Annotated in this window: 46 protein-coding genes and 2 pseudogenes (2 of these 48 only partly in view); 28 read left to right on the top strand and 20 right to left on the bottom strand. The window is 66.8% G+C overall.

Features of this window, described 5'->3' with window-relative positions:
* Positions 1-159 carry the start of a hypothetical protein gene (locus QWL29_RS04790; protein WP_305821744.1) on the bottom strand. Its footprint begins 510 nt before the window's first position, so 159 of the gene's 669 nt are visible here — the first part of the coding sequence; it begins with the start codon at positions 157-159; its stop codon lies beyond the left edge, outside the window.
* Positions 160-437: 278 nt separating this feature from the next.
* Here QWL29_RS04790 and QWL29_RS04785 point away from each other — a divergent pair, with 278 nt between their 5' ends.
* The 4 genes from QWL29_RS04785 to QWL29_RS04770 all read left to right on the top strand — a co-directional run bounded on the left by QWL29_RS04785 (position 438) and on the right by QWL29_RS04770 (position 4195).
* The gene (locus tag QWL29_RS04785; RefSeq protein WP_305821743.1) at positions 438-638 is read left to right on the top strand and encodes a hypothetical protein; all 201 of its coding nucleotides are present in this window, start codon (positions 438-440) and stop codon (positions 636-638) included.
* Between the two features lie 145 nt (positions 639-783).
* Positions 784-1728, top strand: coding sequence for a hypothetical protein (locus QWL29_RS04780; RefSeq protein WP_305821742.1), 945 nt, complete (start codon positions 784-786; stop codon positions 1726-1728).
* Between the two features lie 6 nt (positions 1729-1734).
* Positions 1735-3294 (top strand): hypothetical protein, encoded by a 1560-nt coding sequence (locus QWL29_RS04775; protein ID WP_305821741.1) that lies wholly within the window; start codon positions 1735-1737, stop codon positions 3292-3294.
* Positions 3272-4195, top strand: coding sequence for a glycerophosphodiester phosphodiesterase (locus QWL29_RS04770; RefSeq protein ID WP_305821740.1), 924 nt, complete (start codon positions 3272-3274; stop codon positions 4193-4195). Before QWL29_RS04775 ends, QWL29_RS04770 begins: the two co-directional genes overlap by 23 nt.
* Positions 4196-4229: 34 nt before the next feature.
* On the opposite strand, the gene QWL29_RS04765 is transcribed toward QWL29_RS04770, so the two are convergent.
* The gene (locus QWL29_RS04765; RefSeq protein WP_305821739.1) at positions 4230-4979 is read right to left on the bottom strand and encodes a hypothetical protein; all 750 of its coding nucleotides are present in this window, start codon (positions 4977-4979) and stop codon (positions 4230-4232) included.
* Positions 4980-5021: 42 nt separating this feature from the next.
* On the bottom strand, positions 5022-5822 hold the full coding sequence (locus QWL29_RS04760; protein ID WP_305821738.1) for a hypothetical protein: 801 nt from the start codon (positions 5820-5822) through the stop codon (positions 5022-5024).
* A gap of 137 nt (positions 5823-5959) precedes the next feature.
* On the opposite strand from QWL29_RS04760, the gene QWL29_RS04755 reads away from it, so the two are divergent.
* The 5 genes from QWL29_RS04755 to QWL29_RS04735 all read left to right on the top strand — a co-directional run bounded on the left by QWL29_RS04755 (position 5960) and on the right by QWL29_RS04735 (position 9547).
* Positions 5960-6526 carry an RNA polymerase sigma factor gene (locus QWL29_RS04755; protein ID WP_305821737.1) on the top strand — a complete coding sequence of 189 codons (567 nt, stop codon included), beginning with the start codon at positions 5960-5962 and terminating at the stop codon, positions 6524-6526.
* A complete protein-coding gene (locus tag QWL29_RS04750) occupies positions 6519-7145 on the top strand; it encodes an anti-sigma factor (protein ID WP_305821736.1) in 627 nt (208 codons plus the stop codon). Before QWL29_RS04755 ends, QWL29_RS04750 begins: the two co-directional genes overlap by 8 nt.
* Positions 7142-8515 (top strand): caspase family protein, encoded by a 1374-nt coding sequence (locus QWL29_RS04745; RefSeq protein ID WP_305821735.1) that lies wholly within the window; start codon positions 7142-7144, stop codon positions 8513-8515. The genes QWL29_RS04750 and QWL29_RS04745 overlap by 4 nt, the downstream gene beginning before the upstream one ends.
* 142 nt (positions 8516-8657) lie before the next feature.
* Positions 8658-9257, top strand: coding sequence for a type IV toxin-antitoxin system AbiEi family antitoxin domain-containing protein (locus QWL29_RS04740; protein ID WP_305821734.1), 600 nt, complete (start codon positions 8658-8660; stop codon positions 9255-9257).
* Between the two features lie 14 nt (positions 9258-9271).
* On the top strand, positions 9272-9547 hold the full coding sequence (locus tag QWL29_RS04735; protein WP_305821733.1) for a hypothetical protein: 276 nt from the start codon (positions 9272-9274) through the stop codon (positions 9545-9547).
* 172 nt (positions 9548-9719) lie between these two features.
* Here the strand turns inward: QWL29_RS04735 and QWL29_RS04730 are convergent, their stop codons facing one another.
* The 3 genes from QWL29_RS04730 to QWL29_RS04720 form a co-directional block, all read right to left on the bottom strand.
* Positions 9720-11549, bottom strand: coding sequence for a DUF885 domain-containing protein (locus tag QWL29_RS04730; protein WP_305821732.1), 1830 nt, complete (start codon positions 11547-11549; stop codon positions 9720-9722).
* Between the two features lie 12 nt (positions 11550-11561).
* Entirely contained in the window at positions 11562-12707 is a 1146-nt protein-coding gene (locus QWL29_RS04725) for a branched-chain amino acid ABC transporter substrate-binding protein (protein ID WP_305821731.1), read from the bottom strand.
* A gap of 80 nt (positions 12708-12787) precedes the next feature.
* Positions 12788-13273 (bottom strand): Lrp/AsnC family transcriptional regulator, encoded by a 486-nt coding sequence (locus QWL29_RS04720; protein ID WP_305821730.1) that lies wholly within the window; start codon positions 13271-13273, stop codon positions 12788-12790.
* A gap of 139 nt (positions 13274-13412) precedes the next feature.
* Between QWL29_RS04720 and QWL29_RS04715 the strand changes: the two genes are divergently transcribed.
* The 5 genes from QWL29_RS04715 to QWL29_RS04695 all read left to right on the top strand — a co-directional run bounded on the left by QWL29_RS04715 (position 13413) and on the right by QWL29_RS04695 (position 28044).
* Positions 13413-15377, top strand: a complete 1965-nt coding sequence (locus tag QWL29_RS04715) for an aminotransferase class V-fold PLP-dependent enzyme (protein WP_305821729.1) — start codon at positions 13413-13415, stop codon at positions 15375-15377.
* 178 nt (positions 15378-15555) lie between these two features.
* Positions 15556-24240, top strand: coding sequence for a glycoside hydrolase family 94 protein (locus tag QWL29_RS04710; RefSeq protein ID WP_305821728.1), 8685 nt, complete (start codon positions 15556-15558; stop codon positions 24238-24240).
* Positions 24237-25091 carry an outer envelope protein gene (locus QWL29_RS04705; RefSeq protein ID WP_305821727.1) on the top strand — a complete coding sequence of 285 codons (855 nt, stop codon included), beginning with the start codon at positions 24237-24239 and terminating at the stop codon, positions 25089-25091. The genes QWL29_RS04710 and QWL29_RS04705 overlap by 4 nt, the downstream gene beginning before the upstream one ends.
* Positions 25092-25208: 117 nt before the next feature.
* Positions 25209-26279, top strand: coding sequence for a sugar-transfer associated ATP-grasp domain-containing protein (locus QWL29_RS04700; protein ID WP_305821726.1), 1071 nt, complete (start codon positions 25209-25211; stop codon positions 26277-26279).
* A gap of 109 nt (positions 26280-26388) precedes the next feature.
* The gene (locus QWL29_RS04695; RefSeq protein WP_305821725.1) at positions 26389-28044 is read left to right on the top strand and encodes a CehA/McbA family metallohydrolase; all 1656 of its coding nucleotides are present in this window, start codon (positions 26389-26391) and stop codon (positions 28042-28044) included.
* A 165-nt stretch (positions 28045-28209) separates the two neighbouring features.
* Here QWL29_RS04695 and bfr read toward each other — a convergent pair whose 3' ends face one another.
* Positions 28210-28680 carry a bacterioferritin gene (gene bfr / locus QWL29_RS04690; protein WP_229435948.1) on the bottom strand — a complete coding sequence of 157 codons (471 nt, stop codon included), beginning with the start codon at positions 28678-28680 and terminating at the stop codon, positions 28210-28212.
* 97 nt (positions 28681-28777) lie between these two features.
* Positions 28778-28990 carry a (2Fe-2S)-binding protein gene (locus QWL29_RS04685; protein WP_305821724.1) on the bottom strand — a complete coding sequence of 71 codons (213 nt, stop codon included), beginning with the start codon at positions 28988-28990 and terminating at the stop codon, positions 28778-28780.
* A 263-nt stretch (positions 28991-29253) separates the two neighbouring features.
* Here QWL29_RS04685 and QWL29_RS04680 point away from each other — a divergent pair, with 263 nt between their 5' ends.
* The 4 genes from QWL29_RS04680 to QWL29_RS04665 all read left to right on the top strand — a co-directional run bounded on the left by QWL29_RS04680 (position 29254) and on the right by QWL29_RS04665 (position 32332).
* Entirely contained in the window at positions 29254-29511 is a 258-nt protein-coding gene (locus QWL29_RS04680; protein WP_305821723.1) for a FeoA family protein, read from the top strand.
* Positions 29512-29514: 3 nt separating this feature from the next.
* The gene (gene feoB, locus QWL29_RS04675; protein ID WP_305821722.1) at positions 29515-31398 is read left to right on the top strand and encodes a ferrous iron transporter B; all 1884 of its coding nucleotides are present in this window, start codon (positions 29515-29517) and stop codon (positions 31396-31398) included.
* Position 31399: 1 nt separating this feature from the next.
* Positions 31400-31663, top strand: a complete 264-nt coding sequence (locus QWL29_RS04670) for a DUF6587 family protein (protein ID WP_305821721.1) — start codon at positions 31400-31402, stop codon at positions 31661-31663.
* Positions 31664-31792: 129 nt separating this feature from the next.
* Positions 31793-32332, top strand: a complete 540-nt coding sequence (locus tag QWL29_RS04665) for an REP-associated tyrosine transposase (protein ID WP_305821720.1) — start codon at positions 31793-31795, stop codon at positions 32330-32332.
* Between the two features lie 59 nt (positions 32333-32391).
* On the opposite strand, the gene QWL29_RS04660 is transcribed toward QWL29_RS04665, so the two are convergent.
* Together QWL29_RS04660 and QWL29_RS04655 are read right to left on the bottom strand one after the other, a co-directional pair.
* Entirely contained in the window at positions 32392-33279 is an 888-nt protein-coding gene (locus QWL29_RS04660; RefSeq protein ID WP_305821719.1) for a DUF72 domain-containing protein, read from the bottom strand.
* Between the two features lie 80 nt (positions 33280-33359).
* Positions 33360-34943, bottom strand: a complete 1584-nt coding sequence (locus tag QWL29_RS04655) for a methyl-accepting chemotaxis protein (RefSeq protein ID WP_305821718.1) — start codon at positions 34941-34943, stop codon at positions 33360-33362.
* 208 nt (positions 34944-35151) lie between these two features.
* On the opposite strand from QWL29_RS04655, the gene QWL29_RS04650 reads away from it, so the two are divergent.
* From QWL29_RS04650 to QWL29_RS04640, 3 genes are read left to right on the top strand one after another with little or no spacing between them, the layout of a single operon-like run.
* Entirely contained in the window at positions 35152-35823 is a 672-nt protein-coding gene (locus QWL29_RS04650) for a glutathione S-transferase (protein ID WP_305821717.1), read from the top strand.
* 24 nt (positions 35824-35847) lie between these two features.
* Positions 35848-36624, top strand: coding sequence for a 5'-3' exonuclease (locus tag QWL29_RS04645; RefSeq protein WP_305821716.1), 777 nt, complete (start codon positions 35848-35850; stop codon positions 36622-36624).
* Between the two features lie 29 nt (positions 36625-36653).
* Entirely contained in the window at positions 36654-37040 is a 387-nt protein-coding gene (locus QWL29_RS04640; RefSeq protein WP_305821715.1) for a response regulator, read from the top strand.
* Here the strand turns inward: QWL29_RS04640 and QWL29_RS04635 are convergent.
* Positions 37012-37770: a GAF domain-containing protein gene (locus QWL29_RS04635; protein ID WP_305821714.1), complete on the bottom strand. Its 759-nt coding sequence runs from the start codon at positions 37768-37770 to the stop codon at positions 37012-37014. The genes QWL29_RS04640 and QWL29_RS04635 overlap by 29 nt on opposite strands.
* Positions 37771-38000: 230 nt before the next feature.
* Here QWL29_RS04635 and QWL29_RS04630 point away from each other — a divergent pair, with 230 nt between their 5' ends.
* Positions 38001-39818, top strand: coding sequence for a sensor domain-containing phosphodiesterase (locus QWL29_RS04630; RefSeq protein WP_305821713.1), 1818 nt, complete (start codon positions 38001-38003; stop codon positions 39816-39818).
* A 254-nt stretch (positions 39819-40072) separates the two neighbouring features.
* Here the strand turns inward: QWL29_RS04630 and QWL29_RS04625 are convergent.
* The 4 genes and pseudogenes from QWL29_RS04625 to QWL29_RS04610 form a co-directional block, all read right to left on the bottom strand.
* Positions 40073-41018 (bottom strand): annotated as a pseudogene (locus QWL29_RS04625) (methyl-accepting chemotaxis protein); the annotation flags it as partial.
* 135 nt (positions 41019-41153) lie between these two features.
* A pseudogene (locus QWL29_RS26920) lies at positions 41154-41768 on the bottom strand (MCP four helix bundle domain-containing protein); the annotation flags it as partial.
* A 538-nt stretch (positions 41769-42306) separates the two neighbouring features.
* Positions 42307-43413 carry a tRNA 2-thiouridine(34) synthase MnmA gene (gene mnmA / locus QWL29_RS04615; RefSeq protein ID WP_305821712.1) on the bottom strand — a complete coding sequence of 369 codons (1107 nt, stop codon included), beginning with the start codon at positions 43411-43413 and terminating at the stop codon, positions 42307-42309.
* Positions 43414-43432: 19 nt separating this feature from the next.
* Positions 43433-43933 (bottom strand): NUDIX hydrolase, encoded by a 501-nt coding sequence (locus QWL29_RS04610; RefSeq protein ID WP_305821711.1) that lies wholly within the window; start codon positions 43931-43933, stop codon positions 43433-43435.
* Positions 43934-44180: 247 nt separating this feature from the next.
* Here QWL29_RS04610 and QWL29_RS04605 point away from each other — a divergent pair, with 247 nt between their 5' ends.
* Genes QWL29_RS04605 through QWL29_RS04595 form a run of 3 tightly spaced genes read left to right on the top strand, consistent with a single transcriptional unit; the run spans position 44181 to position 47119 of the window.
* The gene (locus tag QWL29_RS04605; RefSeq protein WP_305821710.1) at positions 44181-45293 is read left to right on the top strand and encodes a Re/Si-specific NAD(P)(+) transhydrogenase subunit alpha; all 1113 of its coding nucleotides are present in this window, start codon (positions 44181-44183) and stop codon (positions 45291-45293) included.
* Positions 45294-45305: 12 nt separating this feature from the next.
* The gene (locus tag QWL29_RS04600) at positions 45306-45662 is read left to right on the top strand and encodes an NAD(P) transhydrogenase subunit alpha part 2 (RefSeq protein ID WP_305821709.1); all 357 of its coding nucleotides are present in this window, start codon (positions 45306-45308) and stop codon (positions 45660-45662) included.
* On the top strand, positions 45659-47119 hold the full coding sequence (locus QWL29_RS04595; protein ID WP_305821708.1) for an NAD(P)(+) transhydrogenase (Re/Si-specific) subunit beta: 1461 nt from the start codon (positions 45659-45661) through the stop codon (positions 47117-47119). Before QWL29_RS04600 ends, QWL29_RS04595 begins: the two co-directional genes overlap by 4 nt.
* Positions 47120-47122: 3 nt before the next feature.
* Here QWL29_RS04595 and QWL29_RS04590 read toward each other — a convergent pair whose 3' ends face one another.
* The 5 genes from QWL29_RS04590 to QWL29_RS04570 form a co-directional block, all read right to left on the bottom strand.
* The gene (locus tag QWL29_RS04590) at positions 47123-47689 is read right to left on the bottom strand and encodes a hypothetical protein (protein ID WP_305821707.1); all 567 of its coding nucleotides are present in this window, start codon (positions 47687-47689) and stop codon (positions 47123-47125) included.
* Positions 47690-47949: 260 nt separating this feature from the next.
* Complete coding sequence (locus tag QWL29_RS04585) at positions 47950-49134, bottom strand: UbiH/UbiF/VisC/COQ6 family ubiquinone biosynthesis hydroxylase (protein WP_305821706.1); 1185 nt, start codon at positions 49132-49134, stop codon at positions 47950-47952.
* Positions 49131-50477, bottom strand: coding sequence for a Xaa-Pro aminopeptidase (pepP, locus tag QWL29_RS04580; protein WP_305821705.1), 1347 nt, complete (start codon positions 50475-50477; stop codon positions 49131-49133). The genes QWL29_RS04585 and pepP overlap by 4 nt, the downstream gene beginning before the upstream one ends.
* Entirely contained in the window at positions 50474-51193 is a 720-nt protein-coding gene (murU, locus tag QWL29_RS04575) for an N-acetylmuramate alpha-1-phosphate uridylyltransferase MurU (protein ID WP_305821704.1), read from the bottom strand. Before murU ends, pepP begins: the two co-directional genes overlap by 4 nt.
* A gap of 16 nt (positions 51194-51209) precedes the next feature.
* Positions 51210-52280 (bottom strand): aminoglycoside phosphotransferase family protein, encoded by a 1071-nt coding sequence (locus QWL29_RS04570; RefSeq protein WP_305821703.1) that lies wholly within the window; start codon positions 52278-52280, stop codon positions 51210-51212.
* 95 nt (positions 52281-52375) lie between these two features.
* Between QWL29_RS04570 and QWL29_RS04565 the strand changes: the two genes are divergently transcribed.
* The 3 genes in view from QWL29_RS04565 to pdxA are tightly spaced (at most 46 nt apart) and all read left to right on the top strand, a layout consistent with a single transcriptional unit that may run on beyond the window.
* Positions 52376-54604 carry an LPS-assembly protein LptD gene (locus QWL29_RS04565; RefSeq protein ID WP_370663664.1) on the top strand — a complete coding sequence of 743 codons (2229 nt, stop codon included), beginning with the start codon at positions 52376-52378 and terminating at the stop codon, positions 54602-54604.
* A gap of 46 nt (positions 54605-54650) precedes the next feature.
* Entirely contained in the window at positions 54651-56060 is a 1410-nt protein-coding gene (locus tag QWL29_RS04560; RefSeq protein ID WP_305821701.1) for a peptidylprolyl isomerase, read from the top strand.
* Positions 56061-56064: 4 nt separating this feature from the next.
* Positions 56065-57071: the 5' portion of a 4-hydroxythreonine-4-phosphate dehydrogenase PdxA gene (gene pdxA, locus QWL29_RS04555; protein WP_305821700.1), read on the top strand. It continues 43 nt past the right edge of the window; 1007 of the gene's 1050 nt are visible here — the first part of the coding sequence; the start codon lies at positions 56065-56067; the stop codon falls past the right edge of the window.

Genomic DNA, 57071 nt, shown 5'->3' with positions numbered 1-57071 from the left:
CGCCGCGCTGCGCGCTTCGCCCCACAGGTAGCCCCCATGCCAGAGCCCGGTCATGGCCAGGCAGACTTTGCGTCCGCTGCGCGCGCGCAGCACCGCGAGATTGCGCGCCACGATGCTGCGGTCGGCGCTGGCGTGCTGGTTGACGACGGCGATGATCATGCTTGTCTCTGCTGGAGTCGGGAGGCAGTCCAGCTTAGCGAGAGTGCGGTAAATAGACTGAAAAGGGTGGGGGCATGGGCGTAAAAACCGGGTCAACGGGCGGCAGGGAAGGGGCTGGCCGCAGCGCTGTGCATGCGGCGCGCATAAGGCGATTTATGTAGGGAGCGTAGTGCTTGACTTGCATCACGTGCGATGCGATGTTGCCATTGCTGCTGAGTTAAAAAATGTCACATTCTGGCTCGGTGCGCATTCGACGATTGATTCTTTTGGAGACAAATATGAACAAGAAGTTGGCAACGCTGCTGTTTGCAATTGGTCTGGGCATGGCGGGCGGTTCCGCGCTGGCGTTCGGCCCCCTGGATCCACCTTCCTGCGCCCAGCAATGCTTCACCGTTTTCAAGGCTTGCAAGGCTGCCGGCGTTCCTGAAAGCGAATGCCAGATGGACTTTTCGTCTTGCAGGGATCGCTGCGGCATCTGATCGCTTGTGTCCGGCCGCGCCTGGCAACACGGGCGGCGGCATGATTGTCCCGGCAAATCGCTGCCGGAAGTGACAATGCGTGAGTTTTCCAGGCGGCATCGCAAGGCATAATGCGCGGTCAAGCGCATGTTGCACTGCGGGACCGTTGGGACCACCGCTACAACCGGTGTTCCCCGGCATCTACCCGTGCCCACTTTCGGAGAACACCATCAATCCGTCCATTCGTCTCGAACACCTGCCGCGCGCGCTGATCCTGGCCGCCTCCCTGCTGGCCGCCGGCTGCGCCGTGCAGCCGAACAACCGCGGCGGCGTGCTGATCGGCCTGGATACGGCCGAGCTCTTCGGCAAGCAGCTGGGCGGCTTTCGCCTGGCCGACGGCACCCTTGGCTCGCTGCGCCACGATCCCTCGACCGGGGCCTTTTCGGTGAAGATCGGCAGCTACCGCGTGGTGCCGCTGCCGAATGCGGTAGGGGCGCGCATCGCCATGGTGGCGCAGGTGGAATCGCGCCTGGTGGTGATCGTCGAGACCCAGGAACGCAACTGCCACTACAAGTACACGCTGATGGCCATCGAAGGCACCGATGTGCTGCAGTGGGGCTTCGGGAATTGCCAGGACCGGCCCCAGGCCACGCTGGACGAGGATGGCCGCGCGATCTACATCGACTTCCCCGAGCACAACAGCCTGAAGCGCTACAGCTACATGGACCAGCGCCTGTATTCGGGCCGGGCGCCGGCGCCGGCGGGTGTGAACATGGCGGTGCGTCCCTACGCCGACGAGAACCTGCGTCCGACCTTTCCGATGCCGCCGGCACGCGGCGATGGCCGTCCCGGCACTGCGCCCGGCCTGGCTGCGCCGAACCGCACGGGCATCGCCGGCAGCGGCGGCCGCGTGATCCCGGCGCCGCCGCAGCGCGCCGCCCTGGCCGGCAATAAGGCGCCGTCCGCGCCGCGCGACAACCCGACCTCACGCGACACCACGGTCGCACGCGACACCACCCCGCAGCGCAAGCGCAGCGACGAGCTGCCGCGCGGGCGTCTCACCATTCCGGACGAGGAAATCAAGCCGGTCCGCATCGACCTGAGGAAGTAAGCCACGATGCGCGCCCAACAACTCAAGCAACTGGTCTTCCTGATCCTGCTGACCGTGGTCTACCTGTGTTTCGAGCTCGGCTTCAATGCGCGCCTGCTCGACGTGGTGGGCGGGAATGCGGGCCCGCACGACGTCGAGCGCCTGGAAGTATATGGCCGCACCCTGTCCGGCGTGGCCGCGGCGCTGGTGCTGCTGCAGGTGATGCTGCGGCGCCGCCTGCACAGCCAGTCCTCGTATCCTTCGCTGCTGCGTATCGCGGTCGGCTGCCTGTTGGTGGCCGGCGCCGTTTTCTTCTCGATCAAGATCTTCGTCGACGTATCGGTGGCCACGCGCGAAGCCGAGTTCCGGCGCGTGGCCTACAACACCATTCTGCTGCAACGCTCGCTGGTGAATGGCCAGGCCGAACTCGATGGCCTGGTCGACGACAAGCTGCTGTTCGCCCAGCCCGAGGGCAAGGCCTTCCTGGCGCTGTTTCCCCTCCTGGCCCTGTCGAGCTCGACCCTGGACGAGCGCATGAAGGGCACCAAGGACCAGGTGATCGGCAACATCGTGCGCAGTTCGAAGACCGGCCAGCAGTACTACGAGGACTACCTCGAAGCGATCAAGCGCACCCACACCAACTGGCAGAAATATGCGCGCATTCCGTCGGCCTCGAACGACGACCTGCAGCACGAGCAGGACAAGGCCTGGCAAGATTACGTCGATTCGCTGCGCAAGCATAACTGGACGCCCTACACGGTGCCGGGCTACCGCCGCGCCGCAGTGGTGAAGAAGGTGCGCCAGAAGGTGCCGGTGAGTGCGCGCTGGGACCCATCCGACGAAGTGGCCTTCCGCGACGCCGTCGAGCAGCGCTACCGCAAGTCGACCAGCGGCATCGTGGTCGGACGCGACCGCATTCCGCCGGGGTTGTCGTTCGCGCAGTTCGTGGCGCGTCCGGGCGTACAGGGCCAGCTGCGCGAAGCGCTGGCGCTGCCGGCCGGCGCGACCGTGGCGCACGACTACGGCAGCGCGGCCGAATTCAAGCGCCTGTACGAGGCGATGGTCGGCAAGGCGGTGCGCGACAAGCGCGCCAGCTACGACTCGGATGCTGCGCAGTTCGAATACGGCGCGCGCCTGTTCAAGGACGGCAACGAGGCGGCGCGCGCGGCCATCGTACCGCCGGTTGCGCTGGCGTTTTCGCTGCTGGGCGCGATCGGCCACTTCTCGAAGCTGCTGTACCTGGTCGCCACGCTGGTGCTGCTGCTGCGCAGCCCCGGCCAGGACACGCTCAGCCGGCGCGCCGGCTGGACCGCCATCGCGGTGCTGGTGGCCGCGTTTGCCGGCGTCTGGCTGCTGCTGTCGTTCGTCGAGAACCGCATCACGCGCAGCGAGCTGTTCGTCCAGATGATGGAACAGTCGCGCGCGCCGGAAGAGGGCGATACCGGCTGGACCCGCACGCGCAAAGCCTTGATAGGCAACATCACCCACGTGGTAGCGGTGGGGCAGGGCTACAGCTATCCCGTCAATGAAGCGATCCGCGTCACTCTCTTGCAGGACCTGAACTATGGCTATGAACCCACACCGTAAATCCGCGCTCGCCGCAGTGCTGCCGGCTGCGCTGTTATCTGCACTGTTGGCCGCCGCGCCCGTGCAGGCGGACTGCCTCGGCATGCAGATCCATTCGCACCGCGGCAATGGCCAGGCGCCGGAGAATTCCCTGGGTGCGCTGCGCGCGGCCTACGCCGGCGGCTTCGACGGCGTCGAGACCGATTTGCAGATGCTGGGCGACCGTGAATGGGTGGTGCACCACGACCAGGCCACTGGCCGCGTGGTGCGCACCGCGGCGCCGGTGCCGGTGAACAGCCTGCGCAGCGCCGACTGGCGCGCCGCGCGCATGACATTGCGCGGCGCGGTGACCGGCGAGGCGCCGCCTTTCGCCAGCGACCTGGCGCAGCTGGCGTCCAGCTACCCGCAGGGCACGCTGAACGCCGAGATCAAGACGGTGGCGGCCTGCCAGGACGTCGGCGCGCTGGTGCAGCAGCTGCGCGGCGAAGTCGGGCATGGCAACTGGTTCCTGACCTCGCCGGTAGAGGGCAACCTGCGCTGCGCGCGCCAGGCCGACCGCGAAGGTTACCTGGGGCTGATCGTGCTCGATCCGCGCAATGCCCAGGCACTGGGCAATTCGCGCGCCACGCGCTTCGTGGCCAGCCACGCCCAGGCGCCGCGCCTGGACCGCAACTGGCTGAGCAATCTGCAGGGGCGGGTGGGAGCGCCGGTGGGCGTGCACGTCGATGCGCGCACGCTGGAGGCGAACCGCAACTTGCTGAACGACGCGGCGGCGCTGGCCATGCCGGTGTTCGTGTATGCGGTGGACGGGGACAGTGCGCTGGCGTCCGCCTTGCAGAAGGCGCGCCGTGCGACGGGGATGTGGCCGAGCGGGGCGATCATCGATGGCGGCGCTGAAGCATTCTGCGCGAAGCTGAGGTAGGTAAGGGGCGGCATGGCCGCCCACCTTACGTGCCCTACATCTCCGCCAGCACCGTGCCGCGCGCATCCAGCAAGCGCACCTTCAGCACCTGCAGCTTGATGCGGCGGTTGCTCGGATCGGCGTCCTGGGCATACGCATAGGTCTCCAGGCGCAGCGGTTTATACGAACTCAGGTAGCCCTCGATCTCGCGCGCCTTGGCTTCGTCGGTCACCTTGAAGGCGGAGAAGTCGGCCGCGTTGGTGGTGGCCAGCGTGTACTGGCTGTTGTCGTTGAAGAAGGTGTAGCGGTCGTCCGAGAAGTCGTTGATGGCAAAGGATTTCTTTTCGAAGTCGTAGCGCTGCAGCAGGCGGCTGTCCTGCTGGTCGACGATGACGTAGCGGCCGTTCTTCGCGCCGGCGATCTCGCCGTCGATGCGCGGTTGCAGCGCCTTCAGGATGTCGCGCTGCTGGAAGCTGTCGCTGGTGCGGCGGTATTCGTCGGAATAGGTCTTGGCGATCTCGTCGTAGGGCGCCGGCATGTTCGACAGCGCGTAGTACATGAACATCACCTGGTGGCCGCTGTCGATCTTGCGGTAGGCACTCAAAGGCGTGGCCGGGTCGCCCTTCGGCAGGGTGGCGGCCACGGCCTTGTTGACGGCTTGCGGGTTCTGCAGGTCGGCCAGGCTTGCGGGGGCAGCAGATGCGGCCGCAGGTGCGGCGGCGGCCGGTGCTTCATCCTTCTTGGAGCAGGCGGCGAGGCTGAAGGCGAGGGCGATCTGGACGGCGAGGATGGTGGTCTTTTTCATGGTTGTGCTCTGGAGGTTAAGGGTGGCAAGGTTGAGGGTGGATTAACGTTGACGGAGTGCGCGCAGGCCGATCCAGGCCAGGTACAGGGCGGCGGCCAGCGACACATACACGCCGAAGCCAACCGAGACGGCCTGCATCACTTGTTTCATCATGGCGCCGACGATGTCGCCCATCTGGCTGCCGCCGAGGCCGCCCATCTGCTCGGTGGCGGCGTTGGCCATGGCGTTCATCTTCGTGTAGATGACGAGGCCGACGGCGGCGAGGAAGGCCAGCGGGGCGAAGTAGCCGAGCGGCGCCAGGCGGTGCTTCCACAGGGCCGGCAGGGCGGGAGCAGCCATCGCCAGGATGCACAGCAAACCGTAGATGCCGGCGCTGCCGCCGCGCCCGAAGTTCTGCAGGCTGGCGCCGGCGTTCACCATGCGCAGCACGTCGAACATGGTGGCGCTTTGCGACATGCCGGCCATGATCTGCACCGTCACCGCCGGCAGCCAGATCCAGCTGATGGCGACGATGGCCATGGCCACCAGCACCGGGGTGCCGATCTTCTGCACCGATGCGCGCAGCACCGGCGCGCCCTTGCCGAGGGCCTGGCGCGCCAGCTCGCCGGCGATCTCGAGTTCTTCCTTGCCGACGCCGACCGGGTTCACGGTGCGCAGCTGGCCCCCGTCGTCGAAGCCGATGTCGACCGTGCCGCCGGTCTGCGGCGGGGTGGTGCCGCTCCAGTGGTCCTCGAGCGTGAACGGGATCTTGTTGCCGTCGACCGCCAGCAGGCCGGGGCCGGCTTGCGTGTCGCGCAGGATTTTGCCGCGCACGGTGCGGGCGGAAGTGGTCAGGGTATGCATGGGTAGTGGCTCCTCGGGTCAGGGTGGGTCGGTGTTAGCATCTGTGCCCGTGTATCGCTGCCGGGTTCGAGCCGGTTCAATCTTTTTTCAAATTTTTTTCACGAACAATGCGAAACCTTCCCCGCCATGAAGTGCGAATGCTGTTGAACCAGATCGCGCGTGGCGACGATACAGCGTCGGCCAGGCTGTATGCGGCCTACCAGCCCCTCGTGTATGGCTACGTGCGTGCGCAGGTGTGGGACGACCCGCATGCGGTCGAGGAGATCGTCAGCGACACCCTGCTGGTGGCTTTCCGCAAGACCGATGCGTATACCGGCGTGTCGGAGTTCTCGACCTGGCTGTGCGGCATCGCGCGCAACAAGGTGGCCGACTGGCGCCGCCGTAAGGGACGGCGCGAGGAGGTGTTTGTCGAGGACCCCGACGCCATCGACGGCGCCGCCGCGCCGGGTTGGGGCGTGCTGGAACTGATCGAGGAGCGCGAGCGCGGTACGGCGCTGGTCGAATGCATGGACCGGCTGCCGGACAGCCAGCGCGAGGCGCTGTACTGGAGCGCGGTGGAAGAGTGCGGACTGGATGAAGTGGCGGCGCGCACCGGCGTGCCGGAAGGGACGGTGAAATCGCGCCTGTTCCATGCGCGGCGCCGCGTGCGCGAGTGCCTGGAACGGGCCTTTGGTGGCGGCTTCGGAGGAGAACTGAATGGATGACAAGGCACAGGCACGCGCCAGCTTCCGGGCGGCGCTGCCCTTTTATATCAACGGCACGCTGCCGGAAGGCGAACGGGCCGAGGTCGAGGCGTTTCTGGCGCTCGATGCCGAAGCACGCGATGAACTGGCCTTCGCGCAGGCGCTGGCCGGTGCGGCGCGCCAGCACGTGGAAGAGCGCGACCCGATGGCCGGCTTCGATCAATTCCAGAAGCGCCTGGCCGCAGCGCGCGCCGAAGAGCAAAAGCCGCAGAAACGCAGCTGGCGCGACTGGGCCGCGAGCTGGGGCTTCTCGCCGGCGCTCGGCTTCGTCATCGCCCTGCTGGGACTGCAAACGGTGATGAACCTCGGCGTGGTCACGCGCCCGTTTGAGGAACCCATAACCCGCTCGCTGGCCACGTCGCAGCGCGCGGCCAACCTGAAGATCGTGGTGAGCGCCAACGCCAGCATGGCGCAGTTGGTCGAACTGCTGCAGGGACAGCGCTGCCAGATCGTCTGGGGACCGGGCAGCGGCGGCGAATTCTGGCTCGTGGTCGACGACCGCAAGCGCATCGAGGCCGTGCGTGCCGCCCTGCTGCGCTCGAACCTGGTCGACGACGTGCTCGTGCTGGAGCAGGAATGATGCGGCGCTTCTTCCTTGCGTTGACGCTGCTGCTGGCCTTGGCGCCGGCAGGGGCGCAACCGAAGACGCAGGCGCCGGCGTCCATCACCAACCGCTACGCGCTGGTGATCGGGAACGGCAACTACGGCGCCAACAGCCTGCCGAACACGCGGCCCGACGCCCAGCTGGTCGCCGACAGCCTGCGCCAGGCTGGCTTCGACGTGACCCTGAAGACCGACCTCACGCGCAGCGGCATGTTCGACGCCACGCGCAGCTTCGCCGAGCGGCTGCCGGCCGGCGCGTCGGCCGTTGTCTACTACGCCGGCCACGGCATGCAGATCAAGGGCGAGAACTACCTGCTGCCGGTCGACATGGTCGTCACCGGCGAAGAGGGTGTAAAACAACGCGCCTTTCCGCTGCAGGCCCTGCACGAAAGGCTGGCCTTGTCGAAGTCGTCGGTAAACGTGATGATCCTCGACGCCTGCCGCAACAATCCCTTCCAGCCGGTGAAGCCGGTGAAGCTGCGCAGCTTCGAGAACCTGGGCCTGGCGCCGTCCAGCGCCGCGCGCGGCACCCTGGTGGCGTATTCCACGGCACCGGGCCAGCTGGCCGAGGACGGCACCGGTCGCCGCCACAGCATCTATACCGAGACCCTGGCCAGGCTGCTGACCCAGCGCGGGCTGCCGGCCGAGACCCTGTTCCGCACGCTGTCGGACCAGGTGCGGCGCCAGACGCGCGAAGACCAGCAGCCCTGGTTCGAATCCTCCCTGGCCGGCGATTTCTACTTCCTGCCGCCGCCGGGCTGGCGTCCGGGGGCGGCGCCTATGCCTTCGCGCATCGCTGCCGGGGCCGGCCGCTCGCGCGGCATCGGCTCGATCGGCAGCACCGGCAACGACGCCTGGTACCGCGACATGGACGAGTCAGATTGGACCGGGCTCGATCACGAACTGGAAGCGCGCGCGCATGCGGCGGACAGCAACGAGATGGCGCTGCTGCGGCGCCAGGCCGGCAAGGGGAATGTGGTGGCGATGACGACGCTGGGGCTGGCCGCCTTGCAGGATGCGGGCCAGGGCGGTGCGGCGCGCCGGCAGGCCAGGGCGCAGGCCAAGGGCTGGTTCCTGAAAGCGGCGCGGCTGGGCTTCCCGGTGGCGCAGACCGAGCTGGGCGAGATGCTGTATGCGGACCGCACAGCGCAGGCGCGTGACGAGGCCATCGTCTGGCTGGAAAAGGCGGCACAGGCGCGCTATCCACGTGCCCGCATCGATCTGGCCCAGCTGCGCATGCAGCAGAATCCGACACCGGAATCGGTCAAGGCGCTGTGGGGGACGATCATGGACAGCAACGCGACGATGATGAAGCAGGGGAAGATGCAGCCGAAGACAGGGCAGTAAGGGCAGATACCGAGCGGTTTCGGGAGCACAGTTTCCACTGCGGACTTTCCCCGCCGTTGGATGAGATTGACGTGATGAGGCAGTGACGTTGCAAAACGTCGGTAGATATTGACATTTACCGACGATATGCAACAATAGGCGCATGAATACCCAGCTCCTGCCTACCGCGCTGCAAGCTGTCAATAAACCAGCCTTCCGGGCGAAGGATGCCATCGACGCCGGCCTGTCGCGTATGGCGCTGACGCGTCTGGTGCGTCAAGGCGATATCACGCGCATCGCACGCGGCCTGTATGCAGTCCCTAACAGGCCTAGCACGGAACTGGACAGTCTGGTCGACCTTGCCGCCTACAACGCACAGGGTGTCTTCTGCCTGCTGACTGCCCTGCGGTTTCACAAGCTGACTACCCAGTCGCCCTTCGAAGTCTGGCTGGCACTGCCCAACAAGGCACGTGTCCCGAAGATCGACTATCCCCCGGTCAGGATTGCCTGGTACTCAGGCGCGGCGCTCATGGAAGGCGTCGAACGGCATGAGGTGGCCGGACAGGCCATCAAGGTCTACGGTATTGCAAAGACAATTGCCGATTGCTTCAAGTACCGCAACAAGATCGGCGTCGATATCGGCATCGAGGCGTTGCGCGAGGCATTGCGTGAAAAGCGCGTGACGATGCGCGAGCTTTACCATTTCGGTAAGGTTTGCAGGGTCGAGAAAATCATGCGTCCTTATCTGGAGTCGCTTGTTTGAACGGGACAAGTAACATGCCGCAGTCGGTTCTGGCCCGGCTCATCCAGCTGGCGCTGAAGGCAACACTGGAGCGTCGGCAAACGGAAGTCGACTTGCAGCCGATCGGCTTGGCTGATGCATTCAGCCAGGACGTATCCAAACTGTCGCAATGGCGCGGCTTTATTAGAAAGAACAAGCTTGAGGCCGCGGATTTATCCGATGTAGTCGAAGAACTGAAGGTTTTTCTGCTTCCCGTTTTGGCTGGCAGCGTAGGCAGCCAGCACTGGGCAGATGGAGGACCATGGCGGTAAATTTTCCGCAAGGCGTAACCCTGTCGCAGCAATCTTCATCAAGAGCCGGCGAGCGAAGTGTTGGTTCAGTCTGACGTCCTGGCAGTGTTGACAGGTCGCGCAGACCGGTAGCTTCAGTGCGGCGCGCTGCATGACGCAGGTGTAAAAAAGGTGGGCATCGCCCACCTTCGCATCAGGACTGCTTGCTCTCCGCAATCCACCGGTCCACCTTCGCCTCCAGCAGCGACAGCGGCAGCGTCCCTTCACCCAGCACGATGTCGTGGAAGGCGCGCACATCGAACTTCGGCCCCAGGGCGCTCTCCGCGCGGCGGCGCAGCTCAATGATCTTCAGCGCGCCGATCTTGTAGCCCAGCGCCTGGCCCGGCCACACCATGTAGCGCTCGATCTGCGCGCGCGAATCCGCTTCGCTGTAGCCCAGTGTCTCGGAAAAATACTTGATGCCCTGCTCGCGCGACCAGCCCTTGGTGTGCATGCCGGTGTCCACCACCAGGCGCGCCGCGCGCAGCATTTCGTCGTTCAGGTGGCCGAAGTAATCTTCCGGCTTGTCGAACAGGCCCATGTCCTTGCCCAGGGTCTCGGCGTACAGCGCCCAGCCTTCGGTAAAGGCGTTGTTGCCGCCGAACTTGCGGAAGTTCGGTAAGCCGAGTTCCTGCAGCAGGGCGATGTGGAAGTGGTGGCCCGGTTGGCCCTCGTGCAGGAACAGGGTGACCATGCCGGTGCTGCCGTACTGTGTCGGGTCGTTCACCACCGACCAGAACACGCCCGGACGCGAGCCGTCCACCGCCGGCGGGGTGTAGTGGTCGGATGCCGTGGCGCGGCTCAGCTCAGGCTCGAGGCGCAAATCGAGCGGTGACTTCGGCATCAGGTTGAACATCGCCGGCAGCTTCGTGCGCAGCTGGGCGTCGAGCTTGCGGTAGACGTCGATCACTTCCTGTTCGGTCTTGAAGGGCTTGTACTTCGCCTGCTGCGACACCCAGGCCGGCAGGCCGGCGGCCGGGCCGTTGTAGCCCATCTTCGGGCCGGTGCGGCCGTATTCACCCTGGATGCGCGCCACTTCCTTCAGGCCGATCTCATGGATCTGCTCGGGCGTGAGGCTGGTCGTGGTCTGGCTCGCCACCCGTACCTTGTACCATTCGGCGCCGTTCGGCAGGGCGTCCCAGCCGGTGCTGGTGCGCGCGGCGGGCAGGTATTCCTTTTCCAGGAAGGTCGACAGGCGCGCCAGCGCAGGATTCAGTTTGCCGGCGATGGTGTCGCCATACAGCTTGGTGAGCTGGCGCTTGTCCGCGTCCGAGAAGCCAGCCGGGAAGTTCTTCACCGGCGCGTAATAGATGCTGTCTTCCGGCGTGGCGGCCACCAGCTGTTTGAACTGGGGCAGGGCGGAACCCATCACCGACTTCGGATAGGTGATGCCGCGCTTGATCCCTTCGCGCATGTTGGCGATTGCCTGGTCGATCCATGGGCCGAGCTGGGCCAGGCGGCTGGCGTAGGCGCGGTAGTCCTTCACGTTCGACAATGGCTGGGCGCCCTGGCCGCTGGCATAGTTGGCCAGCGTGACCGGCATGCTGTCCATCTGGTTGATCGGCAGCAGGTACTCGGGGAAGGGCTCGAAGCGCAGCGCGGTGGCCAGCTCGTAGTCGAGGATGTCGTAGCTGGTCTGGTCGCGCGGGCTCAGGCCGTCGCGCTTGATGGCGTGCAGGCGCTTCTGGAACGCTTTATACCGTGCAAACTGTTTAGCCCGTTCTTGCGGCGCGATCGTCATGCCGATCTGGTCGATGAAACGGTTGTCGCCGCTTTCGCCCGCCGACACCGGATCGAAGCGCGCGATGGCGTCGTAGTATTCGTCGGCGAGCTTGTTAAGCGTCTTGCCGGCTTGCGGGTTGACAGCGGCCTGCTTGGTAACGGGTGTTGCGGCCTGATTTTCAGCCGGTCCTGCGGCCAGGGCTGGAGCGCAGGCGATGAGGGCCGCGGCGGCAAACGCGCCGAGCTTGAACAACTGGGTCATGACGATGATTCCTTAATAGCTGGCCAGCGGCGCCAGTGCGCCATTCTTGAAGGTGTAGACGGTGACGGTGGTTTTCTTCAGGTTGCCCTTGTCGTCGTAGCCGTAGGTGCCGACCACGCCCGCGTAGCTCTGGCTGCGCAGCTGCTGTGCCACGGCAGCCGGGTCGAAGGAATTGGCCGTCTTCATCCCCTGGGCGATGAACATGGTCTGGTCGTAGAAGGAGGGCGCGTACACGTCCGGCTCACGCTTGAAGCGCGCCTTGTATTTGTCGAGGAAGGCCGGGCCGCCGGGCTGCCTGGCGATGATGGCGCCGGCCTGGGCGCAGCGCACGTTCTCGCCGACGGCCGGGCCGCCGAGCTTGGCCATCTCCGGGCTGCACAGGGTATCGCCGCCGAGCAGCGGCACGTTCAGGCCGAGCGCCTTCATCTGGCGCGCCATCGGCGCGGCCTGCGGCGCATAACCGCCGAAGAAGATGGCGTCCACTTTCTTCGCACGCAGCGAGGTCAGGATGGCGGCGAAATCGCTCGCCTTGTCGTTGGTGAATTCGTGGCCCGCGACCTTCATGCCGGCGGCCTGCGCCTGGCGCTTGAATTCGGCCGCAATGCCGGTGCCAAAAGCCGTGCGGTCGTCGATCACGCCGACGTTCCTGAGCTTCAGTTCCTTGGCCGCGTAGCTGGCCATCGAGCCGCCCACCTGGGCGTCGCTGGCGACGGTGCGGAACACGGTTTTATAACCGCTTTGGGTGATCTTGGGATTGGTGCCGACCGTCGACATCAATGCGCCGGCTTCGTTGTAGACGCGCGATGCGGGAATCGCGACGCCCGAATTGTAGGGGCCGAGGACGAACTTGACGCCGCCGTCGACCAGTTTCTGCGCCACCGTCACGCCCTGCTTCGGGTCGCCGGCGTCGTCTTCGGATTGCAGCTCGAAGCGCACGGTCTTGCCGGCCACCTTGATCTTCTGCGCGTTGAGGTCTTCCACCGCCAAACGCACGCCGTTTTCGTTGTCCTTGCCGGCAAAGGCATTGGCGCCCGAGAGCGGCCCGGTCACGCCGATTTTCACGACCTGTTCCTGCGCCAGCGCGGCATTCGTCATGGTCGTCGATACGCACAGCAGCGCGGCCAGCGCCAGTGGCGCCATGTTCATTTTCGATGGCATCAGCCTGTCTCCTTGATTGCGAACAGCTGCAATCATCGCATGAAAAGAGCCAGGTCCTCCAGACCTTCGGGGCCGGAGATTCAGGCCGGCAGGCCGTGCGCGATCAGCTCCAGCGGCAGCGCGGTGGTGTACTTGATCTGCTCCATCGAGAAGGCCGAGGACACGCCGCTCAGTTGCGCGGCCTTGATCAGTTTCTTGTAGAAGCGGTCGTAGCCTTCGATGTCGGTGGTGACGACTTTCAGCAGGTAGTCGACGTCGCCGCTCATGCGGTGGAACTCGAGCACTTCGGGCAGGGCGGTGACGGCGGCGGCAAAGCGCTCGAGCCACTTTTCGTCGTGCTCGCGGGTGCGCACGCTGACGAACACCGTGACCGGCAGCCCGACCTTCTGGCGGTTGACGATCGTGACCCGGCTTTCGATGTAGCCATCTTCCTCGAGGCGCTTGACGCGCTTCCAGCACGGGGTGCTCGACAGTCCTACTTTTTCGCTCAGGCCCGAGATCGACAGCGTTGCATCCGCCTGCAGCGCTGCCAGAATGGCACAATCAAATTTGTCTAGTGAATTCATTCTATTTATATGTCACTATTAGAACAAACATACTTAGTTTTGGAGATATAGAAACGAATTAAGAACGAACACTTCTATACAAATTCGTACCATATTGCTAAACAATAACACGATCTCCGCCCGATATTTCACTTTTATTATGGTCCCCGAACTCTACCTCGACGCCAATGCCACATCGCCCGTGCTGACGGCCGCCATCGCCGCGGCGCACGCCGCCCTCGAGATCGATTTCGGGAATCCGAGCAGCAGCCATGCGGCCGGCCTGCGCGCGCGCCTGATCCTCGACGATGCGCGGGCGCGGGCGCGGCGCGTGCTGGGTGCGGAGACGGGCAGGGTGATGTTCACCAGCGGCGCCACCGAGGGCATCCAGACCGCGGTGCTGTCGGCCCTGTGCGCGGTGCGCGAACGGCGCGCCGCCGGCCAGGCTTGCGGCGACCTGCTGCTGTACGGCGCCACCGAGCACAAGGCCGTGCCGGAAAGCCTGGCGCACTGGAACCGCATCCTCGGCACCGACCTCACCCTGCAGGCGCTGCCGGTCGACGGCGATGGCCGCCACCGCCTCGATGTGCTGCGCGAACTGGCGCCGCGCACGGCCTTCCTGTGCACCATGGCGGCCAACAACGAAAGCGGCGTGGTGTCCGACCTGGACGGCATCGCGGCGGTGCTGGAACAGACCGCCAGCCCGGCGCTGTGGATGGTCGACTGCGTGCAGGCGCTCGGCAAGCTGCCCCTGGCGCTGGAGCGCACCCGCATCGACTACGCGCCGTTCTCCGGCCACAAGCTGTATGCGCCGAAGGGCATCGGCATGCTGTACGTGCGCGCGGGCGCGCCGTTCACGCCGCTGATGTGCGGCGGCGGCCAGGAAGCCGGGCAGCGCTCGGGCACCGAGAACATGGCCGGCATCGCCGCCCTCGGCGCCGTCCTGCGCGCGCTGGAAGAGGGCTGCACCTTCCGCAGCCACGCGCAGCTGCTGGCCGTGCGCGAACGCCTGGCGGCGGCCCTGCACGCGGCCTTCCCGGCGATCGCATTCAATACCCCCTTCGAGCACGCGCTGCCGACCACGCTCAATTTCGCCGTGCCCGGCCTGTCCGGCAAGGCCCTGCTCGATTTGTTCGACGCCGCCGGCATCCGCGTCAGCGCGGGTTCCGCCTGCTCGGCGGCCAAGGCGGCGCCGAGCTATGTGCTGGAGGCGATGGCGCTGCCGGCCTGGCGCTGCGCGAACGCGGTGCGCCTGTCGGTCGGGCCGCTGCTGGACGAGGCCTTTGTCGATGCGGCCTGCGCGCGCATCGCGCGTTGCGGAGAAGCGCTGCGCAGGCAGCCGCTGGCGGCTTCGCCTTCCGGCGCCGGGCGCGCCGGCGTGTACCACTGCGGCCTTGACGGCGGCTGGCTGGTGTTCGACCCGGAAGGCGGCGACTGCGTGGCGATCGACGTGCCCGGGACGCAGGCCGATACCGCCGCGGCCCTGCTGCAGCGGCACGGCTACCGCTTGCGCGCAGCGCTCGGCCCCGGTGCCGAAGCCTTGTGCACACAGGTCGATGCGGATGTGGATGCCGGCGCCTGGCCGGCCGATGGCGAAACGGTGCGCCTGGCCGACGGCGCGCCGGCCGCGGCGCTCCGCCTGGGGCGCGACGTGCTGGTGCGGCGTCCTGGCGGCGGCTACCTGCTCGGCGCGCTTGACGACGGCGTGCTGCGCCAGGCGCGCCTGCTGTTCGCGCACACGCCGGCGGATGCGCATGACGCCGGCGGCGCCATCGTCTGCCTGCCTGCGGGCATCCAGGCGCCGCCGGTGGAACAGAAGCCCGCCGAACTGGCGCGCCGCCACCTGAAACACTTCTTTGCCGAGCACCCGGATGCGCTCCTGATCGACGTGCGCGAAGCCTGCGAGCACGCGGCCGGCGCGCCGATGCTGCAGGGCCGCGCCGCCTACAGCCTGCCGCTGTCGCGCCTGGCCGAATATGCAGCCTGGCTGCGCGACGAAGCGCGTCCGCTGCTGTTCTTCTGCCGCAGCGGCAACCGCAGCCTGAAGGCGCTGCAATGCCTGCAGGGACTGGGACGCGAGCGTGTCTGGCACCTTGCCGGTGGGCTGGCCCTGCTAGGTAATTGAGCGCAACTGGGCTCAACGGAGCGCAAACAGGGAGCAACTGGCCCGCCCTGCGGAAACACAGCGTACGTTAGCGCACGGTTTCTCATCAGATGTTCTTCTAGCATGCCTTGACACGTGCGCCGCCTGTCCTGTCTTCGGACTCGACGGGCGGCGCCTATATTCGTACTCGAGGCCACTGTTGACCGAAGAACCGCATCTCCTTCCCGCCGCCCTGCGCGCGGGGCATGACCCTGTCCGCGAGTACGACCGCGCGGACGAGGCGCCCCTGCGCGCGGAGCTGTTCGGCGCGGCGCAGATGGCGGTGCACGGCCGCCAGCTCGCCGCACGCCATGAGCTGGCGCAGGAAGACACGCCGGACCGCCTGCTGGTGCGCCTAGCCGCGAACGCCGCCGCCATCGCCCAGGCCGGCGCCGCCCTGGCGCGCGCCGCCAGGTCCGGGGAAGCGCTGGCGCCCGGCGCCGCCTGCCTGCTCGATCATCTTTACCTGGTCGACGAACACGTGCGCGCCGCGCGGCACCTGCTGCCGCCGGCGCGCAGCCGCGCCTTGCCGCGCCTGGCAGGCGGCGCGCCGCGCGTCTACCAGCTGGCGCTGGAAATCGTGTCGCACGGCGACGGCCGGCTGGAACAGGAAAGCCTGGCGCGCTTCGTCGCGGCCTACCAGGAAGGCGCGCCCCTGGTGCTGGACGAGCTGTGGGCGATGCCGGTGATGCTGCGCCTGGCGCTGGTCGACAACCTGCGCCGCATCGCCGCGCGCCTCGACCGCCAGCGCGTGCAGCGTGCGCTGGCCGGAGGCTGGGCCGAGCGCATGATCGCCACGGCCGGCCAGCGCCCCGGCGACCTGGTCCTGCTGGTGGCCGACATGGCGCGCGCGGTGCAGCTCGACGCAGCCTTTGTCGCCGAGCTGGCGCGCCGCCTGCAGGGCCGGGATGGCGCCCTGGCGCAGGTGATCGATTGGACCGGCGCACGCCTGGCCGACGAAGGCTCAAACATCGAGGCCCAGCTGCGGCTGGACGACGCCGGCCAGGCCGCCGACGGCGCATCGGTTGCGAACAGCATCGCCAGCCTGCGCCTGGTGGCCGCCATCGACTGGGGCGAATTCGTCGAAACCATGAGCGCGGTCGAGCACACGCTGCGCCTCGACCCCTGCGGCGCCTACGGTCGCATGGACGCCGCCACGCGCGAGCACTACCGCCAGGCGGTGGCGCGGCTGGCGGGCCAGTCCCTGCACAGCGAAACCGAGGTGGCGGCCGAGGCCCTGGCCCTGGCCGGCGCCGTTCCCGAACACGAAGCCGAGGCCGAAGGTGATGCGCGCCGGCGCCACGTCGGCCATTACCTGGTCGGCGACGGCCAGCCGGCCCTGCGCGCCCGGCTGCGCATGCGCGCCGGCGTGCTGCCCGGTTTGCGCCAGGCGGCGCGGCGCCGGCCGCTGCTGTCCTGGCTGGGGGCGGTCGGCGCCTTTACGCTGCTGTTCACGGCCTCGCTGCTGGTGCACGCCTACCTCGACGGCGCCGGCATGCCGCTGCTGCTGGCGCTGGCCGTGCTGTCCGTGTTCGGCGCCAGCCAGCTGGCGCTGGTGCTGGTCAACCTGATGACGGCGCGCCTGGTGCGTCCGCAGCCGCTGCCGCGCATGGATTGTGGCGCCGGCATCCCGCCCGATGCCCAGACGCTGGTGGTGGTGCCGGCACTGCTCGACAGCGCGGACAAGATCGCCGCCCTGTGCGCCGGCATGGAGGTGCGCTACCTGGCCAACCGCGACCCGCAGCTGCGCTTTTGCCTGCTCGCCGACGGCGCCGATGCACCGCGCGAAACCATGTTCGAGGATGCCGGCCTGGCCGGGCAGGCGCGCGCCGCCATCGCCGCCCTGAACGCGCGCTACGGCGCCGATGCCGGTGCCGATAACAGCGCTCCTTTCCTGCTGCTGCAACGCGCCCGCAGCTGGAGCGAAGGCGAGGGCGCCTGGATCGGCCGCGAACGCAAGCGCGGCGCGCTGGCCGACCTGCATGCGCTGCTGCGCGGCGGCACACGCACACCCTTCGCCGTGATCGAAGGCGCAACCGACAACCTGGGCGCGGTGCGCTACGTGATCCTGCTCGACCCCGCCACCCAGCTGCCGCGCGACGCCGGGCGCCAGCTGGTGGCCGCCATGGCGCACCCGCTGAACCGGCCGCTGCTCGATGCCAGCGGCAGTCGCGTGATTGCCGGCCACGGCCTGCTGCAGCCGCGCGTGACGCCTGCGCTGCCGGCCGCCGACGCCTCGCGCTACGAACGCCTGCACGGCGGCGCGCCGGTGGCCAGCGCCGGCGCGCGCAGCGCATCCGATATCTACCAGGACCTGTTCGGCGCGGGCGACTGGAGCGGCCAGGGCATCTACGAAGTCGACACCTGGGAGCGCGTGCTGGGCCGCGCGGTGCCGGAAGGCCGGGTGCTGTCGCACGAGCTGCTGGCGGGCTGCTACCTGCGCGCCGGCCTGGCCGGCGCGGTCGAGGTGCACGAAACCTGCCCGGCGCGCTACAGCGACGACGTCGGCCGCCGCCACCGCTGGCTCCGCGGCGACTGGCAACTGGCCGGCTGGCTGCGCACGCGCGTCCCCGCGCCAGGCGGCAAGCGCGTGACCAACCCCTTGCCGCCGCTGGCGCGCTGGAAGCTGTTCGACCGGCTGCGCCGCAGCCTGGTGGCGCCGACCCTGGCCGCCACCCTGGTGCTGTGCTGGTCGCTGCTGCCCGAACCCGCGTTCTGGAGCGCGGCGGCGCTGGCGGTGTTCTTCCTGCCGGCCTTCCTCGGCATGTTCATCGCCTGGGGCGACCGGCCGCACGACATGCTGTGGCGCCAGCACCTGGCCAACTGGTGGCGCGGCGCGCGCAATGCGCTCAGCCATGCGGTGATGCGCACCGCCTTCCTGCCGCACGAAGCCTGGTACAGCCTGGACGCCATCGCGCGCAGCAGCTGGCGCATGCTGGTCTCGCGGCGCCGCCTGCTGGAATGGAAAGCGCCCAGCCTGGCGCGCTCCAGCCTCGACCTCGAAGCGAACTGGCGCAACATGTGGTTTGCCCCGACGCTGGCGGTGGGCACCGCGCTGCTGCTGACCTTTGCCCATCCGTTCGCGCTGTTCGCCGCCGCGCCCTTGCTGCTGCTGTGGTTCCTGTCGCCGATCCTGGCCTGGTGGGTCAGCCTGCCCGCCGTGCGCCGCACGCCACGCATGTCGGAGGCGCAGACCCTGTTCCTGGCCCGGATCGCGCGCCGCACCTGGAGCTTCTTCGAAACCCAGGCCGGCCCGCAGCACAACTGGCTGCCGCCCGACAGCCTGCAGGAACACCCGCACACGATGGTGACGCCGCGCACTTCGCCCGGCGCCATCGGCCTCGGGCTGCTGGCCAGCCTGGCGGCCTGGGATTTCGGCTTCATCCCGGCTTCCGCGCTGCTGGCGCGGGTGCGCGCCGGTTTCGACAGCATGGCGCTGCTCGAGCGCCACCGCGGCCACTTCTATACCGGATACGACACGCGCACCCTGGCGCCGCTGCAGCCGACCTACATCTCGACGGCGGATAGCGGCAACCTGGCCGGCCACCTGCTGACCCTGGCCGTGGGCCTGGAACAGCTGGCCGACCAGCCGATCGCCGGTGTGCGCTTTCTTGCCGGCGCACGCGCCACGCTGCAGGTGATCGACGAGTTGCCGCAGGCGCAGGCCACGGGTGGCGCAGCGCTGGCGGCCTGCCGCACGGCGCTCGGCTCGGATAGCTGCCGCAACGCCGACACCCTGCCGGGCCTGGCCGACTGCCTGGGCGCGGCCGCCAGTGCAGCCGCGGCGCTGTGCGCAGCCCTGCCCGAGGATGCCGACCCGCTCCTGCGTACCTGGTGCGAGCGCCTGGACGGCGAGTGCCGCGCAGCCCAGGCCGACCTGCTGGCGCTGGCGCCGTGGATGCGCGCCGTGCACGAATACGTGCTCGACGCCAGCCTGACGCGCATCCCGACACTGCGCGAACTGGCCGCGTTCACGCCGACCGCTGGCAGTGGCGGCAGTGGCAACGGTTCTGCACGCGCACTGGCCGCCCTGGTGGAAGAAGGCGTGGCCACGGCACGTGCGCGGCTGGACGAAATCGCCGCGCTGGCCGGCCAGGCGCGCGCCTTCGGCGCCATGGACTTCGGCTTGCTGTACCGGCGCAAGGAAGGCCTGCTGGCGGTCGGCTACCACGTCGCCGAGGAGCGCCTGGACAGCGAGAGCCATGCGCTGCTGGCGTCGGAAGCGCGCCTGGCCAGCTTTCTCGGCATCGCCCAGGGCCAGCTGCCGCCATCGCATTGGCAAGCCCTGGGCCGCCCGCTGGCCTTTGTCGGCCGGGAGCAGCTGCTGCAGTCCTGGAGCGGCGGGCTGGACGAATACCTGGCGCCGCTGCTGGTGATGCCGTCCTGGGACGGCACCCTGCTCGAGCGCAGCTGCCGCGCGGCGGTGCGGGTCCAGGCCGAGCATGCGCGCCGCCACGCCATGCCCTGGGGGATGGCCGCATCCGCCTGCCACGCCGTCGACGCCGCGCTGCACTACGAAAACCGTGCCTTTGGCGCGCCCGGCATGGGCCTGCGGCGCGGCCTGGATAAAGACCTGGTGGCAGCGCCCTACGCGGCGATGCTGGGCCTGATGGTGGAACCGGAGGCGTCCTGCGCCAACCTGGAACGCCTGGCGCAGCTGGGCTGCCTGGGCGAATACGGTTTCTACGAGGCGCTCGACTGCACCGCCGCCCGCCTGCCGCGCGGCCGCCGCCAGGCCGTGGTGCGCGCCTTCACGGCCCGGCACCAGGGCATGGGCTTGCTGGCGCTATCCTGCCTGCTGCACGGCGGCCCGATGCGGCAGCGCTTCGCGGCCGACCCACAGTGCCGGGCGGCGCTGCCGCTGCTGCAGGAACGCGTGCCGGCGGCGGGCGCCTTCAGGGCGGCCCGCCACGAGACCGGGGCCGTGCGCACGCCGCCGTCGGTCCGTTCCCTCACGCGTCCGGGTGCGGCCCAGCCGCAAGTACAGCTGCTGTCGAACGGGCGCTACCACGCGCTGGTGACGGGCGACGGCGCCGGCTGGAATCGCTGGCACGATGTCGACCTGACGCGCTGGCGTGCGGATGCGGCGAGCGAGGAGGGCGGCCTGGTCTGCTACCTGCGCGACGTCGACAGCGGCGCGGTCTGGACCGATGCCTGGCGGCCGGTGCTGGCCGAACCCGAGCAGTACGAGGCCGTGTTCGCACAGGAGAGCGTGACGCTGCGCCGGCGCGACCACGGCATCGAGCTCGCCACCGAAATCGTGGTGGCGCCGGAAGACGACGTCATGCTGCGCCGCCTGCGCATCCGCAACGTCTCCGGGCGCGCACGTACCATCGAGTTGACGAGTTACGCGGAGGTGGCCCTGGCGCCGTCCGTGGCCGCAGCCGACCCGGTCTTCGTGCAGAGCGAAATCCTGCCCGATCACGGCGCCATCCTGTGCACGCGCCGGCCGCGTGAGCCGGGAGAGCAAACACCCTGGCTGCTGCACCTGATGCGGGCCGAGAACGGGACCGACGCCTCTTTTGAGGCCAGCCGCGCCCACTTCCTCGGACCCGGCGCCGGCCACGGGCTGCCGGTCGCCGTGCGCGACGGCGGCGCCCTCGGCGGCCATGCCGGCTTCGTGCCCGAGCCGGCCCTTGCGATCCGGCGCGTGCTGGCGCTGGCGCCCGGCGAAGAAGCCACGGCCGACCTGGTGCTGGGCGCCGCCGCGACGCGCGAGGCAGCCCTGCGTCTGGTGCAAAAATACCAGGATCGCGATACGGCCGACGCCGTTCCTGAGCTGGCCTGGACCTGGAATCAGGCCCTGCTGCGCCAGCTCGGCGCCAGCGAAGCCGAGGCCGAGCTGTATGCGCGCCTGGCCGGTTTCCTGCTGTATCCACAGCGGCTGTATCCGCAGCGCGCGCTGCGCGCCGAACCGGCCGTCGCCAGCAATGGAGCAAGCCGGTCAGGCCTGCAGCGCTGCGGCATCTCCGGCACGCATCCGCTGGTCCTGGCCAGCGTCGGCGACGCGGCGAACCTGGACTTCGCCTGCCAGCTGCTGCAGGCCCATGCCTGGTGGCGCATGAAAGGCCTGCACGCGGACCTCGTGCTCTGGCTGGACAGCACGGACGCCGCCTTGCACGACCAGGCCAGGAACCTGGTTGCATCGCGTGTCGATGCGCAGGCAGTCGCCTGCCCCGGCGGCGTGTACGTGTTCTCGGTCGACCAGCTGGCGCAGGAAGAACAGGCGGCGCTGCAGGCGGCGGCAAGCGTCGCGCTGCGCGACGGTGGCGGCAGCCTGCGCGACCAGCTGCGCCGCGCGGAGACGGCCAGGAGCACGCTGCCGCCCGCCCTGCAACCCGACCCGCAGCCCGAGGCCTGGACCGTGCGCACGCCCGAGCCGGCACCGCCGCAGCTGGTGCTCGACAACGGCATCGGCGGCTTCAGCGCCGACGGCCGCGAGTACCATATCCGCACCGGGCCTGGCCAGCATACGCCGGCGCCCTGGACGAATGTGCTGGCCAACCCGCACTTCGGCTCGGTGGTGTCGGAAAGCGGCGCCGCCTGCACCTGGCGCACCGATGCGCCGGCCTTACAGCTCACGCCCCGCCACACCGATCCGCTGCGCGGCCCCGCCGGTGAAGCCTTCTACCTGCGCGACGAACACACCGGTGTGTTCTGGTCGCCCACCGCCTTGCCGGCGCCGTCTGGCGGCATGTACACCACGCGCCACGGCTTCGGCTACAGCGTATTCGAACACACGGCGCAGGGCATCCATTCCGAACTCACCGGCTTCGTGCCGCTCGACGCGCCGCTCAAGTACAGCGTGTTCAAGCTGCGCAACGACAGCAGCGCGCCGCGCCGCCTGTCGCTGACCGGCTATGTCGAATGGGCGCTCGGCGCCTCCCGCACGCAGGTGGTGACTGGGCGCGACGCCGCCAGCGGCGCCTTGTTGGCCCAGGATGCCGGCAGCGCCAGCGCCGCCTTCTTCCACCTCGATGCCGGCAACGCCGCCTTTACCTGCGACCGCATCGAGTTCATCGGCCGCGGCCGTAACCCGATGCAGCCGGCCGCCATGCTGCGCGCCGGCCTGTCCGGGGCGCTTGGCGCCGGCGGCGACCCCTGCGCCGCGCTGCAGCTGGTGTTCGAGCTGCAGCCGGGCGAGCAGAAGGAACTGGTGTTCATGCTCGGCGCCAGCGCCGGCGTCCACGACGTGGGCGAGCTCGTGCAGCAGCACCGCGGCGCGGCGGCGGCCGGTGCGGCCCTGGACAGGCTGCGCGAGCACTGGCACGCCACCCTGGGCGCGCTGCGCATCGCCACGCCCGACCCGGCGCTCGACCTGCTCGTCAACGGCTGGCTGCCCTACCAGCTGATCGCCGGACGCATGGGGGCAGGCGGCCAGGGGGGCCAGGGTTTCACGGGTTTTGGCGAGGGGCTGCAGGATGCCATGGCGCTGGTGCACATCCGCCCGCAACTGCTGCGCGAACAGCTGCTGCAGGCGGCGGCGCACCAGTTCGTCGAGGGCGATGTCCAGCACTGGTGGCAGCCATCAGGCCTGCGCGGCGCGCGCACGCGATCTTCAAGCGACTGCCTGTGGCTGCCGCTGGCCGCCTGCCGCTATGTCGCGGCCAGCGGCGACATGGCCGTGCTGGACGAATCCATCCCCTGGCTGGAAGGCCCGGCCCTGCAGGACGCAGAAGCCTCGTATGTCGGCACGCCGGCGCAATCTGGCGAGCAGGGCGACCTGTACGAACACTGCGTGCGCGCGATCCGCCATGCCCTGCGCTTCGGCGCTCACGGCTTGCCGCTGATCGGCAGCGGCGACTGGAGCGAAGGCCTGGACCGCGTCGGCGCCGCGGGTGGGGGCGAGAGCGTCTGGCTGGGCTTCTTCATGGCCGAGGTACTGGGGCGCTTCGCCGAACTGGCCGAGCGCCGCGCCGACTTCGGCTTCGCCACCACTTGCCGGGCGGCCGGCCAGGTGCTGGCCGGCCGACTCGAAGAACACGGCTGGGACGGCGAATGGTACCGGCGCGGCTATTTCGACGACGGCGCGCCGCTCGGTTCGCAGGCCAACGCGGAAGGCCGCATCGACGCCGCCACCCAGAGCTGGAGCGTGCTGTCCGGCGTGGCAAGCGAGGAACGGGCGGCGCGCAGCATGGCGGCGCTGGACGCCCACCTGGTGCAGCGCGAGCACGCCCTGGTGCGGCTGCTGGACCCGCCTTTCGACGGCGCCGGCCCCGACCCCGGCGCCATCCGCGCCTGGCCGCCCGGCATGGGCGAGAACGGTGGCCAGTCGAACGAGGCCGCGGCCTGGGCCGCGATGGCTTTTGCGCGCCTGGGGCAGGGCGAACGCGCCTGGAACCTGCTGGACATGATCAATCCGCTGCAGCGCACCCGGACCTGCGACGATGCGCAGCGCTATCGGCTCGAGCCGTATGTGGCGGCTGAGAGCATCAGCGCCGCGGCGCCGCATATCGGACGCGCCGGCGGGAGCTGGTACACTGGCTCGGCTGGCTGGATGTACCGGCTGATCGTCGAATCGCTGCTCGGCATCGAATGCGAACATGCGCACCAGCGCGGGCGCAAGACCGGGCAAGCCGGCGATCAATTGGTGCTGGCGCCGCAGCTGCCTTGCGGGTGGCCGGGCTTCCGCATGGAATACCGCTATCGCAGTACCGTGTACCAGATCGAGGTGCGCTTCGCCGAAGCGGGCGCGCTGCTGGTCGATGGCCGGGAACGCGAAGGCAACGTGCTGGACCTGGCCGACGACGGCCAGCGCCACCGCGTCGAGCTGCTGGTGCCGCGCCGGCACGGGCCCGCCATGGCGGCGGCATGCGAACCAACCCAATCGAAATCCATCACATGAAGACGACCACGCTGGCGGCCGGCGCCGCCGCTTTCCTGCTGTCCGGCGCTGCCTGCGCCGCCGACTGGAGCGACACGGCCATCAGCTGGCGCTACGGCACCCGCTTCGCCGAGCCCTACAACCCCGAGCACATCAAGAAGCACATCTTCGCGCTGACCCACGCCAGCGGCTACAAGTACGGCAGCAACTACTTCAACGTCGACCTGCTGCAGTCCGACAAGACCGACCCGGCCTCGCTCGGCCAGTCCGAGGGCGCCCAGGAAGCCTATGTCGTCTACCGCCACACGTTCGATATCGGCGCCCTGCGCGGTACGGAGATGCGCTACGGCCCGGTGAAGGGCGTCGGCGTTACTTTCGGCTTCGACTGGAACACCAAGAACGACGTCGGCTACAACTCGCGCAAGCGCATGCTGGTGGCCGGGCCGACGCTGATGTGGGACGTGCCGGGTTTTCTGACCACCAGCATCCTGCTGCTGAAGGAATCGAATGCGCCGAGCGGCGCCTTCCCGCCGATCTCGAACGTGAACGGACGCTATACCTACGACACCCATGCCATGCTGAACGCGAGCTGGGGCATCCCGGTGGCCGAGCGCCTGGCGTTCGAGGGCTACCTGAATTTCATCGCCGCCAAGGGCCGCGACGAAGTCGGCAACGGCACCGGCGCCGAGACCAATCTCGACATGGCGCTGATGTACGACGTCGGTTCCCACTTCGGCCAGCCGAAGAACCGCTTCCGTGTCGGCCTCGAATACCAGTTCTGGAACAACAAGTTCGGGAATACGCGCGCTACCACGGGCGGCGCCGGCCAGCGTGCCAGCACGCCGATGGTGCGCGCCGAATACCACTTCTGAGCACCATGCCAGGCGATCGGGCAGCGTAACGGACGAGCATTGCATATCGGAATCGCATAATATAATGGCAATTCCGGTTGGCATCTTTTGCGCCGGCCCCGACACACTGGACAGAGCATGCAAGTCATCAACGATATACGCCGCGCCTGGGCGCAACTGAGCGCCGGAAAGGCGGACCAGCCTTACCTGCCGTTCTGGCGCCAGCTGGCCGAGATGGCCTACCTGTTTTTCGTGCGCCGTATCGGCCCCGGCTATTACCTGCAGGCGCGCTGGTGGCGTACGGCGGTGCCCTTTGCCGACAAACGGGCCCACATGAACAAGAACGAATACAACGAGTTCATCGACCGCTGGAACCGCCGCCCATACCAGAAGAGCTCGCAGCACAAGGTGATCGAAAAGGCGGTCCTGCAACTGGTCGGCGTGCCGACGCCTGAATTCATCGGCTTCATCCACCCGCAGCGCGGCGCCCGTGCCGATGGGACCGCCCTGCGCAGCCTGACCGACCTCGAAGCGCTGTGCCGTGGCTTGGCCGGCCAGAAGATCTGCTTCAAGCTGGTCGAGGGCTATGGCGGCGCCGGCTTCTTTGCCTTCCAGGTCGAGGAGCGGGCAGGGCAGCCGGTATTCGTGCACCCGTTTACGGGCGCAGTGACGACGCTGGCTGAGTGGTGGCAAGGGGCCGGCAGCAATCGCGACGGCTACATCGTCGAACACTACCTGCCCCAGCACCCGGTACTGGCGGCGATCCATCCGAATTCGCTGAACACCCTGCGCATCTGGCTGTACCAGGCGCGCGGCGAGTGCCGCATCGCCGGCGCCTTCCTGCGTGTGGGACGCAAGGGCAGCCTGGTCGACAACACCAGCAGCGGCGGCATCTTCTGTCCGGTGGACCTGGCCACTGGCACGCTGACCCATGCGGCGAATGCGAAGAACCCGCTCGACACCATGGACGTGCACCCGGACACCGGCGGCCGGATCGGCGGCGTGCAGCTGCCTTACTGGCGCGAGTGCCAGGACGTGGCGATGCGCGCGCTGCAGGCTTTCCCGCACGTGAACGTGGCCGGCGTGGACGTGGCGATCGGCGTCGACGGCCCGCGCATGATCGAGCTGAACGTGCGACCGGACCAGATCGGCTGCGCGCGGATCAACCTGCCGCTGAAGCAGGTCGACCGCTGGATGAATGCCGCTTGAAAAATTGTTTTTACGACATTGTCCTTTTGTCAAAAAATAGGAAATAAGTAGGGCGGTTTCCTGCTGCTGGCGCAAGAGAAGATAGCGATGCAATTGCAAAAATTGCATCATGAAAACCTCTCTCTTCCCCTCGCATCTTTCTCTTTCTCTGGTCGCCCTGTCCATCCTCTCGGGCTGCGCTTCGGCACTGCCCGTCATCGACGAACACAGCGAATTCGAAGCTACCCTGCATGCGCCGTACCGGGCGCTTGACCAGGCCCGTCCCGATGCGCGCATCTTCACGCTGGCTTTCGACTATCCGAATGCCCAACAGCCGCAACGGGTCGACTGGCAGCTGGAACTGATCAGTCCGAACGGCCTGGTGGTGCGGCGCTGGCAGGGCGAAACGCGGCTGGCGGACGAACCGGTGTCGGTCCAGGTTCCCTGGTCAGGCCTGGATGCCGGCAAACTCGCCGCCGGTGTCTACCAGGTGCGCCTGCGCGCGGGCAGCCGCGATGCCGGCAGCACGGCGCCGTCCGCCGATGTGCACGAGCAAAGCTGGCAGATCGAGATCGGCCCGGCGCAGACCCCGGCCACGCCGGCTTTCGCGCCGCTGCCTTCGCGCCTGGCGCCGCTGCGGGCCGCGCCGGCGCCGGACGCCTTGCCCTACACCGTCTACCTCGGCAACCTGCACAGCCAGACCAACCACAGCGACGGCGGCGCGGCCCTCGACAGCTGCACGGGCGCCCAGCAACCCCTGAAGGCGCCCTACGGCCCCGACGCCGCCTACGCCTACGCGCACAAGCACGGGCTGGACATCCTGATGACGTCCGAGCACAACCACATGTACGACGGCTCGGCCGGCACCAGGGAGGATGCCGACCCGTCCGTACCGGGCGCGCTGTACCGCAAGGGGCTGGAAGCCGCGGCAAGCTACAGCGCGGCGCATCCCGGCTTCCTGGCGCTGTACGGCATGGAGTGGGGCGTGATCGACAAGGGCGGCCACATCAACATCTTCAACAGCGACCAGTTGCTGGGCTGGGAAAAGAACGGCAAGGACGAACTCCTGGCCGACGTGGCGACCCCGCGCAGCGATTATCCGGCTTTATATACGCTGATGCGCGAGCGTGGCTGGATCGGCCAGTTCAACCATCCTTCCACGAGCGGCCAGTTCATGGCGGGCGGCGCCGCGCTCGGCTACACGGCCGACGGCGACGAGGCGATGGTCTTGTGCGAAGTGGTCAACAGCACGGCCTTTTCGGTCAACGACAAGGAAGGCGAAACCCGGCGCAGCAATTTCGAAGGGGCCTGCAACAAGCTGCTGGAAGCCGGCTTCCATGTCGCCTTCAGCACCAACCAGGACAACCACTGCGCCAACTGGGGCACGGCCTACGGCAACCGCACCGGCGTGCTGATTGCCAACGGCGTGCCGCTGGGCCGCGACAGCTTCATCGAGGCCCTGCGCGCGCGGCGCGTGTTCGCGACCATGGACAAGGAGTCGCAACTGGTCCTGACGGCGAATGGGCGCCTGATGGGTGAGCGGTTCAGCAACAGCGGTCCCTTGACCCTGGTGGCGAATTTCGCCAGCGCGGCAGGCAAGCAGGTGGCGGCGGTGGCGATCATGGAAGGCGTGCCGGGCAGGGGCGGGGTGGTGACGCAGATGTCGAGCGAGGCGACGACGACCTTTACGCCGGCGCCGGGGGCGCATTTCTATTATGCGAAGGTGACGCAGGCCGATGGCAAGGTGCTGTGGTCGGCGCCGGTGTGGGTGACGCAGGAACGGTAGTCAGCGGCAGTGACAGTAGGGTGGGCCGGGCCGCGCTAGGCACCCCGTGCCCACCGTACGGTTTCAGCCAACAATGCCAGGGCTGCCCCAGGCCATTCGACGCTGCTGCCCAAATAAAAACGGCGAGCCCGCAGGCCCGCCGTCCGATGTGCATCCCGGCGAGGCTTATTCGCCCATCTGGCTTTGCAGGTAGTTCTGGATGCCGACCTTCACGATCAGGTCGAGCTGGGTTTCCAGCCACTCGATGTGTTCCTCGGTGTCTTCCAGGATCATCAGCAGCAAGTCGCGCGACACGTAGTCGGCGGCGGCTTCGCAGGCAGCGATGCCTTCCTTGACGGTGATCTGGGCGCCGCGTTCGAGCTTCAGGTCGCATTCCAGCATTTCCTGGGTCGATTCGCCGATCAGGATCTTATGCAGGGCTTGCAGGTTCGGCAGGCCGTCGAGCATCAGGATGCGGTCGATCAGCTTGTCGGCGTGCTTCATTTCGCCGATCGATTCGTCGTATTCTTTCTTGCCGAGCTTGGTGAAGCCCCAGTGGCGGTACATCCGGGCGTGCAGGAAGTACTGGTTGATGGCCGTGAGTTCGTTGGTCAGCTGTGCATTGAGCAGCCGAATGACGTTGGGATCGCCCTTCATGATGGTGTGCCTTGTTGTGATGGTGATTGCCGCCATCATAGCAAAGGGCGCGACGGCGCGTGCCGGAAAAACCGGCACGGAGGAAGAAGGGCGACGCTCAGGCCAGCTGGGCCGGGCGGAAACTCAGTTCGGTAACGGTCGTCTTGCTGTCGAGGTGTTCGTTCAGGACTTCGCGGGCATAGCTCACGCATTTGCCGCAGCAGGTGCCCAGGCCCAGTTCCTGGCGCAGCTCGGCCACGGAGGTGATGCCGAGGTCCACGGCCTGGCGGATTTCACGGTCGGAGATGTTATTGCAGACACAGACGATCATCGAATGCTTCCTTAACGCCGGGATAACGTTGCTTGATAATTAATGAGAATCGTTCTCATTCGTGTTGTATTCTGCTGAAACTCGACGACGAACGCAAGCGGATTTGTTGTGTGCGGGGTCACCTGAATAGAAATAATTCGCATTTAGGTTTATGATGCTAGTATCTGTCTCATCAGCGCTACATGCGTTGCGATGCATCACTGGTCATCAGTCCCCCAGCCGCACCGTGAGCGCGCATTGGCACTACTTCAACGGAACCCGCCATGACTCTCAATCCCACCCTGACCACGCTCGACGCCCTGAAAGTCGGGCAAAGCGCCACCGTGGTCCACCTCGCCCCCACCGCGCAGGGCGGCGCCGATGTACCGCGCCGCCTGATGGAGCTGGGCTTCGTGCCGGGCGAGCGCATCCGCATGCTCAAGCGTGGCCTGCCGGGCGGCCCGGTGGCGGTCAAGGTCGGCGAATCGACCTTCGCCTTGCGTAAATTCGAGGCCGCACTCGTCTCAATTCAGCCGGAATAATCAATGGGTGTCATGGAACAGCAGGTGGCGACGAAACGCGTGCCCCTGATCGCATTGCTTGGTAATCCGAACTGCGGCAAGACTGCCCTGTTCAACCGTCTCACCGGCTCGCGCCAGAAGGTCGCCAACTACGCCGGCGTCACCATCGAACGCAAGGAAGGCCACTTCACCTCGCCGAAGGGCCGCGCCCTGCGCGTGCTCGATTTGCCGGGCGCCTACAGCCTGACCGCCCAGACCCCGGACGAAGCCATCACGCGCGACGTGGTGGCCGGCCTGCGCGCCGGCGAAACCTCGCCGGACGTGGTGGTGTGCGTCGTCAACGCCACCAACCTGCGCCTGAATTTGCGCCTGGTGCTGGAAATCCAGCGCCTCGGCCTGCCCATGGTGCTGGCCCTGAACATGGTCGACGTCGCCAAGAAGCGCGGCATCGAGATCGACACTGCGCGCCTGTCGCAGGAACTCGGCATGCCGGTGGTGGAGACCGTGGCGATCCAGGCCGGCGGCGAACGCGCCCTGGTCGAGCTGCTCGACAGCATGGACTTCAATGGCGGCGTCAAACCGCAGCCGCTGGCCGCCATCGACGCCGTGCCGGTCGAGGAAACCCAGCGCGAAGTGCGCCGCATCGTCGAGGCCAGCACCAGCCATGCCCACGACAAGGGCAATTTGTCGGAAAAGATCGACAACGTGGTGCTGCACCCGACGATCGGCCCGGTGCTGCTGGCGGCGCTGATGTTCATCATCTTCCAGGCCGTGTTCAGCTGGGCCGAAGCGCCGATGGACTTCATCGAGAGCAGCGTCGGCGCCATCGGCGAATTCGTCGGCTCGGTGCTGGCCGAGGGGCCCTTGCACAGCCTGATCGTGGACGGCATCATCGCCGGCGTCGGCGGCGTGCTGGTGTTCCTGCCGCAGATCCTGATCCTGTTCTTCTTCATCCTGATCCTGGAAGACATCGGCTACCTGCCGCGCGCCGCCTTTTTGCTCGATCGCATGATGGGTGGCGTGGGACTCTCGGGCCGCGCCTTCATTCCGCTGCTGTCCTCGTTCGCCTGCGCGATTCCCGGCGTGATGGCGGCGCGCACCATCCAGAATCCGCGCGACCGCCTGGTGACGATCATGATCGCGCCCTTGATGACCTGCTCGGCGCGCCTGCCGGTGTACGCCCTGATCATCGCCGCCTTCATTCCCGAGCGCGAGGTCGGCATCTTCAATTTGCAGGGCCTGGTGCTGTTCGCGCTGTACGTGATGGGCATCGTCAGCGCCATGGGCGTGGCCTGGTACATGAAGCGCCGCAGCGGCGGCGGCCAGCATCCTTTGATGATGGAACTGCCGGCTTACCACTGGCCGCACCTGCGCTCGCTGGTCATGGGCCTGTGGGAACGCGCAGTGATCTTCCTGATGCGCGTCGGTACCCTGATCCTGACGCTGACGATCCTGCTCTGGTTCCTGTCGAGCTTCCCGGGTGCACCCGAAGGCGCCACGCAACCGCCGATCTACTACAGCGTGGCCGGCATGCTGGGCCGCGCGCTGGAAGTGATCTTCGCACCGATCGGCTTCGGCTGGCAGATCTGCATCGCGCTGGTGCCAGGCATGGCCGCGCGTGAAGTGGCGGTCGGCGCGCTCGGCACCGTGTACGCGCTGTCCGAATCCGGCGACGACGTGGCGGGCACCCTGGGCCCGCTGATCGCCGGCTCGTGGTCGATGGCCACCGCGCTGTCGCTGCTAGCCTGGTACGTGTACGCGCCGCAGTGCCTGGCGACCCTGTCCACCGTGCGCCGCGAAACCGGCAGCGCCAAGTACGCCTGGATCATGGCCGGCTACATGTTCGGCCTGGCCTACGTGGCCTCGTTCATCACCTACCGCGTCGCGCTGGCGCTGGGCGGCGGCTGACATGTGGCAGGAACTCGCCGTCGCCGTGTTCGTGCTGGTGGCCGCCGTCTACGTCGGCGCCAAGTACCTGCCGGCGGCCTGGCGCGTGCGCATCGTGAACCGCCTGTCGAAGGGCGGGGCGGATTCGCGATTGGTGCGCTGGCTCGATACCGGCGGCAGTTGCGGGAGCGGGTGCAACAGCTGCAATACCTGCGAGACGCCGGCGGAGCCAACCCCGCCGGCTGACAGCAAACATCGCGTCATTAAAATCCACCGAAAACCGTAGGGTGGACACCTGTGTCCACGCTGTCTCACCCTTCGCATATGTCACCTTGTCCGGCACGCCCGATGCCTGTCGCACACGATTGACCCAAAACATATACCGGACACAACCGGCGGCCTACGATGCCGCACCATGTCCCGCTACCGCCGCCTCCTGACCGGCCCCACCTATTTCTTCACGGTGGTGGCCTACCGCCGCCGCCCCATCTTCTGTGACGCTGCATTGCGCACCGCTTTGCGCGATGCGATCGCTACCGTGCGCCGAACACGCCCGTTTTCCGTGGACGCCTGGGTGCTACTCCCAGATCACATGCATTGCATCTGGACGCTGCCCGAAGATGACCATGCCTATTCGATACGCTGGGCCGAAATCAAACGCTACGTGTCGAGCTGGTGCCGGCCGAAGCTGCGTGCTCCAAATCTGTTGACGCAAGCTGCGCTCAACCGTCGCGAGTCGACCATCTGGCAACGCAGGTTCTGGGAACACCAGATTCGGGACGAGACCGATTTTGATCGGCACATGGATTACATCCATTTCAATCCGGTCAAGCACAAGTATGTGAAGCAGGTGAATGCGTGGCCGCATTCGACATTTCATCGGCATGTGCGGGGTGGGATTTATCCGGGCGATTGGGGTGGGTCGCCGGAGATTGAAGAGCTCCATTTCGAGTAGGTGGTGGGGTGTGCATGGGTACGACCGCGTGGACACGGGTGTCCACCCTACGAAAACCGTCATGCAGGCGTTGGCGGATCATCCAACCCCAGTACTGCGATCAGGCGCTTGGCATCGTAGGGCGCATGCACCTTGATGTCGTTGTCGAAGTAGCAGTAGACGTCACGGCTCTTGCGCCTGGACGGGGCTTTGGGTGACACCCGTTCGCCGCCTTCCGGCTGCCCACCGGCGCTCCACGCCCGAATCTTCCCGGCCCAGCGTTCGATCGCCGCATCGCCATACCCGCTCGCGTACAGCTCCTCATCCCCATGCAAGCGCAGGTACATGAAGTCGGCGGTCACGTCTTCCATGTACGGCCACTTGCCCGCCGTATCGGCCACCACCAGCGCGACCTTGTACTTGCGTAAGAGAGCAATGAAACGCTCGTCGCGAAAGCTCGGATGCCGCACTTCCACCGCATGCCGCATCGGCCGCTTCGCATCCATGGCCAGCGACACCTTGCCCTCCATGCGCGGCTGGTACTGCTGGGCGCGCGCCAGGGCCGCTTCGGTATCGTGCGGCAGCAGGGACAGGAAATGCGCGAAGCGTTCAGGATCGAACTTCACCATCTCCGGAAACTGCCACAGGAAAGGCCCCAGCTTTTCGCGTAGCTCGAAGATGCCCGAGGCCAGCACATTCGCCAGCGGCCCTTCGATCTCCTTGAGCTTGAGCATGTGGGTGATGAAGCGGTTGCCCTTGACCGCGAACAGGAAGCCGGGCGGCGTGGCGGCATACCAGGCGGCGTAGCTTTCGGGGCGCTGCAGCGAGTAGAACGAGCCGTTGATCTCGATGGTCGGCAGCTGGCGCGACGCGTAGTCGAGCTCGCGCGCCTGGACCAGGCCCCTGGGATAGAAGACGCCGCGCCACGGGACGTAGCGCCAGCCGGAGATACCGATGTAGATCGCCATGAAGCGATCATAGAGACACAGGCTGCCGCGCTCGGTGCGGTGCCGAACGCGTACAGCTGGAAGCTAAAGGTCAGCCAAGGTCAGGTCAGGGCAAGCTGGCGGCGCACGCCGCCGGCCGCGGCCACCTTGAACACGCCCACCACGTCCGACAGGCGCTCGGCCTGCAGGCGCATCGATTCGGCGGCCGCCGCCGCTTCCTCGACCAGGGCCGCGTTCTTCTGCGTCACGCCGTCCATCTCGGCGATCGCGCGGTTGACCTGGCTGATGCCGGTTTCCTGCTCGGCGCTGGCGGCGGTGATCTCGCCGATGATGCCGTTCACCTGGCGCACGCTGGCCACGATTTCCTGCATGGTGGCGCCGGCGTGGTGCACCAGGGCGCTGCCCGCGTCGACCTTGCTCACCGAGTCATCGATCAGCGCCTTCACCTCGCGCGCCGCCGCGGCCGAGCGCTGCGCCAGGTTGCGCACTTCGCCCGCCACGACCGCGAAACCGCGGCCCTGTTCGCCGGCGCGCGCCGCCTCGACCGCCGCGTTCAGGGCCAAAATATTGGTCTGGAAGGCGATGCCGTCGATAACGCTGATGATGTCGACGATCTTGCGCGAGGAGGCGTTGATCGAGTCCATGGTCTGCACCACCTGCTGCACCACGTCGCCGCCGCGCACGGCCACGTCGGCCGCCTGCGAGGCCAGGCGGTTGGCGTGGCGCGCGTGCTCGGCATTCTGCTGGACGGCGCCGGTCAGTTCTTCCATCGATGACGCGGTTTCCTCCAGCGCGCCGGCCTGCTGCTCGGTGCGGCTCGACAGATCGTGGTTGCCGGCCGCGATCTGGGCCGAGGCGCTGGCGATGGCCTGGATGCCGGTGTCGACTTCGCCGACGATGGTGTTCAGGCTGCCGTTCATTTCGCGCAGGGCGTCCAGCAGGTGGGCGGTTTCATCGTGGCCGCGCACCTCGATCACGGCGGTCAGGTCGCCGGCGGCCACGGTGCGCGCCACGCTGACGGCGCGCGCCATCGGGCGGGCGATGCTGCGCGACAGCGAAAAGCCGAACAGCATCAGGATGCTCGACAGGACAATCGTCGCGCCCGAGAACCAGGCCACGCGCGGCCAGAAGATGGCGCCGATGGTGTCGGTGTAGACGCCGGAACCGACCACCCAGCCCCAGGCCGGCACGCCCTTGACGTAGGAGATCTTCGGCACCGGCGCGTCCTGGCCCGGCTTCGGCCACAGGTAGGAGACGAAGCCGGCGCCGTCCTTTTTCACGACGTCGACAAAGGCCACGAACAGGTGCAGGCCGTTCGGGTCGGTGGAGGCGCTCAGGTCCTGGCCCTCGAGCTCGGGCTTCAGCGGATGCATCAGCATGCGCGGCCCCATGTCGTTGACCCAGATGTATTCCTGGCCGCTATAGCGCAGCACCCGCAACGCGGCCAGGGCGGCGCGCTTGGCTTCAAGCTCGTCCATCTGGCCGGCTGCGGCAGCCTGCCGGTAGCGCTCGACCACGCCGGTTGCCACCTCGACCGCCTGGCGCACGCCATTGCCGCGCTCTTCCTCGATCAGGCCGCGTTCAGACACCAGGAAGCAGGCGGCGATGATCGCCATGCCCAGGCCGGTGCTCAGGGTGAGGAGGCCGAGCTTCTGGGCTATATTCAGGCGAAACAGTTTTAGCATGTCAAAGATAGTAAATTGGAAACGTTGCAGGACGATCTACAGGGGAAACTGATCAATTAAGAAAATTGATTAACAGGGTTTAGTAAATAGTGCGCAAGTATAGCGAATGTTTCCTAATGCCAACGTTCAATTGCAAAATGTCCACTGTCTTTTTGTAAGTGCGCAACAGTGCTAAGCTAGCGGTCCCATCACATCGGCGCCTGCTCCCATGATCACCGTCCATCACCTGAATAATTCGCGCTCCCAGCGCATCCTCTGGCTGCTCGAGGAACTGGGCCTGGAATACGAGATCAAAAAGTACCAGCGCGACCCGAAGACGATGCTGGCGCCGCCGGAACTGAAGGCCGTGCACCCGCTGGGCAAGTCGCCGGTGATCACCGACGACGGCACCGTGGTGGCCGAATCCGGCGCCATCGTCGAATACCTGGTCGAGCGCTACGGCAACGGGCGCCTGGTGCCGGCGGCCGGCACGCCGGAAAAACTGAAGTACACCTACTTCCTGCACTTCGCCGAAGGCTCCGCCATGTCGCCGCTGCTGATGAAACTGGTATTCGACCGCATCGAGAACGGCCCCATGCCGTTCTTCGTCAAGCCGGTTGCGCGCGGCATCGCCCGGAAGGTGAAGGAGGGCTTCGTGAACCCGAACATCCAGGCCCAGCTCGATTACCTCGAATCCGAACTGAAGGCGCGGCCCTGGTTCGCCGGCAGCGAATTCAGCGCCGCCGACATCCAGATGAGCTTTGCGCTGGAAGCGGCGGCTTCGCGCGGCGGCCTGGGCGCCCAGTACCCGCAGCTGAGCGGCTTCCTGCAGCGCATCCATGCGCGTCCCGCGTACGCGCGCGCGCTGGAGCGCGGCGGCAAGTACGACTATGCCCGCTGATGATGACAAGGTGATGGCAAGCTGATGGCAAAACTGCTCGCGATCGACGGACTGAACATCGTGCGCCGGGTTTACGAAGCGAGCCCGGAGCCCGACTCCGACCTGAAGGCCAGCATCGCGCTGCGCCACGCGTTCTCGTCGTTCCGCAACGTGCTGGAAACGCATGCGCCGACCCACGTGCTGGCCGCCTTCGACTACGGCGGCGAGAACTGGCGCCACGCGCTGTATCCGCGCTACCGCGAGCACCGCGCGCCGATGCCGGCGGTGCTGCGCGAAGCGCTGCCGGAATTCCAGGAGCGCCTGCAGGCGGCCGGGGTGCCGGTGGCGGTGCTGCCCGGCGTCGAGGCCGACGACGTGGTCGCCACCTGCGTGATGCGCTGGCTGCAGGAGAACCGCGGCGAGGCCATCGTCGCCACCACCGACAAGGACCTGCACGTGCTGATCGCGCACGGCGCCCTGGTCTGGGACCACTTCAAGAACGAGTGGCACGACGACGCCTGGGTGCGCAACAAGTTCGGCGTGGCGCCCGAGCTGCTGCACGATTTATTGGCGCTGATGGGCGACGCCACCGACGGCGTGCCGGGCGTGTCGAAAGTCGGCATGAAGACCGCCGCGCGCCTGCTCAACGCCTACGGCGGCCTGGACGCGGTGATGGCCGGCGCCGGCATCCTCAAGACCCCGCTGGGCGAGCGTTTGCGCGCCGAACGCGAGATACTCTATTTGTCGCGCCAGCTGGTGCAGCTGAAGACCGACGTGCGCCTGGGCGTGACGTGGAAGATGCTGGCCTACGAGTCGCATTGACAGCACAAACCGACACGGAAGGACTCGACATGCTGAAGGCAGTACTGGTGGATTCGAACGCGATCTCGCGCGGCCTGCTCAACACGGTGCTCACCGAGGGCGGCTACGAGGTGGCCGGCCAGACCCACACCGGCCACGGGGGCATGCTGCTGGCCGCCAGGTTCCGCCCGCAGCTGATCTGCATCGCGCGCGAGCAGGTCGAGGACAGCGACATCGTCGAGCAGCTGCGCGCCACCCTGCCCAAGACCCTGATCTTCATGGTCTCGGGCACGCTCGATGCACCCACCATCCAGGGCGCGCTGGCGCGCGGCGTGCACGGCTTCATCGTCAAGCCCTTCAAGGCCGACGCCGTGCTCAAGACTATCCGGAATACGGTGCTTGCCGTGGTCAGGAAGCAGCAGGGCGGCGGCGCCTGATTTCTTCGGCTGCAATCGCAGCCAATTCTCCCAGGGCGCGCAATTCGCGTTCGCGCAGGCGGCGCGGCTCGCGGTCCATCACGCACAAGGCGCCAAGCCGAAAACCCTTGGCGTCGACCAGCGGCACGCCGGCATAGAAGCGGATGTGCGGGGCGCCGGTCACCATCGGGTTGTTGATGAAGCGTCCGTCGAGCCAGGTGTCGGCCACCATCAGCGGCTCGCCGGCCAGGATCGTGTGGCTGCAAAAGGCGATGTCGCGCGGGGTTTCGCTGAAGCCAACCCCGACCCGCGACTTGAACCACTGGCGCTCCTCGTCCACCAGGGTCAGCGTGGCGATCGGGCTGTCGGTGATCTGGGCCGCCAGCCAGGTGAGACGGTCGAACACGGTCTCGGGGACGCTGCCGACCAGGCCGGTGGCTGCCAGCGCGTCCAGGCGCGCCGGCTCGTCGGCCGGCAGCGCGGGCGCGGCCTGCACCGCGTGCACGGGATAAGCAAGGAAGGCCGGATCGACCGGCGCCGACGACAGCGGCGCCAGGCCGGCGCGTTCGCGCAGCAGGGAACTGACTGCGCTCAGGCGCACGCGACGGTGGCCGCCCGGCGTTTTCCAGGCCGGCAGCAGGCCGTTTTCGATCCATTGCTGGGCGGTGCTCACCGCAATGCCGAGCAGCCGGGCTGCTTCGCGGGTAGTCAGGATCGGATCGTCCGAAGTTCCGGATGAAGGCGCGGACATGACGAAAACTCTTTCAACAAAGAAATAACCAAGTTCGCATTCTACTGGACGATTTTCTAAATTTATCGAATTTGATGATGTAAGTTGCTAGAAAACATCACGATCCGTCCATATCCCACATATAGTGATGACCTAATACAATTTTTATTGACTCATAGAAATTTGACGAACAGAATGGGAGTATTCGTCATTTTCATCAGTTGTTTCGCAGGCCATCGTCAAGGAAGTCCATGCCCCATCGTCAACCCTCCGCGCAGTACGAAACCGAGCGCCTCGATGCCCTGCGCAAGCTGGAGCTGCTCGATACGCCGCCGAGCGAGGCCTTCGACCGGATCACGCGCATGGCGGCCCAGCTGTTCAAGCTGCCGGTGGCGGCGGTGTCGCTGACCGATGCCGACCGCCAGTGGTTCAAGGCGCGCGTGGGCGTGGAGCACACCTCGATCCCGCGCGAGCTGGCGCCGTGCGCGAACGTGGCCGACAGCTGCAGGATGCTGGTGGTCCCGGACTTGCAGGCCGACGCCTGCTACCGCGACAGTAACCTGGCGCGCACCGGCGTACGCTTCTATGCGGGCGCGCCGCTGATGACGCGCGACGGCTACTGCCTGGGCGCGATGTGCGTACTGGGCCAGGAACCGCGCGACATCACCGAGGCCGAGCGCGCAGGCCTGATGGACCTGGCGGCGATGGTGATGGCGCAGATCGAGCTCCAGCATGCCATCGGCCGCATCGAGCCGAGCAGCGGCATGCCGAACCGCAGCCAGTTCATCGAAGACATGAGCGACCTGGCCAACGAGCGCCCGCGCGGCGAGGTCCGGCTGGCGGCGATGGTGAACCTGGCCACGCCCGAGCAGATCAGCGACGCCATGCGCGCGATGGGCACCGCTTACCTCGACGAAGTCGTGGAGGAGGCGGTGCGCATGCTGCGCGCGGCGCTCGGGCCGGGGCGCAAGCTGTACCACGTGGCCCCGACCCAGTTCGTGTTCCTGGCCGAACCTGGCGCCGACGTGCAGCGTTTCTGCGACTGGCTCGGCAGCTGGCTCGACCTGCGCGCCGACGCCATGACCGCGCGCTTCGTCACCACCCCCACCATCGGGGTGGCGCCGTTCCGCGTCGGCCAGAGCGACACGCTCGAGGTGCTGCGCGACATGCACAGCGCGGCCCACGACGCCCTCGACGGCTCGCACCGCGTGCGGGTATTCTCGGCCGAGCAGAACGCGGTGTTCCTGCGCCGCTTTTATCTGGTCAACGAATTCGGCGCGGCGCTGGAAAGCGCCGACCAGCTGCGCCTGGTGTTCCAGCCAAAGATCGAACTGTCGACCGGACGCTGCCTCGGCGCCGAGGCGCTGCTGCGCTGGAACCATCCGGTGCTGGGCGAAGTATCGCCGGGCGAGTTCTTCCCCCTGATCGAGCAGACCTCGCTGGCGCGCGCCACCACGCGCTGGGTGCTGGCGCAGGCGCTGCAGCAGCTGGCCGCCTGGCGCGATGCCGGCCTGACGCTGCAGATGGCGGTGAACGTCTCGGCGGTGAACCTGACCGAAACGGACTTCTGCGCCCACGTGGCCGGGCAGCTGCGCCGGCACGGCCTGCCGCCCGAGGCGCTGGCGCTGGAAATCACGGAAAGCGCGCTGATGAAGAACCGCGCACTGGCCATGAAGACCCTGGAAAATCTGTCCGCCGCCGGCGTACACCTGGCGATCGACGACTTCGGCACCGGCTACAGCAGCCTGGCCTACCTGCAAAGCGTGCCGGCCAGGGTGGTCAAGATCGACCAGAGCTTCGTGCGCGACCTCGACACCGACAGGCACAAGCGCGCGCTGGTCAGCACGGTCATCAAGCTCTCGCACGACCTGGGCCGCCGCGTGGTGGCCGAGGGCGTGGAAACCGCGGCGGTGGCGACCCTGCTGCTGGCGGAAGGCTGCGACCAGGCTCAGGGCTACCTGTACGCGCGGCCGATGGCGCCGGAAGACTTCGAGCGCTGGATCTGCGCCAAGTGGACGCTGCCGCGCGAGCGCAAGGCGGTGCCGCCGCCAGTGCTGGCCTGCGCCTGATGACCGCTTGAAACGGCGTCCCTTTATTCTCGGGCGTCGCTTTCGTAGGGTGGGCACTTGTGCCCACGCGGTAGAGCTGCTGATCATTCGAGCAGCGACCGAAGTGGTACATCAAGCAATTTGGGTGGAATGACTCCGCTTATTGGCATGCGATGAGACCGCGTGGGCACAAGTGCCCACCCTACAAAAACAAAAACGGCGCACCGGATGATCTTGGTGCGCCGTTTCTGCTCTGTTAAAAAACTGGACTTAGCTTAGAACTCTTCCCATTCGTCGCCGGCCGTTCTGGCCAACTGCGCCTTGCGTACCGGCGCCGCCGTCTTGGCAGCCGCACGCGGCGTGGTAGCAGGCAAGGCCGGCTTTACGGCGCGCGGTGCAACGGCGACCGGCTTCGCCACCGCCGCCACCGCCTCACCGGTCCTGAACACCGCCACCGCTTCCGCCAGCTTGGCCGCCTGCATGCGCATCGCATCCGCGGCAGCCGAGGTTTCCTCGACCAAGGCCGCGTTCTGCTGGGTCACCTGGTCCATCTGCACCACGGCGCCGTTGATCTGATCTCGCCCATGATGTCGGCCACGCGGCGGATGCTCTCGACGATCTCGTGCATCGTGCTGCCGGCTTCGTTCACCAGGCGGCTGCCGTCGCCGACCCTGCCGGCAGAATCCTCGATCAGCCCCTTGATGTCCTTGGCCGCCGCCGCCGAACGCTGGGCCAGGTTGCGCACCTCGGTGGCCACGACCGCGAAGCCGCGCCCCTGTTCGCCGGCGCGTGCCGCTTCGACCGCCGCGTTCAGCGCCAGGATATTCGTCTGGAAGGCGATGCCGTCGATCACGCCGATGATGTCGGCCATGCGCTGCGAGCTGGCGTGGATGGCGTCCATGGTGCCGACCACCTGCTTGACCATGGCGCCGCCGCGTTCGGCCACGCTCGAAGCCACGCCGGCCAGCACGTTGGCCTGGCGCNGATGATGTCGGCCATGCGCTGCGAGCTGGCGTGGATGGCGTCCATGGTGCCGACCACCTGCTTGACCATGGCGCCGCCGCGTTCGGCCACGCTCGAAGCCACGCCGGCCAGCACGTTGGCCTGGCGCGCGTTGTCGGCGTTCTGGCGCACGGTCGAGGTCAGCTCTTCCATCGACGACGCGGTTTCTTCCAGCGCGCTGGCCTGTTCCTCGGTGCGCGAGGACAGGTCCATGCTGCCGGCCGCCACTTGCGAGGAGGCCGAGGCGATCAGCTCGGTGCCGCCACGCACGATGTTCACGGTGCCCAGCAGGCTGTCGTTCATCTTCTTCAGGGCCGCCAGCAGCTGGCCGAGTTCATCCTTCGTGCTCACCTCGATGCGGCTGGTCAGGTCGCCCGCGGCCACGGTTTCGGCGATCGCCAGGGCGCGCGCCACCGGCGTGGTGATCGAGGCCGTGATGCGCCAGGCGATGACGGCGGCCAGCGCCAGGATCACCGCGCTCAGGACCAGCATCAGGCGCAGGGTGTTGTCGTAGGTGGCGTCGGCTTCCAGCGCGGCCTTCGCGGCCAGCCCCTTCTGCATGTCGATCTGGCCGGTGATGACCTTGCGGTATTCGGCCAGCAGCGGACGGTAGGTGTTGACCAGGTAGCTGGAGGCCTGTTCGATCTCGCCGGCGCCGATGTGGCGCAGCAGCACATCCTGGGCGGCGACGAACTTGCCGTTGTAGTCCAGGCTCTGGCGCAGCAGGGCCTTGCCTTCTTCGCTGACGATGGTCGGGGCCAGCTTGTCGAAGGTGGCGGCGATATTCGCGCGCGCCTTGTCGACGTCCGCGGCCTGGACCTTGCGGTCGGCGGGGTCGGCATTCAGCATCATGTTGCGCAGCGCGATCGAGACGTTGTTGACCTCGGTGAGCACGGCGTTCGATGCCTCGATCTTCGGCATGTAGTTGCCGACGATGACGTCGGTGCCGGTCTTGATGCGGCCGAGCATGGCCGTGCCGAGCACGACGACGAGGATGAGGAAGCGCACAGGAGGCCGAAGCCGGCGAAAAGCCGGGTCCGTACGCGCAGGTTGGCGATGTTCATGGGTTTCGTCTTTGAGGTTGGGGGGCCAGGCTAGCCGGCCAGGTGCCGGCGTATTGACCGGAATTACTGATTTTTCCGTATAGCAACGTAGGGTAACGGCGCTATACGGTCCAACTCAATGGCGAAATACTAATTGAACGGAAATTTTGTGCGGAATGTTGCGGGTGTGCCGCAGGGGAGAGTGGGTGATGGCAGAAACCGTACGGTGGGCACTCCGTGCCCACGCGGTTACGTGCGTGTCCTGATGACTACGTGCGGTGATGTATCGCTCGCACCGCGTCCGCGAGCCGTTGGCCTGATAGTGGCACGGTGATCATGTGCGAGCGACGTTTCAGGGCACGTAGTGCAAGGATGCGCACGTACCGCGTGGGCATAGGGTGCCCACCGTACGTTTGAAGCCGCAGGTTAGGCCTGCGCCGCAACGGTGCAAAACCAGCGTCGAATCAGACGCCCAACGCCCCGTCGATGATGCCGCCGCCCAGGCAGATGTCGCCGTCGTACAGCACGGCCGACTGGCCCGGGGTCACGGCCCATTGCGGGTCGGTGAATTCCAGCGCGAAGCGGTCCGTGCCCTCGGCCAGCACGCGGCAGGCCACGTCCTGCTGGCGGTAGCGCGTCTTGGCCGACAGCAGGCGCGGTTCCGGCGCCTCGCCCGCGACCCAGCTGGCCTGGCCCGCGTCCAGGCGCGAGGACAGCAGCCACGGATGGTCATGGCCCTGCACGATGTACAACGTGTTGCTGGCGATGTCCTTGCGCGCCACGAACCAGGGTTCGCTGGTGCCGTCGGCGTTCCTGTGCGACTTCAGGCCGCCGATGCCGATGCCCTTGCGCTGGCCGAGCGTGTAGAACGACAGGCCGATGTGCTCGCCCACCGTCTGGCCATTATCGAGCTTGATCGGGCCCGGCTTGTGCGACAGGTAGCGGTTCAGGAAGTCGCGGAACGGGCGCTCGCCGATGAAGCAGATGCCGGTCGAATCCTTCTTCGCCGCATTCGGCAATGCCAGCTTTTCGGCGATCTTGCGCACCTCGGTCTTCGGGATCTCGCCCAGAGGGAACAGCGACTTCGACAGCTGCGCCTGGTTCAGGCGGTGCAGGAAGTAGCTTTGATCTTTCGTTGAGTCGAACGCTTTCAGCAACTCGAATTTACCGGCCGGGTTTTCGCGCACGCGCGCATAGTGGCCGGTGGCGATCAGGTCGGCGCCCAGCTTCATCGCGTGATCGAGGAAGGCCTTGAACTTGATCTCGGCGTTACAGAGGACGTCCGGATTTGGCGTGCGGCCGGCCTGGTATTCGCGCAGGAATTCGGCGAACACGCGGTCCTTGTATTCGGCAGCAAAGTTCACGGCCTCGATGTCGACGCCGACCACGTCGGCCACGCTGGCCGCGTCGATCCAGTCCTGGCGCGTCGAGCAGTATTCGGAATCGTCGTCGTCTTCCCAGTTCTTCATGAACAGGCCGACGACCTCGTAGCCCTGTTCCTTCAACATCCACGCCGCGACCGAGGAGTCGACTCCGCCCGACATCCCGATCACGACTTTTTTCTTGCTCATTTTTTAAACCTGACTGTATTTAGACCTGATCCGTGGTGGCCAGTCCGCCCTCGAACACCGATGGGTGGGTGTGCAGCAGCGCCAGTTCGGTACGCTTGCCGGCCAAGTAATCGTCCACGCATTGCAGCACGATCGGGCTGCGGTGGCGCTCGGGACAGGCGGCGAGTTCGTCGCGCGTCATCCACAGGGTGCGCAGGATGCCTTCGTCGAGCGGCTGGTCATACTGCCTGCCCGCTTTGCCGCAGAAGGTGAAGCGCAGGTAGGTGACGTCGGCATTGCGCGACTTCGAATGGTAGCGCGACATGTACATGCCGACCAGCGCTTCCGGAATGAACTCGTGCGCGGTTTCTTCCAGGGATTCGCGCACCACCGCCTGCTCCAGCGACTCGTGCGGGTCGAGGTGGCCGGCCGGCTGGTTCAGCCTGATTCCTTCGCTCGTCTCTTCCTCGATCAGGAGGAAACGGCCATCCCGTTCGATGATGGCGGCAACGGTGACTGACGGTCTGAAGGTATGGGTCATGCGCATCCTTGGAAATGAGCCGATATTCTACAGCGACCCGCAAAGCGTTGCTCGACAGTACGTGTGCAATGCAGCAAAAAAGCCCGAAGAAAGCCGAATTGATACAGAAATCGATGCGATCTCGCCTCAGCTGTATCGTATTTACCATCGAAATGCCGAGCCGGATCGACTTGTCATTATCAGCAGATTCTTGTGCATGTTTACGTGTTAGATTGTGAACACAAAACCCATACGAAGGGAGGCGTGCATGAGAATCGGCATTCCGGTGGAGACACGGCCAGGCGAAACGCGCGTGGCGGCGACTCCGGAAACGGTCAGGAAACTCGCGGGCAAGCACCAGCTCATTGTCCAGTCCGGCGCAGGGCTGCACGCCGCCGTCACAGATGAAGCCTATGCCGCCGCCGGCGCCAGCATCGGCAGCGCGGACGATGCCTTCGGCGCCGAGATCGTGCTGAAAGTGCGTGCACCGAACGAGCAGGAGCGCGCCCGCATGCAGCCCGGCACCGTGGTGGTTGGCATGCTGAATCCTTTCGATCTTGATAACATCGCCGCCATGGCGCAATCGCGCCTCACCGCCTTTGCGCTGGAAGCGGCGCCGCGCATCACGCGTGCGCAATCGATGGACGTGTTGTCCTCGCAAGCCAACATCGCCGGCTACAAGGCCGTGATGCTGGCCGCAAACACTTACCAACGCTTCATGCCGATGCTGATGACGGCCGCCGGCACCGTCAAGGCGGCGCGCGTGCTGATCATGGGCGTGGGCGTGGCCGGCCTGCAGGCGATCGCCACCGCCAAGCGCCTGGGCGCCGTGATCGAAGCCTCGGACGTGCGTCCGCCGGTCAAGGAACAGGTGGAATCGCTCGGCGCCAAGTTCATCGACGTGCCGTTCGTGACCGACGAAGAGCGCGAGATCGCGCAGGGCGTGGGCGGCTACGCGCGGCCGATGCCGGCGGACTGGATGCGGCGCCAGGCCGAACTCGTGCACGAACGCGCCAAGCTGGCCGACATCGTCATCACCACCGCCCTGATCCCGGGGCGGGCGGCGCCGACCCTGATTCGCGAAGAAACCGTGCAGGCCATGAAGCCGGGCTCGGTGATCGTCGACATGGCGATCGAGCAGGGCGGCAATTGCCCGCTGACGGAGCTGAACAAGACCGTAGTCAGGCATGGCGTGACGATCATCGGCGAGCCGAACCTGGCGGCGCTGGTGGCGGCCGACGCCTCGGCCCTGTACGCGCGCAACGTACTCGACTTCCTGAAGCTGGTGTTCGACAAGGACGACAAATTCCATATCGACCTGGAAGACGAGATCGTGCGCGCCACGCTGCTGTGCCACCAGGGCGAAGCACTAAGAAAATAAAAGGAGACGGGAATGGACATCAGCCACACCATCATCAACCTGATCATCTTCGTGCTGGCGATCTACGTCGGTTACCACGTCGTCTGGACCGTGACGCCGGCGCTGCACACGCCGCTGATGGCGGTGACCAACGCGATTTCCGCCATCATCATCGTCGGCGCCATGCTCGCGGCCGGCCTCACCGAAGGCGTGCTTGGCCAGGCCATGGGCACGGTAGCGGTGGCGCTGGCTGCGGTGAACGTGTTCGGCGGCTTCCTCGTCACCCAGCGCATGCTGGAGATGTTCAAGAAAAAGGAACCGAAAGCCGCCGCGCCGAAAGCCGCCGTCGAAGCCGCTGCTCGGACTGCGTCCGGCAAGGAGGCCGCATGAACATGATCAGCATGAACCTGGTCACGCTGCTGTATCTGGTGGCATCGGTCTGCTTCATCCAGGCGTTGAAAGGGCTGTCGTCGCCGTCGTCCGCGCGCATGGGCAATACCTTCGGCATGGCCGGGATGGCGATCGCGGTCGCCACCACCATCGCCCTGATCTTCAAATTGCAGGAACAGTTTGCCAGCGGCCACGCCGGCCTCGGCTTCCCGCTGGTGATGCTCGGCGTGGTGGTCGGCGGCGCGGTTGGCGCCTACGCCGCGAAAAAGGTCGAGATGACCAAGATGCCGGAGCTCGTGGCAGCCATGCACTCGCTGATCGGCCTGGCGGCGGTGTGCATCGCGGTGGCGGCTGTCTCGGAACCGTGGGCCTTCAACATCGCCGAACGCGGTGGCGCGCTTCCCTTTGGCAACCGGCTCGAACTCTTCATCGGCACCTTTGTCGGCGCCGTCACCTTCTCGGGATCGGTGATCGCCTTCGGCAAGCTCTCGGGCAAATACAAGTTCCGCCTGTTCCAGGGCGCGCCGGTGCGCTTTGGCGGCCAGCACATCCTGAACCTGGTCATCGCAATTGCCATCATCGTGCTGGGCCTGGTGTTCTGCTTCTCCGATGGTGCGGCGCCGGCCTGGACGCCGTTTGCCATCATGGCTGCGCTGGCCTTCGTGCTGGGCGTGCTCATCATCATCCCGATCGGCGGGGCCGACATGCCGGTGGTGGTGTCGATGCTGAACTCTTATTCGGGCTGGGCGGCGGCCGGCATCGGCTTCTCCCTGAATAACTCGATGCTGATCATCGCCGGTTCGCTGGTGGGCTCAAGCGGCGCGATCCTGTCTTACATCATGTGCAAGGCCATGAACCGCTCCTTCTTCAACGTGATCCTGGGCGGCTTCGGCGGCGAGGCGGTGGTCGCAAACGGCGGCGCGCAGGAGCAGCGCCCGGTGAAATCCGGTTCGGCCGAGGATGCCGCCTTCATCCTGCAGAACGCCGAATCGGTGATCATCGTGCCGGGTTATGGCCTGGCGGTGGCGCGCGCCCAGCACTCGGTGAAGGAACTGGTCGACAAGCTCACCGAGCATGGCGTGACCGTGCGTTATGCGATCCACCCGGTGGCGGGGCGCATGCCGGGCCACATGAACGTGCTGCTGGCCGAGGCCGAGGTGCCTTATGACCAGGTGGCCGAGATGGAAGACATCAACGGCGAGTTCGGCCAGACCGACGTGGTGCTGGTGCTGGGCGCGAACGACGTGGTGAACCCGGCGGCGAAAGACCCGAAATCGGCGATTGCCGGCATGCCGATCCTGGAGGCCTACAAAGCCAAGAGCATCATCGTCAACAAGCGCTCGATGGCGTCGGGCTATGCGGGGCTGGACAACGACCTGTTCTACATGCCGAACACGATGATGGTGTTCGGCGATGCCAAGAAGGTGATCGAATCGATGGTGAAGGCGGTGGAGTAGGCGCTAGAACACGTCGCCGGCGATCTGCTTGCCGTCGACCACGATCTTGATGCTGACCGAGAACAGGGCGTAGGCGAACACTTCGACCAGGAAGGTCTTGCCGTCGGCACGCGCGACCGTGACGGCGACAAACGGGCGGGTCTTGTCGAGTGCGAACATGCCGCCGTTCTCGGCCACCTGTAAGCCGTCGACGTAGAGCTTCAGGCCGTCGTTCCAGGAATTGCGCGCCTTGATCTCGATGCCGTCCCATGTGCCGATCCACTCCTTGGGGAACCATTCCTTCTTGCCGGACGGCGTAAAGCGCTGCTGCGCCGCCTGGCGCGTGATGCCCATCAGGGCGCCCAGTTCGGCCCAGGAGCGGCCGGCCTGGCGCGCCTTGCCGACCGCCTCCTTTTGCAGGCCCTCGCAGATCTGCACGCCGGCGCTGCTGGCCGCTGCCAGGCGCAGGGCGTTGTCGGCTTCGGCGTCAGGCGCGTCGACCAGGCTCGCGTGGGCGACGACGGCTGCTTCGATAGCGTGCTGCAGGCTGGCGCGCTGTTCGGGCAGAAGGAGGCCGGACTGGATGGTCATGAACATCTCCGTGGATGAGTGTATGTCAAGATTAGTTAACGCCCATGAGCGTGTCAAGAAAAATTGACGATGGCTCGGCAGAGGTTTTGTAGGGTGGACACCTGTGTCCACGCTGTCTCATCGTGTGCGTTGATGCGGCGTATGCGAATGTCGGATTGCTGGCGTGGTGGAATTTGTAAAGGTCGTGTCTATGCGAAGGGTCAGACAGCGTGGACACAGGTGTCCACCCTACGAAAATCACCGCCTGTAACCAATCAACCTTAGCCTTGCCGGTACGGCAAGAACGACGACCCGCCTCTTCGCCCATACATCATGACTTCGGCCAGCAGCGTGCGCGCCGGCTTGACGGCGTCCAGCGTCGCCAGCCCCAGCCCGAGCACCGATTGCAGCGGTCCGCTGCCGACAAAGGCGCGCGCCATGGTGTCGGTGAGGGCGATAATAAGTTTGCGGTCCTGCGCCCGTTCGTCGAGGAAGCGGCCGATGGCTTCCGGCCCCGGGCAGCGTGCCAGCAGGCGCGCCAGCACGGCGGCGTCGCGCAGGCCCAGGTTCAGGCCCTGGCCGGCCACCGGATGCAGGGTCTGCGCCGCATTGCCGATGGCAACCGTGCGCGTGGTGGCGTGGGCTTCGGCGTTCAGGCCCAGCGGATACGCGAGCCGCGCCGAGACCCTGGTGAAGCGCCCCAGGCGCCCGCCGAAGGCCTCGCCCAGTTCAGCCAGGAAGCGGCTCTCTTCCATCGCCTGCAAGGAAGCAGCACGCTCCGGCTGCACGCACCAGACCAGCGCGTACTGCAAGCCGTCGGCGCCGTCCTGCGGCAGCAGGGCCAGCGGCCCCTCGTCGGTAAAGCGCTCGAAGGCGCGGTGCGGGATCGGGCTGCTGGTTGCCACGCGCGCGATCACGGCATGCTGGCCATAGTCGCGCGTCTGCTTCTTGTCTTCCTGCTGGCCGAACACGCCGCCTTCGGCGCCGACCGCCACCTGGGCGCTCAAGGTGCGGCCATCGTCGAGCGCCAGGGTGACGTGGCCGCCATCCTCGTTCAGCGAGGCCACGCGCGCCGGGCGGATCACCTCGACGCCGGCGGCGTCCACCGCGCGCGCCAGCGCATCGACCACCTCGCCGTAGCGCGTCACGTAACCCAGCGCGTCCAGCCTGTGTTCGGCGCGGTCCATCAGGCTGCGTCCCAAATGGCCGCGGCGCGAAACGTGGATGCTGTGGATCGCGGTAGCGGGGAGTGGCCAGGCGCCGACTTCTTCCAGCAGCATACGGCTGCCCCAGGCCAGCGCGATCGAGCGCGGATCGGAAATCGACTGGCCGAGCGCGCGCGCATCGATCAGGACGATGCGCTTGCCGGCGATGCCGCGCCGCGCCAGCAGGGCGGCCAGGGCCAGCCCCACCGGGCCGGCGCCGCAGATCGCCACGTCATAGTTGTCCTGGTGCTGTTCCATCATCGTCCTCCCATCGGGGTTTCACGCATCAACGCTTCGATCTCGGCCACCGTCTTCGGCGCCGCCCCCGATATTACCCGCGCTCCCGCTTCGCCGACGATCACGTTGTCCTCGATGCGGATGCCGATGTTCCAGAAGTGTTCCGGCACATCCGGCGCCGGGCGCACGTAGATGCCCGGCTCCACCGTCAGGGCCATGCCCGGCGCCAGCAGGCGCGAAGGCTTGCCTTCCAGCGCCAGGTCGCGGTAGGCGCCGGCGTCGTGCACGTCCAGGCCCAGCCAGTGGCCGGTGCCGTGCATGTAGAAGCGGGTATGGGCGCGTTCGGCCAGCACGATCTCGACGCTGCCGTACCGGGTCTTGTCGAGCAGGCCGAAGTCGAGCATGCCCTCGGCCAGCACGTTCAGCGCCGCTTCGTGGAAATCGCTGTAGGGCCGGCCCGGCCGGATCGCCGCCAGCGCCGCATCCTGGGCGCGCAGCACCAGTTCGTACAGCTGCCGCTGCGGCGCGCTGAACACACCGTTCACCGGGAAGGTGCGCGTGATGTCGGAGGCATAGCTGTCGAACTCGCAGCCGGCGTCGATCAGCACCAGGTCGCCGTCACGGGTCTGGGCATTGTTGGCGTTGTAGTGCAGGATGCAGGCGTTCGCGCCACTGGCCACGATGGGCGTATAGGCCGGGAACTGGGCGCCGTTGCGGCGGAATTCGTAGAGCAGCTCGGCCTCGAGTTCGTACTCGAACATGCCGGCCCTGGCTGCGCGCATCGCACGCAGGTGGGCGGCGCCGGCAATCCCGGCCGACTTTTCCATCAATGCCTGTTCGCTCGCGTCCTTCAGCAGCCGCATCTCGTCGAGCAGGGGCAGCAGGTGCTGGATACGTGCGGGGGCCGTCACGCCCGAGCGGGACTGCCTCCGTACCGTGTTGATCCAGCCGGCCACATGTGCGTCGAATGCCGCATCGCGGGCGTTCGCGTAGTACAGGGCCGGCACGTCGGCCAGCAGGCGCGCCATCTGCGCATCGAGTTCGCCGATCGGAAACGCCTCGTCGAACCCGAAGGCCTCGCGCGCGGCGGCCGGGCCGTACCTGACACCTTCCCAGGTCTCGCGCTCGACGTTCTTGTCGCGGCAGAACAGGATGGAACGGGCCGGCGTGGCGCCATGCGCCGCCACGAGCACCAGCACGCTTTCCGGTTCCGCGAACCCGCTGAGGTAATAGAAATGGCTGTCGTGGCGGTAGGGGTACTCGCTGTCGGCGTTGCGCAGCACTTCAGGCGCGGTGGCCAGCACCGCCACCGCGCCCGGCTCCATGGCCTGGGCCAGGTGGGCGCGGCGCGCGGCGTAAGGGTTCACGCGCCGGCCTTTTTGCCAAGGGGCGCGTTCAGCTCCTCGAGCTGCCCGACCGTGCCGACATTCACCCAGGGGCCGGTGTAGATCTCGCCGCCGATGCGGCCCTGCTCGATGAAGGTGCGCATCAGCGGGCCGATGCGCATCACTTCGCCGGGGGCGATGCCGTCGAACATCTCGGGCCGGTAGACGCCGATGTTCGCGAAGTTCCACTTCGGGTTGCCGTTGTTGGTCAGCGAGTACATGTTCAGCCCGAAGTCGCCTTCCGGGTTGTGCCAGGGGTTCGGCGTCAGGTAGAGCCAGGCGATGTCGCGTTTTTCAGGCGGAATCGGCTGGCCCAGCATGTCGCGCTCGGGCAGGGCGTCGAGCACCTGCGAGAAATCGAAGTAGGGCGCGTAGATGTCGGCCGAGATGGCGAGGAAGGGTTCCTCGCCCAGCAGGTGGCGTGCGTTCGCGATGCCGCCGGCCGTTTCCAGCGCCTTCGGCTCGTGCGAGTACACGATGCGCGCGCCGAACTTGCTGCCGTCGCCCAGCGCTTCCTCGATCATGTGGCCGAGGTGGGCGTGGTTGATGACGATGTCCGTGATCCCGGCGCGCACCAGGTTCAGCACGTGCCAGACGATGAGCGGACGGCCGCGCACCTTGAGCAGGGGTTTCGGGCAGGTGTCCGTCAGCGGACGCATGCGCTCGCCGCGGCCGGCGGCGAAGATCATGGCTTTCATGGTGTCCCCGGTGTACTCAGAAGGTGTAGCCGACTTGCGGCGCGCCCTTGTCGCCAAAGGCGTCGACGGCGTCGAGCAGGCGCAGCAGGGGCTTGAGTTCGGTGTAGCGGTTGGCGGTCTTGCGCACGTAGTCGAGCACCGTCGGCAGGTCGCCCATGTAGATGTTCTTGCTGTCGCGGTAGTTCAGGCGGCAGAAGATACCCAGGATCTTCAGGTGGCGCTGCAGGGCCATGAATTCGAAGTCGCGGTAGAAGGCGTCGATGTCCGGGTTCACCGGCAGGCCCACCCCCTTGGCGCTTTGCCAGTAGCGCACGACCCAGTCGAGCACGATTTCTTCGTCCCACTGGATGTAGGCGTCGCGCAGCAGCGAGGCCAGGTCGTAGGTGACCGGGCCGTACACGGCGTCCTGGAAGTCCAGCACGCCCGGGTTGCCGGCGTCGAGGAACATCAGGTTACGCGAATGGAAATCGCGGTGCATGAACACCTGCTGCTGGGCCAGCACATTCGACGTGATGGCCTCGAACACCTTGTCGAGCTGGGCCTGCTGGGCTTCGCTGAGCGTGACGCCCAGGTGGCGCCCCAGGTACCACTCGGGAAACAAATTCATTTCGCGCAGCACGAAGGCGCGGTCGAATTCCGCCAGCACGCCGGGCTGGCTGTGCAGCTGGAACTTGATCAGGGCGTCGACCGCATCCGAATACATGAAGGCGGAATTGTCCGGGTCGAGGCGCGCCAGATAGGTGGTGGTGCCGAGGTCGGACAGCAGCAGGAAGCCGCGTTCGACGTCGCGCGCGACGATGTTCGGCACGGTGACGCCGGCTTCCTGCAGCAGGCCCTGGACGTGGATGAAGGCCGGGACGTTCTCGCGTTCGGGCGGGGCATCCATGGCGATCAGGGTCTCGCCCAATGTGTCGCGTAGCGCAGGCGCCACATCGAGGCGGAAGTAGCGGCGGAAGCTGGCATCGGTCGATGCCGGGCGGCGCGAACCGGTTTCCACCAGGTTCAGCGAGCCCAGCCATTCGGTCAGCAGTGCGAGGCGCGCATCCTGCTCGGTGGAAGTGGGGGAATTTTGATACGAAGAAGCCATGAAACGTCCGAGGGAAACCGGTTGAGTGAACTAATTCCCATATAATAAGGGATTCAATCTAAAAAATCGCCCTTTATGGTGCAGCCCAAGAATCCATGAGCTGGTTTACGGCCCTACCATTCCCGCAGCGGCAGGCAGTCGCCTTTTCCGCGCTCGTTACCATGGCCTCGGGGCCCCTGCATGCGCAAACCGCGCCGGCGACGCCCCGTGCCGACGAAAACGATCTTCCCATTACCGTGCGCGCCGAGGAGATCGGCGGCCGTCCCGACCGTGAGATCAACCTGAACCGCGACGTCGAGGTCACGCGCGGCCAGACGAAAATGACGGCCGACACGGCCTGCTACCGCCTGGTCGAAGACGAGGTCACGGCCAACGGCAACGTGAAGCTGTGGCGTTTCGGCGACCGCTACCAGGGCGACTCGCTGCAGCTGAACCTGGAAACCGGGCGCGGCTGGTTCCTGAATCCGGAATACCAGCTGCAGGTGAACAACGCCCAGGGCCGTGCCGACCGCATCGACTTCCTCGGCGAGGACCAGGCCCTCGTGGTCGACGGCACCTACAGCACCTGCCAGGGCACCAACCCCGACTGGTACCTGAAGTCGAGCACGCTGCGCCTGGATTCCGGGCGCGACGTCGGCATCGCCGGCAAGACCATCGTCTATTTCAAGGACGTGCCCATCCTCGGCACGCCCGCGCTGTCGTTCTCGCTGTCCGGCGCGCGCCGTTCGGGCTGGCTGCCGCCCTCGATCGGCGCCGGCTCGAAGGGCAAGACCGAGGTCATGGTGCCGTATTACTTCAACATCGCGCCGAACCGCGATTTGACGGTATTCCCGCGCATGATGTTCGACCGCGGCCTGCAGCTGGGCGCAACCGGGCGCTACCTCGGCGCCACCGAGCGCGGCCCCTACAGCGGCGAGACCCACTTCGAGTACCTGCGCAACGACCGCATCACCAAGACCGACCGCTGGCTGGTCGATTCGCTGCACACCCAGCAGCTCAGTCCGCAATGGTCCTTCGGCTGGAACCTGCACGGCGCGTCCGACGACCAGTACCTGAGCGACTTCTCGCGTTCGGTCTCGGTCAGCGCCGAGCGCCAGCTGGTGCGCGAGGTGTCCACCGCCTATAACACCGAATTCTGGAGCCTGACCGCACGTGCCCAGAACTTCCAGGTGCTGCAGGAGCCGGCGGCGGTGACCAATCCGGCGCTGACGATTCCGCGTCCGTATGCGCGCATGCCGCAGATTACCTTCCATACCGGCCGCTTCGACGTCAACGGCTTCGACTGGTCGGTCGATGCGGACGCCACCCGCTTCACCCATTCGACCTGGGACAGCGGCAACCGCGCGACGGTGCTGTCGCAGGTGAGTTATCCCTGGGTGCGTCCGGGCTACTACATCACGCCGAAGCTGATGCTGAACGCGGCCAAGTACGACCTGGACAGCAATGCCGGACGCGATACCACGCTCTCGCGCGTGCTGCCGACCTTCTCGCTCGACGCCGGCATGGTGTTCGAGCGCGAGACCACGCTGCTCGGCACCGCCGCCACCCAGACCCTGGAACCGCGCCTGTTCTACGTGCGCACGCCCTACAAGGACCAGGACGACTTCCCGAACTTCGACAGCGGCGAGGCGGGTTTCAGCTACGCCCAGCTGTTCAGCGAGAACCGCTTCGTCGGCGGCGACCGCGTGTCCGACGCCAACCAGCTGACCGCGGCAGTGGTGTCGCGCTATATCGAGGGCAGCGGCGCCGAGCGCCTGCGCCTGGCCTTTGGCCAGCGTTTCTATTTCACCGAGCCACGCGTGCAGATGCCGGGCCGCCCGATCCAGGACCGGAAGGACCGCTCCGACCTGCTGCTGGCGGCATCGGGCCGCATCGTCGAGAGCCTGAACGTCGACGCCAGCGTACAATACGATGCGACGAGTTCGAGCGTGTACAGCCGCAACTATGGCCTGCGCTGGAGCCCGGGCATGCTGAAGGTGCTCAACGCCGAGTACCGCTACGTGCGCGACAGCTTCCGGAATGCCGACATCTCGGCCCAGTGGCCGTTGTCGACGCGCTGGTTCGGCGTCGGCCGGGTCAGCTATTCGCTGCAGGACCACAAGGTGCTCGAAGGCCTGGTCGGCCTCGAATACAAGGCCGACTGCTGGGTATTCCGGATGGGCGCGCAGCGCTTCGTGACGGCGGCCCAGTCGACCTCGACGCCGGTGTTCTTCCAGCTCGAGCTGAACGGCCTGTCGGGCTTCGGCATGGGCAACCCGCTCGACTCGTTTTACAAGAGTATTCCCGGCTATACCCGGCTGAACACCAACGTGGGCCGCCGCTGACCGGGACCATGGATGATTTTTGACCTGAATGAGTGCTTCCCAGATTATGCGTACTACCCGTTTGCATCAACTTAAGCTCGCAGCGGCGCTGCTGTGCGCGCTCACGGCCGGCACGGCCCTTGGCCAGGCGACTCCGGCAACTGGTTCGGCTCCGGCAACCGGTACTGCTCCGGCCAATCCGGGCAGCGGCTTCCTGCCGCCGGCATCCAGCAACGCCAACGTCGTCGACGCCATCCGCGTGGTCGTCAACGACGAGGTCATCACCCGCAACGAAGTCACCAACCGCGTGGCCCAGATCGTCCAGCGCATGCGCGCCCAGAACGCCCAGCTGCCGCCGCAGGCCGACCTCGAGCGCCAGGTGATCGAGGCGATGATCGTCGAACGCGCCCAGGTCCAGCTGGCCAAGGAAATGGGCGTGCGCGTCGACGACCGCATGCTCGACGCCGCCATCGGCCGCATCGCCCAGGACCAGAAGCTGTCGGTCCAGGAGATGCGCAACCAGATGGAAAAGGAAGGCATGGCCTTTGCCGCCTTCCGCGAAGAGATCCGCAGCGAGATCATGATGCAGCGCCTGCGCGAGCACGAGGTCGACAGCAAGATCCAGGTCTCGGATGCCGAGGTCGATACCTTCCTGGCCGCCGAAAAGGCCGCCGCCGCCGACCGCATCGAGGTCGACATCGCCCAGATCCTGGTCGGCATCCCGGCCAACGCCACGCCCGAGCAGATCGCCGCGCGCCGCGCCCGTGCCGACGAGGTGCAGCGCCAGCTGCGCACCGGCGCCGACTTCGCCAAGGTCGCCGCCACCTATTCCGACTCCGGCGACGCCCTGAAGGGCGGCGCGATCGGCTGGCGCGAGGCCGACCGCCTGCCGCCGATCTTCACCAACGAGCTGCGCAAGCTGAGCGCCGGCCAGGTCACGCCGGTCATCAAGACCAACGTTGGCTTCTACATCCTGAAGCTGGTCGACAAGCGCAGCCTGGCCAGCGCCGCGGCGCAGGAGCAGGCCGTGGTCCAGCAGACCCGCGCGCGCCACATCCTCATGAAGGCGACGCCGACCATGCCTGCGGCCGAGGTCAAGCGCAAGCTCGAGGAAATCAAGGCCAGGATCGACAGCAAGGCCGCCACCTTCGAGGACATGGCGCGCCAGAACTCGCAGGACAACGGCTCGGTATCCAAGGGCGGCGACCTGGGCTGGCTGTACCCGGGCGACGTGATGCCGGAATTCGAAACCGCGATGGCGGCCCTGAAGCCGAACGAGCTGTCCGGCGTGGTCGAGACCCCGTTCGGCTTCCACCTGATCCAGGTCCTCGAGCGCAAGAGCGAAGACGTGACCGCGCAGAAGGAACGCAACCGCGCGCGCCAGGTCATCCGCGAGCGCAAGCTCGGCGAAGCCTTCGAGGACTGGGCGCGCGAAGTGCGCGACCGCGCCTACGTCGAGTACCGCGAGGAAGGCTGAGGCCATGACGATGCAGGCAGCACGTCCGGCCCTGGCGCTCACGGTCGGCGAGCCGGCCGGCATCGGTCCCGAGATCGCCATCCGTGCCGCCTGGGCGCTGCGCGAGCAGGCCAACTGCGTGCTGGTGGGCGACGCCGCCTTCCTCGCGCTGACGGCGAGCCTGATCGACCCCGCGATCCGCCTCTCGGCCCTGTCCACGCAGGCGCTGAGGAACGGCGGCCTGCCGCACTTCGGCAAGGACCGCCTGGCCGTGGTCGACGTGCCGCTCGCGGCCCACGTCACGCCCGGCACCCTGAACCGTGAAAACGGCCGCGCGGTGCTGGCCACGCTCGACCTCGCGATCGAAGGCGTGGGGTCGCGCTGGTTCGACGCCATCGTCACCGCGCCGCTGCAGAAGAGCACCATCAACGACGCCGGCGTCGCCTTTTCCGGCCATACCGAATACCTGGCCGAAAAGACCGGCACGCAGCAGGTGGTGATGATGCTGGCCGGCCAGCCGGCAAGCGGGCAACCGTATCTGCGCGTGGCGCTGGCCACCACCCATCTGCCCCTGAAAGACGTGCCGGACGCGATCACGCAGGAGGGCCTGGGACGCGTGCTCGACATCATCCAGCACGACCTGCGCACCAAATTCGGTATCGCCGCACCGCGCATCCTGGTCACCGGCCTGAACCCGCATGCGGGCGAGAACGGCTACCTGGGACGCGAGGAAATCGAGGTCATCGCACCCGCGCTGGCGGCGGCGCAGGCGCGCGGCATCGACGCGCGCGGGCCGTATCCGGCCGACACCCTGTTCCAGCCCAAGTACCTGCAGGACGCCGACTGCGTGCTGGCCATGTACCACGACCAGGGGTTGCCGGTCCTGAAGCACGCCACCTTCGGGCGCGGCATCAACGTCACCCTTGGCCTGCCCCTGATCCGCACCTCGGTCGACCACGGCACCGCGCTCGACCTGGCGGCGCAAGGCCTGGGCCATGCCGACTGCGGCAGCATGGAAGAAGCCATCCGCGC

Origin of the sequence: Massilia brevitalea (genome assembly GCF_030711405.1) — a bacterium.
GTDB classification, from domain to species: domain Bacteria; phylum Pseudomonadota; class Gammaproteobacteria; order Burkholderiales; family Burkholderiaceae_D; genus Telluria; species Telluria brevitalea.
This window is presented reverse-complemented; position numbering and strand designations above follow the sequence as displayed.

Excerpts from the sequence above, each read along its gene's own strand:
- mnmA (WP_305821712.1), bottom strand. The coding sequence starts at position 43,413 with ATGAGCAAGAAAAAAGTCGTGATCGGGATGTCGGGCGGAGTCGACTCC.
- QWL29_RS04600 (WP_305821709.1), top strand. The coding sequence starts at position 45,306 with ATGGACATCAGCCACACCATCATCAACCTGATCATCTTCGTGCTGGCG.
- QWL29_RS04660 (WP_305821719.1), bottom strand. The coding sequence starts at position 33,279 with ATGGCGATCTACATCGGTATCTCCGGCTGGCGCTACGTCCCGTGGCGC.
- QWL29_RS04680 (WP_305821723.1), top strand. The coding sequence starts at position 29,254 with ATGACTCTCAATCCCACCCTGACCACGCTCGACGCCCTGAAAGTCGGG.
- QWL29_RS04645 (WP_305821716.1), top strand. The coding sequence starts at position 35,848 with ATGGCAAAACTGCTCGCGATCGACGGACTGAACATCGTGCGCCGGGTT.
- QWL29_RS04560 (WP_305821701.1), top strand. The coding sequence starts at position 54,651 with ATGCGTACTACCCGTTTGCATCAACTTAAGCTCGCAGCGGCGCTGCTG.
- QWL29_RS04665 (WP_305821720.1), top strand. The coding sequence starts at position 31,793 with ATGTCCCGCTACCGCCGCCTCCTGACCGGCCCCACCTATTTCTTCACG.
- QWL29_RS04700 (WP_305821726.1), top strand. The coding sequence starts at position 25,209 with ATGCAAGTCATCAACGATATACGCCGCGCCTGGGCGCAACTGAGCGCC.
- QWL29_RS04785 (WP_305821743.1), top strand. The coding sequence starts at position 438 with ATGAACAAGAAGTTGGCAACGCTGCTGTTTGCAATTGGTCTGGGCATG.
- QWL29_RS04770 (WP_305821740.1), top strand. The coding sequence starts at position 3,272 with ATGGCTATGAACCCACACCGTAAATCCGCGCTCGCCGCAGTGCTGCCG.
- QWL29_RS04640 (WP_305821715.1), top strand. The coding sequence starts at position 36,654 with ATGCTGAAGGCAGTACTGGTGGATTCGAACGCGATCTCGCGCGGCCTG.
- QWL29_RS04705 (WP_305821727.1), top strand. The coding sequence starts at position 24,237 with ATGAAGACGACCACGCTGGCGGCCGGCGCCGCCGCTTTCCTGCTGTCC.
- QWL29_RS04565 (WP_370663664.1), top strand. The coding sequence starts at position 52,376 with ATGAGCTGGTTTACGGCCCTACCATTCCCGCAGCGGCAGGCAGTCGCC.
- QWL29_RS04635 (WP_305821714.1), bottom strand. The coding sequence starts at position 37,770 with ATGTCCGCGCCTTCATCCGGAACTTCGGACGATCCGATCCTGACTACC.
- QWL29_RS04715 (WP_305821729.1), top strand. The coding sequence starts at position 13,413 with ATGGTCCCCGAACTCTACCTCGACGCCAATGCCACATCGCCCGTGCTG.
- QWL29_RS04775 (WP_305821741.1), top strand. The coding sequence starts at position 1,735 with ATGCGCGCCCAACAACTCAAGCAACTGGTCTTCCTGATCCTGCTGACC.
- QWL29_RS04670 (WP_305821721.1), top strand. The coding sequence starts at position 31,400 with ATGTGGCAGGAACTCGCCGTCGCCGTGTTCGTGCTGGTGGCCGCCGTC.
- QWL29_RS04590 (WP_305821707.1), bottom strand. The coding sequence starts at position 47,689 with ATGACCATCCAGTCCGGCCTCCTTCTGCCCGAACAGCGCGCCAGCCTG.
- QWL29_RS04630 (WP_305821713.1), top strand. The coding sequence starts at position 38,001 with ATGCCCCATCGTCAACCCTCCGCGCAGTACGAAACCGAGCGCCTCGAT.
- bfr (WP_229435948.1), bottom strand. The coding sequence starts at position 28,680 with ATGAAGGGCGATCCCAACGTCATTCGGCTGCTCAATGCACAGCTGACC.
- QWL29_RS04610 (WP_305821711.1), bottom strand. The coding sequence starts at position 43,933 with ATGACCCATACCTTCAGACCGTCAGTCACCGTTGCCGCCATCATCGAA.
- QWL29_RS04570 (WP_305821703.1), bottom strand. The coding sequence starts at position 52,280 with ATGGCTTCTTCGTATCAAAATTCCCCCACTTCCACCGAGCAGGATGCG.
- QWL29_RS04655 (WP_305821718.1), bottom strand. The coding sequence starts at position 34,943 with ATGCTAAAACTGTTTCGCCTGAATATAGCCCAGAAGCTCGGCCTCCTC.
- QWL29_RS04685 (WP_305821724.1), bottom strand. The coding sequence starts at position 28,990 with ATGATCGTCTGTGTCTGCAATAACATCTCCGACCGTGAAATCCGCCAG.
- QWL29_RS04735 (WP_305821733.1), top strand. The coding sequence starts at position 9,272 with ATGCCGCAGTCGGTTCTGGCCCGGCTCATCCAGCTGGCGCTGAAGGCA.
- QWL29_RS04760 (WP_305821738.1), bottom strand. The coding sequence starts at position 5,822 with ATGCATACCCTGACCACTTCCGCCCGCACCGTGCGCGGCAAAATCCTG.
- QWL29_RS04750 (WP_305821736.1), top strand. The coding sequence starts at position 6,519 with ATGGATGACAAGGCACAGGCACGCGCCAGCTTCCGGGCGGCGCTGCCC.
- QWL29_RS04650 (WP_305821717.1), top strand. The coding sequence starts at position 35,152 with ATGATCACCGTCCATCACCTGAATAATTCGCGCTCCCAGCGCATCCTC.
- QWL29_RS04585 (WP_305821706.1), bottom strand. The coding sequence starts at position 49,134 with ATGATGGAACAGCACCAGGACAACTATGACGTGGCGATCTGCGGCGCC.
- feoB (WP_305821722.1), top strand. The coding sequence starts at position 29,515 with ATGGGTGTCATGGAACAGCAGGTGGCGACGAAACGCGTGCCCCTGATC.
- QWL29_RS04740 (WP_305821734.1), top strand. The coding sequence starts at position 8,658 with ATGAATACCCAGCTCCTGCCTACCGCGCTGCAAGCTGTCAATAAACCA.
- QWL29_RS04595 (WP_305821708.1), top strand. The coding sequence starts at position 45,659 with ATGAACATGATCAGCATGAACCTGGTCACGCTGCTGTATCTGGTGGCA.
- QWL29_RS04745 (WP_305821735.1), top strand. The coding sequence starts at position 7,142 with ATGATGCGGCGCTTCTTCCTTGCGTTGACGCTGCTGCTGGCCTTGGCG.
- QWL29_RS04720 (WP_305821730.1), bottom strand. The coding sequence starts at position 13,273 with ATGAATTCACTAGACAAATTTGATTGTGCCATTCTGGCAGCGCTGCAG.
- QWL29_RS04765 (WP_305821739.1), bottom strand. The coding sequence starts at position 4,979 with ATGAAAAAGACCACCATCCTCGCCGTCCAGATCGCCCTCGCCTTCAGC.
- QWL29_RS04755 (WP_305821737.1), top strand. The coding sequence starts at position 5,960 with ATGCTGTTGAACCAGATCGCGCGTGGCGACGATACAGCGTCGGCCAGG.
- QWL29_RS04605 (WP_305821710.1), top strand. The coding sequence starts at position 44,181 with ATGAGAATCGGCATTCCGGTGGAGACACGGCCAGGCGAAACGCGCGTG.
- QWL29_RS04725 (WP_305821731.1), bottom strand. The coding sequence starts at position 12,707 with ATGCCATCGAAAATGAACATGGCGCCACTGGCGCTGGCCGCGCTGCTG.
- QWL29_RS04730 (WP_305821732.1), bottom strand. The coding sequence starts at position 11,549 with ATGACCCAGTTGTTCAAGCTCGGCGCGTTTGCCGCCGCGGCCCTCATC.
- QWL29_RS04695 (WP_305821725.1), top strand. The coding sequence starts at position 26,389 with ATGAAAACCTCTCTCTTCCCCTCGCATCTTTCTCTTTCTCTGGTCGCC.
- murU (WP_305821704.1), bottom strand. The coding sequence starts at position 51,193 with ATGAAAGCCATGATCTTCGCCGCCGGCCGCGGCGAGCGCATGCGTCCG.